Consider the following 57,671-nt stretch of genomic DNA (forward strand, 5'->3'; position numbering starts at 1 on the left):
ACGCCGCTTTGTTCAAGACTTCCGGGTTGGATGCTTCCAGTCCCTGCGGCCAACTGGGGCAGCACAGTCGTTGCATTGAGCGAGTTACCCACTTGAAACTCTGTAGCCCCCAAGGGCTTCAGAGTGTTGACGTTCGCATCCACCAGTCCCAGGTGCCCCTGTACAGGTGTTCCGTTCGTGTTGAGCACCTGATATGAAGGTTGTCCATTCGCATCCGTCACTGGCCCGCCCTGTGAATTAAACAGTGTCTTTCCGCTGTAGTTGGGATTCATGACAATTCTGCCGTTCGCTATGGGCCTGCCATTAGGACCTACAGGAAGAATGGGATGTCCCGCTGTGTCTGTCAGTTGATGCTGACTGTTTACTTGGAAGTGGCCGTCCCTGGTTAGCGCTATGCCTTTTGGCCCTTGATTTGAAGAATACGCAACTGCGTAGAAGCTGTGGTCCCCCATGTTATTGCTTGTCCCAACTCGGACGGCCCAACCACTGTAGGCAGCATTTGCGGGTGTCCCGACAATCTTTCCGGCGGCATTTGCGAACAGATAGGATGGATGACCTGCCTTGTCATAGTCTGGCTTACCGTCAGCAGCAGTCAGGGCTGTCCCTTTGTACGCAGGGTTCTTCACAGCATACATCCCTTGTACCGGTTTCCCGTTGCTGTTCAGTACCGCCAATGGCTGTCCTGCAATTTGAAGACGACCACCAGGTGCAGCTGAAATCGTGCCGTTTACAGCTTGAACCTGGTTATTGGGCCCTGTCACATCAGCAAAGGTTCCCGGTCTGGCCTTGTCCACAATGGCTGCGTCTAGAGCACGGCCCGTGCTTTGTACCGGACCTTCCGCAAAATTCGGGACGCCTTCCTGAAAATCAACGCCAGAAGAGATACTTCCAATCGGAGTGCCTGTATTGAAGTTCTCGTGAGTGTAACCCATCATCCGAATGAGTTCCTGAGGAAAAGACAATAGGGCTCCGTTGGAAGCCTTAAACCCCGGTGTCTGAGCATTTGCCAGATTATTGGTCAGAAGCTGCTGCATTCGTTCGTCCGCCAACATGCCGGACGCGGAACTTGTGAGTCCGCGAAGCATACCTTCACCTCATTCTTCCTTCAGTTTGCCCATGTGTCTGATCGCCGGGCAAAGGACCGCTTATCTGTGTCTAGATGTGGCGTATGTCGGCTGCGGCCTTCGCTGTTCCTGTATCTTCGTCTACCTGTAGCCTCGGGCAGCCTTTTGGTTTTTGGCAGCTCGCCTGCGATACGGGCTCTCCAGGTACATCCCGGTACCTTCTACGACACAGTGCATGGGATCTTCTGCAACATGGACAGGAATCTGCAGTTCCTGCATCATCAGCTTGTCCAAACCGTCTACGAGTGCTCCGCCGCCAGTGAGGATGACGCCTTTGTCAAAAATATCGGCCGCCAGTTCTGGAGGCGTCTTTTCAAGAACGGACTTCGTAGCTGCAATGATTGAACTAATTGGTTCTTCCAACGCAATGCGCATCTCGTCAGCTTCGATGGGCACGGTCTTTGGCAGACCAGTCATCATATCACGGCCGCGTACGTCCTGCTTTCCTGTTCGGCTGTCTGGGAATACAGTCGCAATTTCCATCTTCAATTCTTCTGCGGTTCGTTCTCCAATCAATAAGTTGTACTGCTTTCGGATGTAGCTGACGATAGCTTCGTCCAGCTTGTCCCCAGCAACACGAAGAGAATCGGAGGTCACAACATCGCCGAGAGACAAGACGGCGATATCAGTGGTTCCTCCGCCGATATCCACAACCATACTTCCACTTGGCTCGAAGATATCCAAGCCGGCGCCAATGGCAGCAGCTTTTGGTTCCTCAATTAAATCTACATGTCTTGCCCCGCAAGCTTCGGCCGCTTCCCGTACCGCCTTTTGCTCAACCGATGTGATACCGGCAGGCACACAAATCATGAGCTGGGGACGTGCCATTAAGGTACGTCCAATGGTCTTGCGAATAAAGTGACGAAGCATAATCTCCGTAACTTCAAAATCCGCAATGACACCTTCGCGGAGCGGCCGAATTGCAACAATATTCCCAGGCGTCCGGCCTAGCATACGACGTGCTTCTTCTCCAACGGCGACAACCTGTTTAGAAATTTGATCGATAGCGACTACTGCTGGTTCATCAAGTACAATACCCCGTCCCTTAACATGAACAAGTACGTTGGCTGTACCTAAATCAATGCCAATCTCTCTAGAAAACATTTGCGGCGAGTCCTCCCCAACTGAGCGTGCATCTGAGCGTATCCCCTGGTACGGTGTCGTCTTGAAGTAGAAATGGATACGAATAGGAAATAGTTCTACAGTCCGCTCGAAACTCCTTTCTCAAGCCCGTAGTTTTTTGTAGATTCTTCTGGATCCTTGTTGTATTTCAGCTTCGTGGCTTCTCCACCTCGCAGGTGACGAATGGACTTGTGGTAATCCAGAATAGTTTTTACTCGCTCTGCCAAGTCCGGGTTAATATCCGGCAACCGTTCCGTCAAGTCTTTGTGTACGGTACTCTTGGATACGCCAAATTCACGGGCTATTGTGCGGACAGTGTTGCGGGTTTCCACAATGTACTCACCGATTTTCAGTGTACGCTCCTTGATGTAGTCATGCACTCCCCTCGCCTCCCCAGTTGTGCTCAGATGGTCTGATACAGTATATGAGGGGGTGTACACGGTATGCCTTGTTTCAGTTCATAAGAGCTTGTCATCCTTGATTTTGTGAATATAGCGTTTGTTTTCTCTAATATACTTCCCGGGAAATAAAAAGAGACTAGGTGGCTTCTATGAGCCGACCTAGTCTTCTAAACCCGCGTGGTTACTGTAAAGTTACCTTATTAGCGCTTGGGCAATACTGAGGTAGGATCGATGGGCTGACCGCTTTTGTCTACTTGGAAGTAGAGGTGGTTGCCAGCTTTCGATTCAAACTGATTGGTACCGCTGGTGCCGATAGTTTGGCCTGCGTCAATGTGATCGCCCTGTTTCACCGTCACATTGCCAAGAGATTCATAGTACTCTATGTTCCCGTCTGCACTTTTCACTTCAACAGTCTGGCCATAGAGTTTGTTGTTGTCTACCTTCGTCACCACACCGCTGGCGGCGGCAGTTACCTGAAACGGCTTCTTGGTGGCTGACTGAATGTCTATCCCCTGGTGTGGATAGTAGGCATTGTCATAGAACACCAAGGCATTTGCCTGCTGCTGCTCTGAACCTTTGACTGGGAAGTAGCCGAGAGGTATCTTGTAACTCTGAGCCGATCCCATTACAGGCCACTTGTACGTCACAGAGACAGCCTGAGCAGAAGTCGTTTGTGCCGGATTGCTTCCCGCAGTCGGCTGTGTACCGCCTCCGCCCATCTGACTTTTTGCATACATGAGGCCGATAATTAGTGCCGCAGCCCCCAGATAGATTGCCGGGTACATCCAGCGCTTAGAAAGAACACGACGGGTTTTACCTACCGGCTTGCTCCCTGTTGTCTTTTCAGGAGCAGCCTTCTCATTTTGTTTGGTAGTTTGCGATGAATTGGAATTTTTCTTTTCATCCATTTGGCGCTCACCTCATTACGACAGTGTCGCCATCAAATCAATGTTCTATACCTTTCTCAAGCTTAATTTATACAATCTTCCAAACCACGGACACACTTGGAAATCCCCCATAGTCCCACCTAGTATCATCAAGCTTTCATTGATCTCTTTTTCAAAGGCTGCTAGGTTGAATTTTTGTGCCAGGGTAGAACTTGCTCAGGATTTCCTTCCAACTCTTTCCTGCCTTCCCCCAAGCTCTAGCCTGATACAAGCTCATTCCGTATCCGTTTCCAATGCCCTTTGTGGTAATTTCAATCTTCGATCCCGTCACCCGAAAGGTCATATCCGCCGACGGCAACTCCAGCTTTGCAGCGAAAGCCGCTCCAGTCCACGAATAACTTCCATCACTTATCAATGTGCTGTACCCCTGCTTATCTCTGCTTTTGACTTTCAGATTCTTCAACACCAGTTGGTTTGTCTTTACGTTTAGCATCTTGGCCAACTGGCTCTCACTAAAGGTAAAGTGACTTTCAAAGTTAGGGGAATGAACATCAGCTGGACACTTAACAGGAACAAGATAAGGCAAATGTGACCCCAGCTCAACCTTTCCATTTCTAGTCTCCCCTGCGCTCACCCGTGTTAGAAAAGCATCAATAGGTGCATTGTGATAAGTCACAATCAATCCATCCGTTGAGGAGACCGCTTCTCGAAGACGTGTCTCATCCACAGCATATTGGGAAGAGAAAAGGTTCTCCTGTTGCGAATCCGTCAACCACTCCAAGTCGTTCACACCGCTGGTTGTGACGTCAGCCGGATGCTTGCCCTTCCCCTTACCCCCTTGAGTCGCCTGAGTCGCCCGGGTCATCGCCTTCTCTGCATAAGTACGAATCACAACTGCAGCAGCCTGCAGACTTGCCATGGGTGCCGTCGGAGGCATCTGGGCTGCAAGCACGTTTAAGATGTACTGATTCAAGGATACAGCCATCGTTTGGCCATTACTCGCATTGTAGACGGAGATGGTTTTGGCCGCATCTGTGGTATTGTTCCATGAGTTGGCAGCCACTAAGCTAGAGGATACATTTGCAGCAGAGACTGTCCTCGCCCGGTGAATCAACGCCGCCAGTGTTGCCGGAGCAAGCACCACGAGCACAAGACTCACAGCAATGGTGAGCACAATTCTGGCGCGCACACCCATGCGCGCCTTCAACTCCGCAACAATGTGCGACCCAACCTCAAGAAGTCTGCCCGCAGGAGAGCCCAGACCCCCCGTTTGGCGCGACTGCGACCGCCGTCGCACCAGTTGCTCCCGGCTCTCCACACTGCGCCATGCATCCACGCTACGCCAGTCGTACACAGCCTGCCGCCGTTCAGCAGCTCGCCGTCCTGAGAAGATGCGTCGGCCGGCAACAGGGCGTCGTTCATTAACAGACCGCCGCCCGCGAACAGGGCGTCGCTCAGCAACAGGGCGTCGCTCAGCAACAGGGCGCCGTTCAGCAACAGGGCGTTGCTCAGCAACAGGGCGTCGGCCGTCGGGACTGCGATATCGCAGCGACCGACCGGGCGCATACTGCCCGGACCTGGTATCTGCCTGTGCAGTAGATTTATTTTTATGTCCAATTTCCAGGGTAAGATGTGTACGCCGCTTACTTGCGCGTGCTTTAAAGCGAGGAGATTTAGGTGACACGATGCTCGTCCTCCCGGGGTTGTCCATTCTTGAAAAAAGCTGCATTGAGACAACCCTGTTTAAGAACTATGCGGGAGGACCGCAAGATATGTTTTACGAAGACATGCGCTCAGATATGACTTCCGCTTCTTCCTCGTCGATTTCCAAGCGGCGAATTTTCGCCCCAAGCCGCTTAAATTTGCCAACGAGGTTGTCATAGCCTCTGTCGATGTGATTGAGACCCGTAATCTCTGTTTCTCCTTCAGCCATCAATCCGGCGATGACAAGGGCAGCTCCAGCGCGAAGGTCTGACGCCCGGACTTGAGTCCCGCTGAGCTTCTGTACGCCTTCAATCAGAGCTGTGCGGCCCTCAAGTTGTATCTGCGCACCCATGCGCTGTAGTTCTGGAACATGCATGAATCGATTTTCGAACACCGATTCAGTAATAGCACTGGTGCCTTCACATGTGGCAAGCCCGGCCATCATGACAGCCTGTAAATCAGTGGGATACGCAGGATGGTAATGCGTCTTCAAATCAAGTCCCTTCATCCGCCAGTTCAGAGCAGGATAGACACGGATGCCGGAGACTTCGTCATCGATTTGCACGCCGGCTTCTTCCAACTTCGCAATGAGAGACATAAGGTGCTGAGATACTGCATTGTCCACGTATACACCTTTGCCCATAATTGCGCCTGCAATTAAAAAGGTGCCTGCCTCAATCCTATCAGGTATCACCGTATGACTAACACCGGACAAGCTGGATACTCCGTCAATCCGAATGACATCTGTACCGGCGCCCCGCACGCGGGCTCCCATTTTGTTCAGGTAATTTGCGAGATCGACATTTTCCGGCTCTTTGGCTGCATTCTCAATAGTTGTCTGCCCATTTGCTAATGCAGCAGCCATCATGATATTCTGTGTGGCACCCACACTGGGGATGTCCAAATATATCCTGGCACCCTGCAAACCGTTTCTCGGTGCGCGGAAATATACATACCCGTTCTCAATTTTCGTCGTGGCACCCATTGCTTCGAAGCCCTTAATATGTAGGTCCACTGGTCTTTGACCAATGTTGCAACCACCAGGAAGAGCAATCTTCGCTTCACCGAATCTCGACAGTAACGGACCCGCTACTACGAACGAAGCACGCATGCGCCGCACGAGTTGTGCTGGCGGTTCAATACTGTTCACCGTATTTGCACTGATACGGACACTCCCATGCCGCTTTTCCACATAGGCTCCAAGTGCAGCAACCGTATCTGCCATGTGTGTTACATCGAGAAGATCTGGCACATCTTCAATTTGACTCAGTCCGGACTCTGCCAGAAGACTTGCTGCGAGTATGGGAAGGACAGCGTTTTTTGCTCCACTGACACGAACAGTTCCCTCAAGACGGTGTCCGCCTTCGATTATGATTTTCGCCAACGCTCTAACCTCCGTAGTAGTGGCGGCACTTCAGAACAAACTCTGACGACAGCATGCTAGTGTCGCGAACCTGGCATGCCTGGGCCATTAGTGCCTAATACGTGATGGTAATATAAGGGGCACCGACAACAATGTTTGTACGGTGATGCAGGTTATCGTAATGTAGTCCCACCTGCACATTCATGCGTTTTTTGTTGCTCGTGATGTATTGTGCGGATTCTGGACTATATCCGGAGATGCTGGTTACGTTCTTTGTGTCAATACCACCTATGCTTTTTGCGCCAACAGCCGCAAACGCATTGTGAACCACTTGGGTTTTTTGACCGCCACTTATTCTATCATTGCGAATTCCCTTGATACAAGCACTGATTTCGGGCTGTATTCCTCGTTTTGCCTCAGCATTCTTTACCAGTCGATATTCTGCAGTCAATTTCTGCGGTTTATTGGACTGACTGTCTTCACGAATTATCAGAATGGTCTCATTCTGCGCATTCGGAAAGCGAAAACTCGATAAGATAATGGCTACGTTCGAGTGTGCACCCCGCTGTCCATATATTTCGTAAAAATGCTCGTTCTTATCCGCTCTCTTTAAGGTTTTCGCCTTTTGTACAGGTATTTCCTTCTCCAGGCTCAAAGCAATATTTTCTAAACTTTTCTGAGATGTAAAACTACGGTTGAGTTGTGCCCAACTGTGGACCTCAAAAAAGTTCATTTTGGCTCCTGTCCCTGCAAAACTCCGTTCTGCCACGGCTGCCGGACTAAGACTCGGGGAACCTGCCGTCATGGTCATCGGGTTAGCATCCGGCAGGTTCCGAACTGGTGCCTGCGTGCTCTGTCCGAGCACCAAATTAGGTAACAGGTTGATGAAGGCTAGTCCCAGACCGACTGCACTGATAATCCATAGCCATTTCTTCATGACGATTCCTCCCCAGTATCACCTGCTGCGTCCACTCTGACGCTCCGCCCGCTTCTCGAAGGCACAGAGAACACCAGTTGTGGAACATTAGTAGGCGTAAGTAGTTCTGTCTTGCAGTATGGTCAAACGGAGGGGGAAATATACTAGATCTATCAATGTGTATGGGCGAGTTTGCTAGATTCGAATCGGAGAAGGGCCGGGCCTAGGAACGAACGGCCAAAAGGGGCTGGGCGGAGGGTCGGCAGAGGGGCAGAGCATTCAGAGCGTGCCGAACCTGGGGGTGCAGGAGTGCAGAGCATTCAGAGCGTGTCGAACCTGGGGGTGCAGGGCGGCTGGGCGGAGCGTCGACAGGAAATAAGCCTCCCGCAGGAGCTTATTGCCATCATGACAGCCGAGGTTGCAGAAATAGACCCCTGGGAGGAGCTTATCGCAGGTTCAGGGGCCGATCCCAGGTGTGCCGCCAGGTATAAGCTCTTCTCGAGTGCTTATATATGCGTCACACTGATGGATCAGTTGTATAAGCGCTTTTTAAGCGCTTATTTCCACACCCGTTTCTGCCATTCGGACTCTGACCTGTGAAAGGAGACGCATCGAGGGAGCGCTCGGGCGAGGAGGTGCAGGAAATAGGCGGTTCGGAGCGCCTTATGGCCGTCCGTCGGCGGGGCAACTAGCTCCGGCGGGGCAACGGGATCGAAGGTAAAGCAAGCGGATAAGTTCCATTTATCAACGCAAATGAGAGTTACATCCTAAATTCGGAAATTGCTGCGACAGAGGCAGTGATGCAGGCCTTCGGGCCGTCGGATGTGTTCGGTGTCACGGTGGTTAAGGATCCTTTTGCTCCCTAGTACGACACCTGCCAGAGGATAGTGATCGATGGGATCACTATCACCAACAGGCCCTCTACAATAGGGATCCCGTTGCACCCTAACACCCAGGCTCCCGCCCGACGCTCCCCAACTTAGTGTCCATTTATGACACTAATGCCTCGGGCCCGGTGGCATTAGGGAGCTTTGCGATCCCTATTCCATATGCCGTCCGCGGATAGGGATCTTTCCGGACACTAATCGCCTCCCGCCTCCCCGCGCACACCCCCAGCCCGCCCTGTCGGCAGCGGGATCGGCGATAGAGATAGGCAAAAACGTTCCCATTGTCCACTGCAACAGCAGTTGAGTGCGGAGTTGGCGGTCATTAAAGCGGCAAATGTAGTGATGCAGGCGGCCGGGCCGTCGCATTTGTTCGTTGTCACGGTGGTTAAGGATCCTTTTGCTCCCTAGTACGACACCTGCCAGAGGATAGTGATCGATGGGATCACTATCACCAACAGGCCCTCTACAATAGGGATCCCGTTGCACCTTAACACCCAGGCTCCCGCCCGACGCTCCCCAACTTAGTGTCCATTTATGACACTAATGCCTCGGGCCCGGGAGCATTAGGGAGCTTTGCGATCCCTATTCCCTATGCCGTCCGCGGATAGGGATCTTTCCGGACATTAATCGCCCCCAGCCCGCCCTGTCGGCAGCGGGATCGGCGATAGAGATAGGCAAAAACGTTCCCATTGTCCACTGCAACAGCAGTTGAGTGCGGAGTTGGCGGTCATTAAAGCGGCAAATGTAGTGATGCAGGCGTTCAGGCCGTCGCATTTGTTCGCTGTCACGGTGGTTAGTGATCCTTTTGCTCCCTATTACGACACCTGCCAGAGGATAGTGATCGATGGGATCACTGATATGAACGAAGGTGTCAACTACAACTTAGACTCCATGACACTACACCGTTCGAGTACCTAAGTACCGCGTGGCTTGAATTGGAGTGGCTGCCGTGATAGGCTCATTTGCCGCGGCCATTAAGTACTTTATATAGGCTGCCTTGGCTGCAGTCATCACGGCTGCAGAGGCTCCAAGTCAAGCCACTTGAGCTGAAAGACTCGACTCGAAGGCAAAAACTTCTCGACGATGAGCATTCTGATATGCGTGGGTTGGTTACCACATAGTATCTCTCCGTCCAAGGAGCTTCCGACTAACTATTGGCGTGCGTTCGGTGGAGAAAGACTCTCCACGTAGCAACAAGTGATCTGCGTGGGTTCTCCTCTACGGTTTTACACTTTTGCCTTCGAGTCCAATCTTCAAGCCTTTATATCACTTCAAACGGTTATCCCACAGGGCTATGACAACGGCAACTTACTCAGTTACTAGCTACTGAATTCATTTCTTCTTTAGAGATGGCCCACACGAACCCAGCTAACTCTCGGGCAAGTGCAACGATGGCTTTGGTACTAGGCTTACCTCGAGAGAGCAATCGAAGGTATTTACGATGTAAGCGGTCCTGGGCTTTCCAAGAGATACTTTGCACAGAAGGGGACTGCCCTTCCTGTCGCTTTCGAATGTCCCCCTCAATGCAGGTCTATAGCGATAGCTCCAAGCCGCTTCGACGAGTACTCTTCTTAGGTGGGTATTTCCTGTCTTTGTAACTTTCCCTTGACGTCGCACAGGGCCGCTCGATGATTCACTCGGTATTAATCCTGTATATCCCATGAATTGACGGGCAGTCGTAAAGCGACGGAAGTCTCCAACCTCTACAACTAAGGTCACTGCCGTAAGCTCTTTTACACCACGGAGTGTTTGTAGTGCTTGAATGACTGGCTTGTGTGGGCTTTTCATAGCCAGTTCGTGAATTTCTTTTTCCAAGCGTTCAATTCGTTGTGCAATTACAATAATTGCATGTAGATATTCTTGATGTGTCTGTTGTAGAGCTCGGTTCGAAAACTTTAACTGCTGTAGCCAAGCCATATATTTGCTCTTCCACTTTGTCATCTTGGCAGGGGATGTTAAGTCATGACGAAGAAGAAACTTACTCATGCGCTGTCTTGCTCTTAGTAAGTCCTCTTTTGCATCTTCTCTACAGCGCACTAGATCTCGCAGTGCCTCATCGTCTTCGTTCGGGACGTATACCGCTGTGAGCTCCCCTGCTCGGTGTAGATGTGCCAGCTTGATTGCATCTCGACGGTCTGTCTTCACTCGATCTCCAGGTCGTGACGGAATGAGAGACGGGGCGATAACAGAACACTTTACACCCATTTGGGTAAGCATTCTCTGGAGTCCATATCCTAAGGGACCCGCTTCATAACAGACATCCAAATCCTCAGGTTGACCCAACTTCCGAATGAGTTTTCGAATTGCTTCCGGTGTGTTAGGAATAACCCCCCATGACCTTGGTGCATCTCTGCCGGCGTCGGCAACAGCAATAGCAATCGTATCTTTGGACGTGTCTAAACCAACATATTTTGTGTTATCCTGCATAGTATCGGCTCCTTCACAATGTAGCTCTGATTGGTTTTCTGGTTCTCTTACAAATCCAGTATTGCCAATTAACCTACGAAATTGTGACATGGAGCCGACTTCGTTCATGATAACTATCACCAACAGGCCCTCTACAATAGGGATCCCGTTGCACCCTAACACCCAGGCTCCCGCCCGACGCTCCCCAACTTAGTGTCCATTTATGACACTAATGCCCCGGACCCGGGAGCATTAGGGAGCTTTGCGATCCCTATTCCATATGCCGTCCGCGGATAGGGATCTTTTCAGGCACTAATCGCCTCCCGGTTCTCCCGGTCCTCCCGGTCCTCCCGGCCTCCCGGCCTCCCGGAGCCTCGCCGAGCCCCCGGCCCCCGGCAAGGGGCCGGTTGAGTCAGTGCCAGCGCGCAGAACAGAGCGAAGAATAATGGAAACGTAAGGTAGTGCAACATGTTGGGGCAGCCACCTCTAACGAGGGAAAAAATGTAGATGTGGATAAACGGGTCACCCCGTTTATCATCCTTCTTGCGCTTTCTTGGCTTTTTTGCGCTTTCTTATGCTTTCTCATGCTCTTAATCCTTGGCAGGCTGTTGGCGCCTCGGGAGCGCAGTCTGACGGGAGCATACGTAGAGCCTAACCCCTGACTAGAACATGATTTGGACCAACTGAACGGCAAACACGTAGGCGGCGGCTGCCAAACCCAGCACGAATCCTCCCAGCAGGGCAAACAGGAAGCGGAGGAGACGAATGTTGGAGCCAATGGGATCGAACATAAATCTGTCCCATTTAAGAGAACCGAGGGCCCGGTAGGTGATATATATACCAATAAGAAAAGTGATGATGAAAATCATTCCGTCGATGGCGCCGGATACGTTGGAGACGATGAGATTGGATTGCAGCATGATACTTGACACTCCTTTTGGGACGTGCGCTTTGAAGAAGCTTACGGACATTATCATACCAAAAAAGCGCTCCACAGAGATGAGTCTGTGGAGCGCTGAGCAAAACCTGTACCTGGCATAAGCCTATACCTGACATAAACCTGTATCTGGCATAAGCCTAGGGCCACTGCGCAAAGTGCTGCAGCGGATACATGAGTAAATCTGGTGCGAGTCCGAGCACCAGTGTGCCTGCGATACAGAGCCCTAACAGGGTGGTCATAACGCCTCCGACTGGGATGCGTGCTACTGCTACGCCTTCGCTGTCACGGTGGTAAACCTTTCGCAGCCAGCCGAGGTAGTAGTAGAACGAAATGACACTGGTTCCGAACAGGACAATGCCGAGCCAGAGGTAGTGCAAGTGCAGGGTTTCCGTAAAGATGTAAAACTTACCAAGGAAGCCTGCGGTCAGAGGCATACCGGCGAGAGACAGAACGAATATGGTCAGTGCTCCGGCCAGCCAAGGTGATCGCTTGTACAAGCCCACCAAAGCCTCATCATCAACGGAGCCGCGATTGCGCGACACCACAGAAACCACTGCGAAGGCACCGACAGTCATAAAGGTGTATGCGAACAGATAAAACGCAATGCTGCTAAACAGGCCGTTCCAATCGAGCTGAGAGGCGGTGCCAATCAAAGCGAATGGAATGAAAATGTAGCCGGCTTGGGCAACACTGGAGAATGCCAACAGTCGTTTCATGTTTCGTTGCGGCAGAGCCACAATGTTTCCTACAAACATGGTTACAGCGGCAAGGATTGCTGCCCAGAAGAACATATGCGGCGCAACCTTGAAGAATCCAAATAGCAGAATGCGAAGCAGCATGACAAATGCTGCTGATTTCGCAAGTGTGGCTAAAAATGCGCTAACAGGGGATGCTGCCCCGTCATAGGCATCGGGCGTCCACATGTGAAAGGGAACGAGGGAAAGTTTGAATCCCATGCCCATTAGCATCAACACAAAGGACAGGACGACGATGGGTCCGTAGTTGCCGAATAAGGAGGGGCCCATTTGTGATGCCAACTGCACTAAGTCGGTCGTTCCGGTCAATCCGTAGATAAAGGACATGCCGTACAGGAGTGTGGCAGAACCAATCGATCCCATAATGAGATACTTGATACCGCCTTCCACTGCTCTGACGGACTGCTTTCTTACTGCAACGAGTACGTAGCTTGAAACGGACAAGAGTTCCAGTCCTACATAGAGTGCAATTAAATCGTATGCGGTTGCCATGGTCAGGGCACCTGCCACAGCAAACAGCAAGAGATAAGTGTGTTCTGCCGCAATCTTCTTGTGTCCCGTATAGTCAAGTGTAAACAGGAGGACAAGGAATGCAGTAAGCAATATCAGGATGGTAAAGACACTGGACATGCCATCCGCGATGATTGTATTCAGCAGAAAACTGCTTTTTGGATTATAAGGCACGCTAAAGTGCTGTATGGCTGGCACAAAGGCCACGACGACACCCAGCAGGGAGATGAGCGTCAGCCAGCGCCGCGAACCGTTGCGAAACAGAAACTCCAAAATCATGACGACAAACGCCGTTATGACAATTACCAACAAGGGGCCCATGGTCGACCAGTAGGGTTGATGGAGCATATTTGTCATCTGCTTAACCCCCTATCCCGAGTAGCGTTTTGACCGATAGGCCAAAGAATTGCCCAATGACATGCGGGTAAACACCAATGACCAGCACCAACGCAGTGAGGACAACCGTCGGCACCAACTCCGATACGGTCGCATCACTTAACCTACCGTAGGCTCTCCGCAACGGGCCGAATGTAGTTCTTTGAATTGCATAGAGCAGGTACACCGCAGACAAGATGATACCGCCGATGCCGACGAAGGACACCGCCGGAAACTGGGCGAAACCGCCTATAAACGCCTGAATCTCACTGATGAAGCCGCTGGTTAGAGGCAAGCCGAGCGAGCCAAGCGCTGCAAACAGGAGGAATCCGGAAATGCGGGGCATCGTTTTGGAGAGCCCGCCGAGATCGTCCATGTTTGAAGTGGTGGTACGCTCTTCGATGCTTCCAGTCAGCAAGAACAGCATGGCCGTTAACAGACCTGATGAGACAATCATGAACATTGCCCCTTGCAGACCGGCGGCATTCAGTGCAGCTATTCCGAGCAGTACAATGCCCATGTGACTAATTCCGCCGAAAGCAATCAGCCGACGCCAACCTTTTGCCGCCCAGGCTGCAAATGCGCCGTAGAGAATGTTGATAATCCCGAGAATGGCGATGAGCATGCCGAAGTGGTGAACTTGATCGTGCATCATCCCAACACCGATTCGAAGGAGAACATAGGCGCCTGTCTTTGTCAGGATTCCGCCAAGCAACATATTTGTGGGCGTATCGGCCTGTTCATGTGCGTCGGGCAACCAGGTGTGAAGGGGCACGAAAGCCTCTTCGATGAAAACACCGAGCAACAAGACGATGAACAGTGCTGAACGCCAGCCGCCTGCAAACCAGGAGGCGTGCTTGGCAGCTGCAGCCGTCAGTGCCGGAATACTGAAGGTCAGTGTGCCAGTGTGAGCTTGTGCAGACAGAGCACCCGCTGTTCCGTAGGCGAGTGCAATGAAGACAACCAGTAAAGCCACTGTGGCGAATCCGCGATAGATAAGAAACTTGAAAGCGACAGGTCGGCGATTTTCGCCGCCAAAGAGAAAGATGAGAAAGAACGTGGAAAACAGCGACAATTCAAGTCCCAGCAGAAAGGCAAACAGCCCTTGAGCTGTAAAGACTCCGAGCACACCGGCCACTGCCAACTGCATCCACAAATAATAGCTTTTCTCGTGTTGTCCAGCGTGGTTCTTTGCCATGAGAGCCAACAGTGCTACAAACACTGTCAATGTCACCAGAGGCAGCGACAGGCCGTCTACACCAAACAACAGTCCGATACTAAGCCCTTTACCCTGCCACATAAACGGGAGAGTAAACCATGTGTGCAACCCGCTGACCAGTTGCGCTCCCTTGGTAGTGAAGCTAAATTGACCCCAAGCCACAAAGGTGAGAATGAATGCAACGACCGTACCAAGCCACGCCAGTCCGCGATACATACCCGGCGCGAGTTTCGGAAGGATGAGTATCAGCGCCGCAGCCAAGAGGGGGGCTGCTACAATCCATGATACAAGACCCATTAGAAAACACCCCCTACTCGTAACATGGCCACCGCAATAATGATGAACAGGCCAAACACTGCAACCATGCTGTAGGTCTGAATCTGACCGGTCTGCGTGTACTTAAAGCCGAGACCGAGAATATATGTTGCGCGCGAGACCAGCTTAACGATGCCGTCAATGATGTATCTGTCGACGATGTCCACAGCAGCACCAATGAACTTACCAGTGGCAACTACAATGGCGTAGTAGATTTCGTCCAAGTAGAACTTTCGGAAAGAAAGTTTGTACAGCGGACCCATCCCTTTCGCCATCTTCTGCGGATTGATTGCAGGACGCCAGTACATGATGGCGGCTAAGCCGATGCCAAGCAAACCGACAACCACACTAAACACCATCAAACCAAGGCTGTCAGGCTCAGTGAATCCCATGGTGCCGCTGGCAAAATCGTGAAACAGGTATTTCTGGAGACCGTAGTTGTTGAGCGGCGAATTGAAGAAACCTGCAATGGTCGCCATCACTGCCAGCAGAACCAGCGGTAATTTCATCACCCAAGAGCCCTCATGTGCATGTTCGTAGGCTTCCTTGTTCCGCGGCTCCCCCGTAAACGTGAGGAAGAAAACACGGAAAATATAGAAGGAAGTGAAGAACGCTGCAATCAAGCCAAACCAGTAAAGCACAGGATGTCCGGTGTGAAGAGCTGCCGCAAGAATGCTGTCTTTCGACCAGAAGCCTGCAAACGGTACAATCCCGCCAAGAGCCAATGCACCGGCAAGGAAGGACCATTTTGTAACCGGAAGTTTCTTGCCTAACCCGCCCATCTCGAACAGGTCTTGAGTATCAACGGCGTGTATGACAGAGCCAGCCGCAAGGAACAACAGTGACTTGAAGAATGCGTGTGTCATTAAGTGAAACACACCGTATGCGTATGCGCCAACCCCAAGGGCCATCATCATGTAACCCAATTGAGAGACGGTTGAATAAGCAATCACGCGCTTGATGTCGTGTTGTGTCAAAGCAATAATCGATGCCATCAACGCGGTAATTCCGCCAATCCAGGCGACGGTCATGGTTGCTCCGGTGCTGGCGTGGAAGAGCGGATAAACCCGTGCCACCAGATACACACCTGCTGCCACCATCGTAGCGGCGTGAATCAAAGCGGACACTGGCGTCGGGCCTTCCATAGCGTCCGGCAGCCAGACATGCAGCGGAAACTGAGCTGATTTACCCACAGCACCGACGAAAATCAAAATGGCAGACAGTGTAACCATTTGGCCGCTGGAGATCCACATGTGTCCATTCACGGTCAAAGCCAACTGTCCGGCTGACGCTGCCTGGAAAATGTGGCTGTAATCAAAGGAACCGCTGGCAATAAACAGCAAGATGATTCCTGCGAAAAAGCCCGTATCTCCGATGCGCGTAACAATGAAAGACTTCTTTGCTGCAAGAGCAGCTTCCGGTTTGAAGTACCAAAAGCCCACTAATAAATAGGAGCAAAGCCCGACCATTTCCCAGAATATGTAGAGCTGAAGAAGGTTGGGCGAGATAACAAGTGCCAACATTGAAAAGACAAACAAGTTTAAGTACTGGTAGAACACTGGAAAACGGTCATCCTTGTGCATGTAGCCAATGGAGAACAGGAGTACCAGTGTACTGACCGCGGTTACCACCAGGAGCATCAGGGCGTTCAGATGCGTCACCTGAAATCCGACGCTCAAATGCGTTGCTCCGATGTTCAGCCATGGAAACCTATACGTCGCGTTGGGTCCCGATCCGAGCGAGACGAACACACCAATACTGATGAGGAACGATATGAACGTCAACAACACGGATGTACCGGCCACGATTCCCTCGGACGCCCGGCGGCCCAATAAGAGCAGGAATACATAGGCCACTAACGGCAGCAATGGGACGAGCCATGCGTACTGTACCATAAATCCACCCCTCTTCGGACTTACTCCTGGGTTCTCTTAACGAAATCCGGGGCCTTTTAAACCTCTAAGACAAAGGCTTAGAACTTTGCAAAGCCCTCAAACTCGGCGAGCCCCCACATTCTGTCCGTTCTGTCACTCTTGTCCTAACACTCACAGTTTCCTTTGACCTGCGCGAGTTAGTGACGTTCCACATCCAAGTCCTCGACGTGAGTCGTCCTACGCAGCCGGAAGATAGCCAGAATCAGTGCCAGACCAACAGCAACTTCGGCAGCGGCCACTGTTATTGTGAACAGCGTAAAAATTTGGCCGTCAAGATTGGGGCTGACACCTAGTCGTGAAAAAGTGACCAGATTGATGTTTGCTGCATTCAGCATCAACTCGACCGACACGAGCACCATAATGAGGTTCCGTTTGGACAGAGCGCCGTAGAGCCCTATACAGAATAGAATTGCGCCAAGTCCCAATAGCGATCCCGTTGGGATATGAATTGCACCGGCTCCCCCCATGTCACTCTTCCTCCTTTCGGCTTTGCGCCAGAACGACGGCTCCAACCAATGCGACAATCAGAAGCAGCGAGACCAGTTCGAAAGGAATCACGTAGTGCGTGAACATGGTTTGGCCAATTGCCATGGTGTTGGAAATGCCTTTCCCGCCGTTAATATTCACATTGGGATTCCCCTGCGGCCATGACTGGGACCGGATGACCAGCAACAGCGTGACACCGAGCAGAAAGCTGAACAGTGCGCTGGCCACATTCCTGGCTGTCCATTTCGTCGGCGGCTCAACCGCTTCATGATTGGTGAGCATAATAGCAAACATTATCAGGATGGTTATAGCCCCTGCGTAAATCAGAATTTGCGCAATGCCTACAAAGGAAGCACCAAGCAACAAATAGATGGCAGAGCAGCCAATGAACACACCACCGATGGAAACCGCCATATAGATGACTTTACGAACTGAAAGCAATGCTACAGCGCAAGCCAAAATTCCTAGGGAAATAATGAAAAACGCAATCATCGGTCCGTGCCAAAACATTAGGCGTCACCTGCTTTCTCCGGTTCTGGTTTTGTTTCAAACCGATCCGGGTGGTTACGCTCGTAGGAAAGTTCGTTATCATACAGCCAGTGCATGTTCAAGTACAAGTCGTCTCTGTCATAGGTTGCCAGTTCAAAAGTATCCGACATCAAGACAGATTCAGTCGGACAGACATCCGTACAGAGGCTGCAAAGAATACAGATATCGAAGTTGATATCGTAGGTATCAATGCGCATCTTTTTGTCGTCACCGCGAGTCCCTGACAGTGAGATACAGTCGGTGGGACAAATGCGAGCACACTGGTTACAAACAATACACAACTCCGGAATGAAGCGGTGTACACCGCGAAACCGTTCTGGCCACTCCGGCTTTACTTCCGGATACTGCAGGGTGACCTTCTTCTTTGGCAGTTGGCTGAGAGTAACACCGAGGCCCTTCAAAAACCCAAACATTAGATTCACCCCGTTCACTTGCTAGTCTGTACTGCGGCATTCCCGGCTGTGTCAGCCCGGCTTGGAAAGCCGTCAGAAAAAGAACTGTTTAATCACGGCTGTAAGAACCAAGTTTATGAGAGACAGAGGCAGCAAAATCTTCCAACTAAAGCTCATGAGTTGATCGGCTCGGATACGCGGCATCGTTGCTTGCACCCAGAACTGGAACAAGATGTACGCCATTGCCTTAATCGCAAACCACAGCCAACCCGGAAGCCAGGGTCCGCTCCAGCCGCCGAGGAACAGTGTAGTGGCCAATCCGGCCATTGCAAACAAATAGGTATACTCTGTAAGCATGAAGAACGCAAACCGGAATCCACTGTATTCAACATGGTAACCGGCTACCAACTCTGATTCTGCTTCAGGCAAGTCGAAAGGCGTACGGTTCAGTTCAGCAGTAGACGCAACCATGAAAATACAGAAGCCGAGGAACTGCGGAACAACATACCACCAGCCTTTTGCCTGACCCATAATGATGTCGTTCAGATTCAGCGAACCCGACATCAGAATGACGCCAACAATAGACATGCCTAACGGAATTTCGTAACTAATCATCTGTGCTGCGGAACGCATGCCACCGATGAGCGCGTATTTATTGTTGGACGCCCAGCCGCCGAGCATAACCCCATGAATGGTGATGGCGGACAGAGCGATGTAGTAGAGAACGCCGATGCTAAGGTCGGCCGTAAAGACATGGTGTCGTGAAAACGGGATAATTGCCAACACCATAAAAGCAGGTACGTACGCAAGAATTGGTGCAAGCAGGAACAGGAATCGGTCAGCTTTGTCGGGAATAATATCCTCTTTGATGAGCAATTTGAGTATGTCTGCAAACGATTGGAATAGTCCCCACGGACCGACCCGGTTGGGACCAATGCGTCCCTGAATCCAGCCAATAAACTTTCTCTGTCCGTAAATTGAATAGGCGACGACGCCAAGGGACAGAAGCAGCACAAGAACGGCGCCAATAATCATTGCGATTGCCGAACTCCACTGTAATGGATGGGTACTCCATGACCACATTAGGCATCGACCTCCCCAAGAACAATGTCAATGGCGCCGAGAATTGCAATGACGTTGGACATGCTCTGCCCCTGCAACAACTTCCGCAGAATTTGTAGATTAACAAAGGATGGCTTTCTGATTTTCAAGCGATAAGGTTTGTCTTTTCCTTCAGAGACAATGTAGAAGCCCAACTCACCTTTCGCGCCTTCGATGCCGGTGTAGTATTCACCCTTGGGAACACGAATCATCTTCGGAACTTTTCCAAGGGTTGGACCCGATTCCGGAATCTGCGCGACAGCCTGTTCCACAATCCGCAGGGACTGGTGCATCTCAAGCATGTGCAAGTAGTACCTGTCGAAGCAGTCACCATTCTTGCCAACTGGAATCTCAAAATCAAAGCGGTCGTAAATGCTGTAAGGCTTATTTCGACGCAAGTCCCATTTTAGTCCGGTACAACGCAGGTTGATACCGCTGAGACTGTAAGCAAGAGCGGTATCTGTGTCGTAAACACCGATACCCCGCGTCCGGTTTAGGAAGATTTCATTGCCAGTAATGAGATCGTCGTACATCTTCAGCTTTTCACGCATGAACGGCACGAATTCCCGAACCTCGTCAATCCATCCTGGAGGTGCGTCCTGACGGACTCCGCCGACTCGAACGTAGTTGTACGTAAGGCGCGCTCCAGAAATCTCATTGAATAACTGAACAATGCGTTCACGTTCCTGAAACACATACAGGAATGGACTCATGGCGCCCAAATCCAACAAATATGCACCGACGAACAAGAGATGGGACGCAATGCGCTGCAATTCCATGACAATAATCCGGATGTATTCAGCACGCTCCGGAATCTCCACTTCCATGGCTTCCTCAACCGTACGGCAGAGAGAATAGTTGTTTAACATTGCCGCCAGGTAGTCGAGTCTGTCCGTGTAGGGGATAATCTGCGTATACTGCAGATCCTCAGCAAGCTTTTCGGTGCCTCTGTGGAGGTAGCCGACAACGGGATCGGCGTCCACAATTTCTTCACCGTTTAACTTCACAACCAGCCGAAATACACCGTGCGTACTCGGGTGCTGTGGACCGACGTTAAGCAGCATCTCTTCTTCGCGAAGGGTGTTTCCTTCATCAATTAGAGCCATGTTCGTTCCTCCTCTCTCTGCTTTTAGCCCCACTCGTCGTAGTCTTTGCGCAGAGGATGTCCTTCAAACTCATCCCACATCATGATGCGACGCAAGTCTGGGTGCCCAGTAAACTTCACACCAACCAGGTCATAGATTTCCCGTTCCTCCCAATTCACACCGGGATGAGCTGAGACGAGAGAGGGAACTTCGGCTGTTTCCTTATCCGTGCGCGTCTTCAGGCAGATAAAGTGACCCATCTCCGTAGATTGAACGAAAATGACGGTCTCGAGGAAATCCGGATAGTCTGTTCCCGCCATACATTCCACGTAATTTAACAGCCAGTTGTCAGCCGTGCGCAGATAGTCTACAGCCTTCAGCCAATAGGTTTTATTAATCACCAACATTGGCTTGAATTTTGCCGCACCCGTTTCTTCCACAACGTCTTCCCCAAACTGCGAGACCAAATCCTTTTTGATTTGCTCAGCAGTTTCTTTCGCCGCGACTTCTCTTGGGTCTGGCGGTTTTGGCTCCGCTTTCTTCTTGGCAGCAGCTGCCTTTCCCGCAGGCTTTGCTGCTGCAGCAGGTTTCTTCGGAGTCGCAGGCTTCTTTTCACCGTCGGCATCTGCGCCGACAGATTCTTGTTTTTGAACTTTGGCATCAGCCGTTTCTGTCTGTTTTGGTTGTGCAGGTTCTGATTTCGCCGTGTCTGTGTCCTTGTCCGTTTTGGCTGCAGACGCTTTCGTCACGGACTCATCGCTTGAGCCCTGTTCGTTTGCAGACTGCTCGCTTGCAGATTGCTCGTTTGCGGACTGCTCCCTCTTCTCCTCGTCGCTCATGTACGGCTCACCCGCTTCCCGCGTGCCTCCATGCGAATCTTGTCTTGAAGCATGTTGAGGCCGTACATCAGGGCCGGTGGCGATGGCGGACAGCCCGGAATATACACATCAACCGGCACAATCTGGTCAACGCCTTTGACCACTGAGTAGCTTTTCACATAGGGACCGCCTGCTGTAGCGCAGACGCCCATGGAAACAACCCACTTTGGCTCAGCCATCTGGTCATACAACCGCTTGAGCAAAGGCCCCATCTTCTTGGTAACGGTACCTGCGACAATCATGACGTCCGAGTGACGCGGTGAAGCTCGAAAGATGATTCCGAAGCGGTCCAAGTCGTAGTGAGACGCACCAGTACCCATCATTTCGATGGCACAACAGGCTAAGCCGAAGGTCAGCGGCCACAGGCTGTTGCTTCTTGCCCAACCTTTAATTTGTTCCAGCGAGTTGACAATAACGCCTGACTGCCTAAGTTGTGCATTTTCCTCTGGGGTAAAACCCTCGTACTCGAAACCAGGAAGCTGGTTGGCTCTTGTCAGGTCCATTCGAGCACCTTCTTTCTCCACGCGTAGATGAGACCAATGACAAGCATCAAGATGAAAATCAGCATCTCAGTCAACGCAAATAGACCGAGCTTATGGAAGCTGACGGCCCAAGGGTAAAGAAACAAAATTTCCACATCGAAAACCACGAACATAAGAGCAAACAAATAGTAGCGCGCATTATAGCGCACATGGGCATCGCCAACCGGCTCAAGACCGCTTTCGTACGTACTGTACTTTTCCGGACTGGGTTTCTTCGGCCGCAAGAGCGGACCCAAAACCCACAGAGCAGCGACCGGCAACAAAATACCCAGCAGGATGAACAAGACCACGAACAGATACCCGTTCCAATAGTGGAACATCGCGTTCCCTCCAGGCTGGCCAAGGATGTCGGACCGGCGAAGCGCGTGGATTAACACCAGACCAGCACGTGTGGAACCCTTTGCGCTTTGCCGATTCATATAGAATTATAGCCTTGATAATTATAGCAAATGGCTATTCACTATAAAACCCCTGCGGCCTTTAAGCCACAGGGGTTTGTGCTCTTTATGTCACATTATTGACAGAAACTGAGGATCCGGAATGTGTTGTCCAATCCGGGCATATTTAACTGTCAACGGACACTTCAACCTTCTCTTCCCGCCCCAGTAAATAACCGTTACTGGCAGACAATTCTGCTGCTTCAAGACGTTTTAGTGCCCGAAGCAAAGCAGCCTCATTCCGCGCACGGTCAAAGTTTTCGGGAGGCTGCAAAGCTCTCGCTTCAGCGCGCTCCTGTGCTCTGCGTGCGCGATCGACGTCAATCTGCCCGCCAATTTCGGCAGCGTCCGCGAGAATTGTGATTTGATGAGGAAGGACTTCAAGAAATCCGCCGGAAACGAACAGAAATTCTTCGCCTTGGGAAAGCTTCACCTTCACAATTCCCGGTTTCACTGTGGTGGCTAACGGTGCGTGTCGCGGGAGGATCCCCAAATCGCCGGCGCCGCCGCGCAGAGTCACCATGTTCACTTCTTGCGACAAAACCTGCTTATTGGGCGTAACCACTTCCAACAGCACTGTACTCATGTTGCCACCTCCTCCTATCAGTGTCCTGACTGGCCGTCAACGCGTTGTCAACTAACTTTGACGCCGTCCTTTGCGGCTGCTTCCAGCACGTCTTCGATTGCACCCTGATAGCGGAAGTACACTTCAGGAATATCGTCGTGTTTACCTTCAAGAATCTCCTTGAAGCTGCGCACGGTATCTTTCACTGTCACATATTTGCCCTTCAGGCCTGTGAACTGCTCTGCCACGAAGTTCGGTTGTGACAGGAAGTTTTGGATCTTACGGGCGCGGCCGACGGTGGTTTTGTCTTCCTCGCTCAATTCATCCATACCCAAAATGGCAATGATGTCCTGAAGCTCACGGTAGCGCTGCAGCACCTGCTGGACAGAGCGGGCCACATCGTAGTGCTCCTGACCCACGATGTCCGGCGACAGGGCTCTCGAAGTTGAGGCCAACGGATCGACCGCGGGGAACAAACCCATTTGAGAAATTTTACGATCCAGGTTCGTCGTCGCATCCAAGTGCGTAAAGGTGTTTGCCGGAGCCGGGTCCGTGTAGTCATCAGCAGGCACGTAGATGGCCTGAACAGATGTAATCGATCCGTTCATGGTAGACGTAATACGCTCCTGCAATTGCCCCATTTCGGTTGCCAGCGTCGGCTGATAGCCCACGGCGGACGGCATTCTGCCGAGTAGTGCGGACACCTCTGAACCAGCCTGTGTAAACCGGAAAATATTGTCGATGAACAGCAGCACATCGCGCTTTTCGACGTCCCGGAAGTACTCAGCAATGGTCAGACCCGTGAGTGCCACCCGGAGACGTGCACCAGGCGGTTCGTTCATCTGTCCAAACACCATGCTGGCCTTGTCGATAACGCCGGAATCTGTCATTTCGTAGTAGAGGTCATTTCCTTCACGCGTACGCTCACCGACACCAGCGAACACGGAGTACCCGCCGTGCTCTTTAGCGATGTTGTGAATCAGCTCCTGAATCAGAACTGTCTTCCCGACACCAGCACCGCCAAACAGTCCAATTTTACCGCCCTTAATGTACGGGGCCAGCAGGTCAACGACCTTAATTCCAGTCTCGAACACTTCCGATCCTGGGCTTAACTCGGAGAACTCCGGCGCGTTGCGATGGATAGGCCACCGTTCCTCCGCTCCGGATTCACCGCGATTGTCAATGGTCTCGCCCAATACGTTGAAGATACGGCCCAAGGTCTTGGGCCCCACTGGGACAGTGATGGGTTGACCCGTGTCCTCTACTTCAGTGCCACGGACTAAGCCGTCCGTAGACGACATGGCAACAGCGCGAACGACGTTGTCTCCAAGATGCAGCGCGACTTCCATCGTCAGGTGGATGGAGACTTCACCTTCATTATCAATGCGCAAAGCATTGTTGATGGCAGGCAGCTGTCCCTCAGGGAAGCGAACGTCCACAACTGGGCCCATGACTGTCACAACATGTCCCTTGTTCAAGTGCTACGCCTCCTAAACAGTTCCCCCTCTGCCCGTCGGAGCGCAAGCACCCTTGGTACAGAGTCGGGGACACACAAGATTCTAGATTCTCCTGCCCGGACTAAACGGCAGGTCATTTCTTCACGTTTTTTTATGGCTGCAGATTCACACCGGCCGCAGACTTTACACCGACTGCTGATTTCGTAGCGCTGCGACAGACGACTGCTTAGCTCAGCGCTTCGGCACCGCCGACGACTTCCGCAATCTGCGTAGTGATGGCTGCTTGACGGGCTCTGTTCAGATCCAGTGTCAAGTTCTTGACCATATCTTCAGCAGCATCGGTGGCATTACCCATAGCTGTCATGCGGGCGCCGTGTTCACTGGCTTTCGCATCAAGAATTGCCTGATAAACCAGCGTTTCTGCGTATTTTGGCAGCAGTGCTTTCAAAACCGCTTCCGCGTCCGGTTCATACAGGTAGTGGGGTGTCTGCCCTGACTCCGGTTCGCCGAGATCCGACAGCGGCAAGACCTTTTTCACAACAGGGTATTGCTGCATAGGATTGATGAACTCGTTGTAAATCAGGTACAGCTCGTCGAACTCCTCTGCCCCATATGCATTAACCACTCGTTCAGCCAAATCGACTACACTCTGGTAGGTAGGAGCATCAGGCAATCCAATAATTTCTCCACCGAGCGGATAGTCATGGCGACGAAAGTAGTCACGGCCCCGGCGTCCGGCAGCATACACCACATAGCTGGACTTGTCCTTTTCCTCGAACTCCACCAGCGACTGCTTGATGATGTTGGAATTATAAGGACCGGCAAGACCTCTGTCGGCTGTCACAACCAAATAACCGGTTTTTCGAACCGGACGCACAGCGAGCAGCGGATGTTTCACATACCGTGCATCCTTGGAAATCCCAGCAAGCATGCTCTGCATCTTTGCGAGATAGGGTCGGGCCTGTTGCACAGCTTCCTGGACCCGGCGCAGTTTCGCCGCAGCGACCATTTCCATTGCTTTGGTAATCTGCGAGGTATTGTCTACACTTTTGATTCTCCGCTTAATATCTCTTGAACTTTGTGGCACTTACTTCACCACCTTTTCCACCGAACGGCTCACACCAGCCCTGCACAGATTCTGCAGATGCGGGTGTCCGTCTTGGCAGTAGTTTTGGTTATGCGACAAAGCCGGCCTTGAACTTCTTCACGGCTTCTTCCAGCAATGCGACTGTGTCGTCACCAAGTTTGCTGGTGTTCTGTATATTTTCATAGATGGTCGGGTAATCAGACTGAACAAAAGCCAACCATTCCTTCTCAAATTTACCAACTGCAGAAAGTGCCACGTCATCCAAATGACCGTTAACAGCTACCCAGATGGAAACCACTTGACGCTCCACTGACAGCGGCTCATGCTCGGGCTGCTTAAGAATTTCCACCATGCGCTGACCTCGAGCCAGGCGCGCCTGGGTTGCCTTATCCAAATCGGATCCGAATTGAGAGAAAGCCTCGAGTTCGCGGAACTGTGCCAAGTCGAGCTTCAGTGTTCCCGCGACCGACTTCATGGCTTTCACTTGTGCAGCAGAACCAACACGAGAAACGGATGTACCCACGTTGACTGCCGGACGCACACCGGAGTGGAACAGGTCTGATTCAAGGAAAATCTGTCCGTCCGTGATGGAGATCACGTTGGTTGGGATGTAGGCCGCAATGTCTCCGGCCTGAGTCTCAATAAATGGCAGAGCCGTAAGTGACCCAGCGCCCATTTCATCGGACAGCTTCGCCGCGCGCTCCAACAAGCGGGAGTGCAAGTAGAAAACGTCTCCAGGGAAGGCTTCACGGCCGGGAGGACGACGAAGCAGCAAGGACATTTCGCGGTATGCTGCTGCTTGTTTCGACAAGTCGTCGTAGATGATAAGGGCATGCTCGCCCTCGTACATGAAGTACTCACCCATGGAACAACCGGCATAAGGTGCCAGGAACAAAAGCGGTGCTGGATCGGAGGCACTGGCCGTAACAACAATGGTGTACTCCATCGCTCCGTGCTTCTTCAAGGTCTCTACAACCTGCCGAGCTGTGGACTGCTTTTGACCGATGGCAACATAGATGCACTTCACACCGTTGCCTTTCTGGTTGATGATGGTATCCAAGGCGATGGCGGTCTTACCTGTCTGCCTGTCGCCGATAATCAATTCACGCTGTCCGCGTCCAATTGGAATCATAGAATCAATGGCTTTAATTCCAGTTTGCAAAGGTTCGTGAACTGACTTTCTCTGAATAACACCAGGTGCTTTGGACTCGATGGGGCGATGCCCCGCTGCCTCGATGGGGCCCTGGTTGTCTACGGGCTGTCCAAGGGGATTAACGACGCGGCCCAACAGGTTGTGTCCAACCGGAACCTGCACGATTCGGCCTGTACGGCGCACTTCGTCCCCTTCCTGAATTCCTTGTACGGAACCCAGCACAACAACACCTACATTGTCTTCTTCAAGGTTGAGCGCCATACCGAACACACCATTCTGGAACTCAACCAACTCGCCAGCCATGACGTTATCCAAGCCGTGCAGGCGAGCAATTCCGTCACCGACGGATAGAACGATACCTGTATCGTATACTTTCACCTGTGATTCGAATTGATTAATCTGCTCTCGAATCAGAGAACTGATTTCGTCAGGTCGAATGCTCAAAAGGTTCCCTCCTCACTTTGCGAATCTTGCGGTACTATGCGTCTCATCTCTTCACCGCACCGGCCAGCAACTGCTCAGTAAACTGCGTCAATGCGCCTTGCACCGTTGCATCAAGCACACGATTGCCGACGCGAATGCGATAGCCGCCCAACAATTCGGAATTGACTTCAACCTCTGCATGAATTTCTTTGCCCCAGGCTTTACTCAATTCCGCATCCAGTTTCGCTGCTTCTCCGTCAGCAAGAGGCTTGGCCGTTTCTACGACAACCGTCCGTTTACCTTGTGCTTCATCCGTGAGTTGATGAAAGCGTTCAGCAACTGCGGTGACATAGGCACTTCTGCCCCTGCCAAACAGGACATGCAGAAAACGTTTCACAAGCCCGTCAAGATTATCTCCGAACACCTTGTCAATGGACTTTAGTTTGTCCTCTGTGGAAATCACAGGGTGCTCTATGATGGATTTAAACTCTGGATATTCTGCAAAGGTTCCGGCAAGCAACTGCAGACCCTCGTCGACCGCATTGGTCACACCGTGCTCTTCACTGACGAGGAACAACCCCTGCGCGTACCTGTTCGTCACCACTCCGCTAATCATACTAATTCACCTAACCGCTTCTCAGCTTCTTGTAACATTTCCTGATGTACCTCGTCGGAAACGTTGTTGCGAAGAAGTTTCGTGGTCAATTCCACCGTAAGCTCGGAAACCTTGTCCAACACGCTGTCCAAGGCCTCTCGGCGCTCACGCTCAATCTGGCTGCGATTTTCCTCGAGCAAACGAGCTGCCTCTGCCTGCGCTTCGGCAACAATTTCACGACCCTGCTCATCTGCACGGCCCCTGGCGCTTTCCACCAGGTACTTCGCTTCCTGCCGAGCTTCTTCCAACAGTTGCGCCTGTTCGTTCCGCAAGCGCTCAGCCTGGGCTCTGTTCTCTTCAGACTCGTTAATCTGCGCTTCAACATGAGCCCGCCGCTGTTCCAGCATGTTCTGAATGGGCTTGAAACCGAATTTTGAAACAATCCAGAACATGATAAGGAACGAAATAATTGAAAATATAAACGTACCTAGCTCGAACAACCTTCGCCACTCCCTTCTGTCAAAGCTTGGTCTTGCCCGTTTCGCACCGGAACAACACAATACTGAATTCTCATCTCAGTACATGCCCTCCGCTTCATGGCTGCAACTTAGAGCTGACCAGAGCCAAACAGGATGATGATACCGAAGGCCATTGCGATAACAGGGAATGCTTCAACGAAAGCAATACCCAGGATGGAACCTGCAAAGATTTGACCGCGGGCTTCCGGTTGGCGGGAAATTCCCTCGACATACTTGCTCATAACTAAACCGTCACCGACACCTGAGCCAAGCGCTCCCATACCAAGCAGCAAAGCAGCTGCAATATCGAACATAGCTTTGATATACATCTGAGACATTAAGATTTTCCTCCTTAACCCTGTTCTCAAGAATGCCTTGCATTCAGTTTTGTACATGTGTACCTAGGTATTAAACATAGGATGGTAATAACGCATTGTTGTAATGCGGAGTTCGGAATTGAAGTCCCTTACAGGACTATAGTTTGGAAAGAACGGCAGCAGCACGCCTTGGACAGCCAAACCAGCGACCATCCGACTGTGACACTTCAACAAACTGTGCAACAGCTAAACAACTTAGAAATGATCTTGTTTACACAGAGCTTGTTGCAATAAGTTGCTTTTGCACCAAGATGCTTTTGCAATAAAATTCTTTGCAGCAAAACCTTTGAATTCTCTGCAGTAAATTCCCTGCAATAATGAGATTTGCCGCAACGAACCACTTAACAACAGTCAACTGTACCCAAAACCTAGAACAGCCGTTAGAGAATCGAGTCGGCGCTGTACTTGATTATGCGTGACTGCCATGGCCGTCAAAGGACTTGTTGCCGATATACAGCGTCAGCAGCACCATAAATACGTACGCTTGAACTGTAGCAACGAACCCCGCATAGATCAGCCATAGTAGAATCAGCGGGAATGTCCACGGAATCCACCCCAGCGCAAAGGGTGCATTGAGCATCACCTGCAGCAAGGCTTCTCCGGCGAAGATATTGCCGAAAAGACGCATTCCGTGCGTGAGCGGGTTCGTGATTTCCTCTAGGAGCCCCAGCGGGTTCGGAGAGAAAAGGTGACGAAACCAGAGTCCCGGGTGGCGAAGTCCGCGCGCGTTGGCAATAATCCAGACCATAACCGCCAAACCTAGAGCCGTACTCATGTTGGCTGTCGGCGAATCGAACAGCATCATAGTTCCCTTCGGATTGACGTTTGCCAACTTTGTGGCAGTCAGTCCAAGTGCAGGAATCGGATGATGGAGCTTCACCGCTACAGTGATGATGAGGCCCAGCCAGTTGGCGATAAACAGAAAGAACACAGTAAAGAACGCCAACGGCAGAACGAAACGCACAGCTGTTTCCGAAGGCATGGTATCCCGAGCCGTATTGGCCGTGAAATCAACTGCCCACTCAATGAAGTTTTGAACTCCCCGCGGCCGTCGCATATCCATCTTACTCACAGCCATTCGCATGACAATGAGGACAATGAGTCCCGTGAAAAAGATGGTTCCAATCACGACGATATCCGTCTTGAATATGGAGTTCGGAAACAGCAAGGGAAAATTCGGCATTTTCTCACCCTCTTTGCTTACGAGTCAGTGTTCTGGCCCTTTGCAAAACCATAGAGACCCACAAATATGAAGACAAACCCAAGTAAATAACCGATGAGTGCTGCATAGGGGTTGAAGAAGGTCCGCCAGTGTTCAGCAATGACCATCACCGCTATCAAGGCAATGACACGCGTGAACATGCCAATAACTCCGGACGCAAACAACGCTGTTCCTGCAGTGTTGTCATTCCGGTGCCCTTGGTGAATCAAGCTCAGCACAACGTATGCGCCGCCAAGTTCCCCTAAGAAGAGACCACTCAACGCTTCCCGCCAATGCCCCAAAACGAGCCAGGCTATGACTGTCAGGCCGATGAAAGCTAGTCCCCATAATTTGATTGCACGAATCCGAGCATTTAATCGGTCTTGATTCATCGCTTGTCTCCCAGAATCTGTTTGGCGAGAAACGCGAGCCCTGTGGAACCTACGACGACACCAAACACAACCCCCACAATAGTTGGCCACATATGATGAACATGGTTCGACATGAGGTGCCCCAGATAGCCAAAAACGACCATACAGGCCGCAAATTGAAACATGGCACCTGAATACACAGCAAACGTCTTCCACATACTTGAACCATCCTGATGTTGAGGATGTTTTCGGTCTGCTATTTTGTACACCACCTAACGCGAATAGCGAGAGGGACAAAAAGAGAGACTGTACATCGCGGTATTCAGGGTGTGAACGCGATTTCACCAGGTTATTCTCATCTGCCCATTAGAGCCTCTATAACCCTGAAACAGCGGTATTTTCTGAAGCAAACTTGCTAGCCAGTTTATGCTTCGTAGGTGAAAGACCGTGTCTCATTGTGAAAAGCCTAGAACCCTCGCTAATAGTAACTAAGAAGCCGCTCAATGTCAACGGATTATAGGCTGTATCTTTAAGCCATGATGCGTCGCAAACTGTCTATTCACAGAACGGCTCTAGTTTTCCCTCTTTTCATTAAAATCATGCACAATATTACGAACAAATTCGCAAACAAATTCTTGCATGCACAATCCATGAAACAGACGGTCTCACTCTCAAGAAAACGGTCCCAAAACAAACTGCCAATTCGATGCAGCGCGGATTTCCGCAAAGCCTAAGCTCGACTCCATGCAGAGCCCGGCGGAACCCAGAGCCGGGCTCGGGTCAAGGCGATGGACGGAACTGCCAGATTCGCTTGAATCCTAACGCAGCACATCAATCCATCAATTCATGCGTTCGACAACCATTGCCACTCCTTGGCCGCCGCCGATGCAAAGCGTTGCGAGTGCATAGCGTCCGCCCCGCTTTTGTAGTTCGTGCAGCAAAGTGACAAGAATTCTTGTCCCACTTGCCCCAATGGGATGTCCCAGAGCGATAGCGCCTCCGTTTACATTGACTTTCTCATCTGGAAATCCCAACTCACGGGCGACAGCAATAGACTGTGAGGCAAAGGCTTCGTTGGCCTCAATCAAGTCCATGTCTGCTACCGTAAGTCCAGCCTTAGCCAGGGCCTTTCGCGTGGCTTCGATGGGACCTATGCCCATAATAGCGGGATCGACCCCAGCGCTCGCGTAGCCGAGAATGCGAGCCATCGGTTTCAATCCCAGCTCCGCAGCTTTGTCCTCACTTACAACAGTGACAGCTGCCGCACCGTCGTTAATACCCGACGCATTCCCGGCTGTGACGCACCCATCTTTTTTAAAGGCGGGGCGGAGCTTGGCAAGGACTTCAGCAGTTGTGCCGGCCCGCGGGTATTCATCTGTGTCAAATGTAACCGGACTGCCTTTGCGTTGCGGAATTTCCACAGGCACAATTTCATCCTTAAAACGGCCTGCTTCAATAGCCGCAGCGGCGCGTTGCTGACTGCGTGCGGCGAACGCATCCTGCTCTTCCCGGCTTACAGAAAACTGGTCACTTACGTTCTCTGCAGTGACACCCATGTGCACATCCGTAAACGCACACCACAGCCCATCCCGAATCATGCTGTCGACAACTTTCTTGTCACCCATGCGAAAGCCGCTGCGTGCACCTTCCAACAAATACGGAGCATTTGTCATACTCTCCATGCCGCCTGCCACGAGCACATCCGCATCGCCGGCACGAATGGCCTGTGCAGCCAGCATCACACTTTTCAACCCTGAACCGCAGACCTTATTAATGGTCATGGACGGAACAGTGTCCGCAATACCTGCTTGAATTGCACTCTGCCGGGCAGGGTTTTGACCAATTCCGGCCTGTAACACATTTCCCATAATGATTTCTTCAACAGCACTGCTATCAATGTTCGCCCTTTGCAAGGCCTCCTTAATGACAATGGCACCCATAGCTGGTGCGGACAAAGGTGACAGCGCACCGTTAAAACTGCCAACCGGTGTTCGCACTGCACTCACAATAACCGCTTCCTTGCCCATGTGGCTTCTCCCCTTTTAAATGTCTTGAATTCGCTGTGAAAAGGATGCTGCTGAAAGTATAAAAGGTACGTTTTGAAAAAGCGATTGTTGAAAAATGATTGCCCCAGTAACAGTCTCTGCGACGCATTTGACCAGAGCACAATGAGATCCATCATCTGTCACCTGCATCGTCAAGCACCTCCATCGTGAAGCACTGCCGCGGTTTGATGGGGGCCCTGACCTGCGCAGAGAGGTGTAAGCACTTTCATATTATCAGGGAAAAGCGGATAAACCAACACTTTCCACACTTCTCCCAACGGCGAAAAAGCAACGATTTGATGGCAAACTATTTTACATCCGCAGATGATGTAGATAAGCGTTTCTGAAACGCTTATCCTCCACTGTGTCACCGCACTCGCCCGCTGGACTGGGGCCGCATCCGGAGCCTGCCGGGTGTGGGGTGGGGGGCGGGACGGGACGCCAGATAAGCTCCTCTCGGATCGCTATTCCACCGCCCAGGCCCGAATTCGCCAAAATAAGCTCCTCCCGGATCCTTATCCGCTACCTACACCCCTGTTCAGAGCAGCTTTCCCACCGATAAGCTCTTCTCGGATCGCTATTCGCCGCGCGAACCCGCAGATGATGTAGATAAGCGTTTCTCAAACGCTTATCCTCCACTGTGTCACTGCGCTCGCCCGCTGGGCTGGGGCCGCATCCGAAGGCCTGCCGGGTGCGGGGTGGGGGGCGGGACGCCAGATAAGCTCTTCTCGGATCGCTATTGCACCGCCCGGGCCCGAATTCGCCGAAATAAGCTCCTCCCGGATCCTTATCCGCTACCGACACCCCTGTTCAGAGTGGCTTTTCCACCGATAAGCTCTTCTCGGATCGCTATTTGCCCCGCGAAACCGCAGATGATGTAAATAAGCGTTTCTCAAACGCTTATCCTCCACTCCATCACTGCACTCGACCGCTGGGCTGGGGCCGCATCCGGAGCCTGCCGGGTGTGGGCTGGGGGGCGGGACGGGACGCCAGATAAGCTCCTCTCGGATCGCTATTCCACTGCCCGGGCCCGAATTCGCCAAAATAAGCTCCTCCCGGATCCTTATCCGCTACCGACACCCCTGTTCAGAGCGGCTTTTCCACCGATAAGCTCTTCTCGGATCGCTATTTGCCCCGCGAAACCGCAGATGATGTAAATAAGCGTTTCTCAAACGCTTATCCTCCACTCCATCACTGCACTCGACCGCTGGGCTGGGGCCGCATCCGGAGCCTGCCGGGTGTGGCCCGCCAGATAAGCTCTTCTCGGATCGCTATTGCACCGCCCGGGCCCGAATTCGCCGAAATAAGCTCCTCCCGGATCCTTATCCGCTACCGACACCCCTGTTCAGAGCGGCTTTTCCACCGATAAGCTCTTCTCGGATCGCTATTTGCCCCTCGAAACCGCAGATGATGTAAATAAGCGTTTCTCAAACGCTTATCCTCCACTCCATCACTGCACTCGACCGCTGGGCTGGGGCCGCATCCGGAGCCTGCCGGGTGTGGCCCGCCAGATAAGCTCTTCTCGGATCGCTATTCGCCGCGCGAACCCGCAGATGATGTAGATAAGCGTTTCTCAAACGCTTATCCTCCACTGTGTCACTTCACTCGACTCCGCCACTCCAGTCGACCCCCGGGCCGCGAGCCTGTCCCCAGCCGCGTCTCAGCCATGCCGATGCGGGTAGCATGCATCGACCAGATGTGCGTGCCGGACTCTACTTGTATACAAAGGGTTGCGGGCGCGGACCCCGCCCGAAGTGGTAAAGTATTGCCTCCACAATCCGTTTCGAGGCCTCGCCGTCGCCGTAGGGATTCTGCCTGTGGGCCATGTCCTGATAGGCACTTGAATCAGTCAACAACTTTGTGGCCTCACTCACAACCGCGTCCTCATTGGTACCGACCAGCTTTAAAGTACCAGCTGTGACGCCCTCAGGACGTTCTGTTGTATCGCGCAGAACAAGCACGGGCACGCCCATACTCGGTGCTTCCTCCTGAATGCCGCCGGAGTCGCTCAAAATGAGGGTAGCCTTCGACATGAAGTTGTGGTTGTCGATGACGCCTAACGGATCAATCAAGTGAATTCGGTGGTGATTCCCAAGCAGACGATAAGCTGTTTCGCGCACATTAGGATTCAGATGGACTGGATAAATGAGATGTACGTCCTCAAACCGTTCCACAATGCGAAACGCTGCGCGGCACAAATTCTCCAACTTTTCGCCGAAATTTTCGCGACGGTGAGCTGTCATATAAATAATTCGAGACTCAGATGGGATTTGATTCAACACGGTGTGCTCGTAATCCGGTTGAACTGTCGTCTTCATTGCGTCAACCACTGTGTTTCCGGTAACAAACACGCGCTCAGCGGGCTTCCCTTCACTCCAAAGATTCTTTGCAGACCACTGAGTGGGAGCAAAATACATGTCGCAGAGTACATCTGCCAACTGACGATTCATTTCTTCAGGGAAGGGACTGTACTTGTCATATGTACGGAGTCCGGCTTCCACGTGGCCAATCGATACAGATTGGTAAAAAGCTGCCAGAGCGGCCGCAAATGTCGTGGTCGTATCGCCGTGAACCAGTACGATGTCCGGTTTTCGATCGCGAATGACCGGCTCAACTCCTTTAAGCGCCTTCGCGGTAATGGTCCCTAAAGACTGATTAGGTTCCATAATGTCCAAGTCATCGTCTGGTTTAATTTCAAAAACCTGCAACACTTGATCGAGCATTTCACGGTGCTGAGCAGTTACACAGACAAGTGATTCCACATCGGGTTCGGCCTCCAGCGCTTTAACCAAGGGTGCCATTTTCACTGCTTCCGGACGAGTTCCAAAGACTGTCATGACGCGCAACGGAGACGCATTCACACACTTTCCTCCTTCGATTTGACTCAACTCTTCAACTCAACTCTTCAACTCAACTCTTCAACTCAACTCTTCAACTCAACTCTTCAACTCAACTCTTCAACTCAGTTTCTACTTTGTTCAGTCCAAGCGATTAGCGTGTGCCAAACAGTCGATCGCCTGCATCGCCCAAGCCCGGAACAATATACCCGTGACTGTTGAGCTCCTTATCAACTGCAGCCACATAGATATCGACATCCGGGTGACTGGCCTTCACCTTCTCAATTCCCTCGGGGGCTGCCACAAGGCACATGAGCTTGACGGAAACTGCTCCCCTTTTCTTAATGGCTGAAATGGCTGCGCTGGCCGATCCGCCTGTTGCAAGCATCGGATCGACAACGATAGCATCCCGTTCCTCCATGTGTTGTGGAAGCTTGCAGTAGTATTCTACGGGATCTAACGTCTCAGGATCGCGATATAATCCCACATGCCCCACCTTCGCATTCGGAATCAGGTTCAGAATTCCATCCAACATTCCCAATCCTGCTCTCAAAACGGGGATTAGCGCAAGTGTCTTCCCGGCAATCACCTGGGTCTTGGCATCACTGACAGGCGTAGTCACACTTACATCCGCCAGCGGCAGTTCCCTGGTAATTTCGTAGGCCATGAGCATGGCGACTTCTTGCACCAAGGCTCGAAACTCTTTAGTTCCGGTATCCTTGTCCCGTATATATGTCAGTTTGTGTTGAATCAGGGGGTGTTTCAGAACATGGACTTGTCCCACGCACCCACACTCCTTCGCAGTATATTTTCATGAAATAAATAAACTCCCTGTCATTATAACAAAAGTCCCAAAATACAATGCGCTTAAGTCCGTTTTTTCGAGATAATGAAAGTGCTCATGTGATATAATGTGGTCTGCCAAATTCAACAGTATGACGAAAAGACGAAATGACGAATTCGTAAATTGAATCCGACATTAGTAGTCGTACATGTCTGGAAATCCCGAGGATCGGACGACCTCTCCCTCAATCCCATTTTGAAAAGAGGTGCCGGTGCGTGGCTCAGTTGTCCAAGCTGCTCATTTTATCCGCCGCTTACGGCGAAGGTCATCAACAGGCTGCGTACGCCGTTCGCGATGCGCTGTCGTTGCAGAGTCCGGAAACCGAAGTCGTGATTGTCGACTTCGTTCGAATGGTTCATCCGCTTTTGGATTCCGTTGCAAGATACTGTTATCTCAAAAGTGTCCAGTTCGCACCCTTGCTGTGGGACTGGTTTTATAAAGGTACAAGTAATCTATCTCCGTCTTCCATGATTCAAAAGAAGTTGAACTCCGTTGGCATACACGCTTTGGAACGTCTGCTGACCGAGTCCAACCCGGATGTTGTGCTGTCTACGTTCCCCATTCCAGCTGGAGTCGTTTCGTTTTTGAAGCAACTTCGACGGACACAGGTCCCGCTGGCGACTATCATCACAGACCATGCCATTCACAGTCAGTGGATCCATCCGTTGACGACACGATATTTTGTTGGGTCCGATCACGTTCGCCAAGGCCTCATCCGCCGCGGCACAAGCCGCAGCAACATTTCCGTCACCGGCATTCCCATTCGCCCTGCTTTTGACGCTGCTTATGACCGAAAGAGTCTTCAGGAAAAATACGGTTTGGACAAGAATCTGCCTACAGTCCTTGTCATGGGCGGTGCCTACGGCATCATGGGCGATATCAATCTGATTTGCGAAGAGCTGTTTAACTATCCAAAACCTGTGCAAGTGATTGTAGTCACAGGGCGCAACGACAGGATGAAAGCACAAATTGACGGCCTCGTTGCAAACGCGAAACAAACCGTAAAAGTCTATGGCTTCACGCAGGACGTTCACGAGTTGATGGGGGTCTCCGATATCGTACTGACCAAAGCCGGTGGATTAACCATTTCAGAAGCCCTGGCCATGGAATTGCCAATGCTGTTATACCGCCCCATCCCAGGACAAGAAGTGCAAAACGCCGACTACTTGGTATCTGCAGGTGTTGCTGTACTAGCTGAGACTCGCCCCCAGGTCACAGACGCACTCCGTGATTTGTTGGTGGAAAACCCGCAGAAGCGCGAAAAAATGCGCCACATGACACGGCTCATCCGCCGCCGTAACGCAGCAGGTAAAATTGCAGCGGAGCTCATGAACATGGCGGATGCAGTGGAGGTTCAAGCGCAGTACTCGTTCCCGGGGTAGGTCCCAAGGTAGGAACCGAGGTAATGCCCAGGGTATGTCCCGGGGTAGGAGTGCAGCGGCTTTTGGACACATCAGGAGCACTGCACAATACAATGACAGTAGAAAAACTGGTGGTCGTTGCTGGAGGGTTGTCTGGTGCCTCATCTTACTCTCATTACACTTTTGATACTGGCGCTTCTTGCTGGCCTCTTTCTGTGTTATGCATTGCTTCCTGAAGCCCTGTTTCACTGGCTTCACATCGGCACATTTTATAAAGGATTAGATGCCGTACATGGTACCGTACGCGCTGTGTCACTCACCTTCGACGACGGTCCCGATGAACGCTATACACCTGCCGTCTTGGATTGCCTCAGAAACTACAACGTGAGAGCTACGTTTTTTCTGGTAGCAGAAAACGCCCTGCAACAGCCTGCACTGGTCCAGCGAATGATTAGAGAGGGCCACGAAATCGCATCTCACTCCTGCACACATCGCCATGCATGGTTACAAAATCCGTTCACTGTTTTTCAAGACGTTCGGGAGTCGAAAAGGATACTTGAAAATCTAACCGGACAACCCGTACGGTTTTACCGTCCACCATGGGGTGCCTTCTCGTTGGTCTCAAGACTCGCCATAAGAGCAGCAGGGCTTAAGCCTGTCTTGTGGTCCGGAAGGGCCATGGATTGGATGGAAAAGCAAACCGGCACCGCGGTAAGAAATAACATGATTAACAGCGCCTGTTCAGGAGCAATCATCCTTTGTCATGATGCCGGCGGCGCCGAAGCCGCACCCGTCCGTACAATTGAAGCCTTGCCGGAAGCCATAGAGACGATTCAGGCCCTGCAGTACAGTTTTCAAACGGTGGGTGATCTGCACAATCAGAAACTTCATGAAACAAGACCGGCCTCGAAAGCTTCTCTGTACAAAACGTACCCTCTGCCAAGGCGATCATTGATTTTTGTGTGGAGGCTGGTGGAATGGGGCTTTACCCGGTTGTACAAGATTGAAAGCCTGGATGAAATATTCCGCTTCAACCGAACCGTATGGTCATTCGGACCGAGGCAATACACCTCTGCCCCTTCCCCTACCTCTGCCCCTTCCCATGCTTCTCCCCCTACCTCTACCCCCGCTGCAGCAAATCACGCTGCTCACTTGCTGCCTAAGCAAGCCCTGTTGCACGATGGTATGCCGGCTTTGGACCTCCACTTTCAAAACACAACTCTGGCGATGCTTTCCCAAGCAGATAACCCAAAGTCGCTGATAGGAGGTCTGAGACAAACTCGACGCGGGTTGCAACGTCTCGCAGCTTTGTTGCAGTATCACCCTGCATACCACGATATTCAAGCAATTACCGGAGTTACCTTGATCCACCGGGGAATCGAAACACTTGGATTTCATGTGGAAGACCTACCTTCCCACCGGGAAAGGCGGCGTTTGGAACGCTATATGCGCTTCCTAATGGCCCTGTACCACCCAGACGGAGTGCGCAGATTGAGACAGGGGCGACAAAGCCTTCACGTCAAGCACGTATGGATGAGTCGGCAGGAACTCATCGATAGATACGGAAAAGCTGCTGCCACTTAGCACCATATAGAACAGATTCACCGGAGTGAAAACCCTTACTCCGCGCTCCGTGTCAGGTATTCTAACAAATTCTCTTGTTCCTCCACATGCCCCTTGGCATACTAAAACCACATCAAGTGAATTTTTGCAATGTTCAAGAGTGGAGGAATCCAAATGCCAAACCCGTCCATTGTCACCGGATTGAATACGACTTGGGTTGTACTGACGGCTTCCATGATCTTTTTCATGGAAGGTGGGTTTGCGCTGCTAGAAGCGGGATTTATCCGCTCCAAGAACCACGTTTCAATCATTATGAAAGTATTCGCAGACCTGATTTTTGGGGTGTTCGCATATTTCTTAATTGGATTTGGTTTAATGTTCGGAAAAAGTGCCTTCGGGCTCATCGGCACAAGCGGCTTCGCAATGCAGGGTGTTCTTTCCCATCTGCCGACAACCATTCCGCATCAGGCATTTTGGCTGTTCCAAGCCGCCTTTACAGTGGCTGCTGTCAGTATTGTCAGCGGCGCTGTAGCAGAACGGATGAACTTCAAGGCTTACGTACTGTACGTGTTGCTGATGACAGCCATTATTTATCCTATCTCTGGACACTGGGTTTGGGGCAACCACGGGTGGTTGGCGCAGATGGGGATGAAGGATTTTGCGGGATCGACCGTAATTCACGCTATGGCAGGCTTTTCAGCCATGGTTGCAGCATCCATGATTGGTGCCCGAATCGGAAAATTTGGCACAGGTGAGAAGCCTCAGGCCTTCGCTCCCAGCAACCTGCCGTTGGCTGCTGTCGGAACCTTCGTCTTATGGTTTGGCTGGTTTGGATTTAATGCCGGCAGTACGCTCAACGCGCAGGCCGCTGACATTTCGCAGATTGCGATGAATACACTGCTTGCTTCCATCGCAGGCGGCGGAGCGGCAATGCTCTATACACTGTTCCGCGAAGATAAGGCGGATATCGGTGCTACGATTAACGGCATCTTGGCGGGGCTGGTTGCCATCACAGCAGGTTGTGCCTTTGTTGGATTCTGGAGTGCGCTTGTGATTGGCGCAGCTGCCGGTGTGCTGATGATTTGGGCTACGGGCTGGGTAGAGAAAATAGGCGTGGACGATCCCGTCGGCGCAGTCGCGGTCCACGGCGTCAACGGTGTCTTCGGCACCGTCATGGTGGGCCTGTTCGCACAAACAGGCGGCCTCTTAACAACCGGCCATTGGCATCTGCTCGGTGTTCAACTGCTCGGAACTGTTGTCGTGAGCCTGTGGGGGGTCGGTGCCACATTCGGATCGCTGAAACTTATCAATCTGTTTGTACCCCTGCGAGTGAGCCGCGAAGAAGAAGAAATCGGATTGGATTTGAGTTCACACGGAACGGTGGCCACACACGTGGACTTGGGTGTTGTTTTCAGCCACGAGTGGCAAAAACACGCGACACCAGCAGCTCGACAAATGGCCAAAGCCTCTGCCATGACTTCAGAAGCCAGCGAGTAGCGCTTGCTGGCTCCCCGGGTAAACTGCCTTCGTCATGACGCCGCCAGTCTAGACACCGGCTCTAACGGACTGTACAAACTACAACCCAACTACACCAACTACACCAACTACACCAACTACACCAACTACACCAACTACACCAACTACAACCGACTGCGACGAACTGTTACGACCGGAGCGGCGTCTTTTGCCCTGTACTGAAATCAGTGCAGGGCATGCTCGTGTCCGCAGATGAAAAGCCCCCGATATGGTTCAATAAGACGCCCTCTGCTGACGTTTCACCTTCGTCTGAGGCGGAACAAGCGGTACAAGCAAGGCTCCGAGCTACTCACAAACTTACTCAGCAATTCGATGAGGCCCCCGCTGTCTTGGTACGGCGCAAAAATGCGTTTCAATCCCCAGCGTTGTTAAAGTTCATCGAGATGGTCCGGCCACTTACCCTCGAGAAATGGGCCAGTTTGGCGGTGCTGAGCATTTTTCGCCAGTACTTATCGACGGCAACATATACCTTGATGAGCCATTTTAGGTTGCCGGCCATTCCATACTACGCATAGTGCCCTCGAAGTATCTGGTTGATTTGGCGGGATTGCTCCTCAAGTGACTGGTGTCGAATTCTCCGCATCGTTTCGTGCACTTTCGAAGGACTACGCTTGATTCGTTGTTTCTCCATTTTCCTGCCCACCATAAAATTGCCCTTTCAATTCCGCGTGCAATAGTGGGTGAAGCCAAGGAAGTAAAGCGTTTCTGGCTTCTTCTTTCCCTTGTATGATCCCTGTTTACTGGAGAATCTCCCAAATTCAATGAGCCGAGTCTTGCTGGCTTCGAGCTCAAGTTTAAACTTGTTTAATCGCAGATGCAGTGCCTTTTGGACTCTCAAAGCGTCACTTCGATATTGGAAGCACACAATGAAACCATCAATGTATCGAATGAGATAGGCTTCACCCCTCAGGCGCAGTTTTATCGTCTTTCCAAACCAAAGGTAGTGAGCCCAAAGTGGGAGTGCACATATATAGCGAAAATAGCCGTTGTTAAATAGTAGGTAGTAGTTAGGAAGTCCTCTGTTTATTCACCAAAGGCGGTCGCCGTCGCTACAGCGTCCTCATTTCATAACATATGGACATAGCTTCAAATAATCCCCATTTTGGAGGCAGACACAAATGACGCATAACGAAAAACTCATTCAGGCACTTTCTCAGACGCACAGGGCACTGCTTAACTGCTCGGAATGCCTTGATAATGTCAATGACCCGGTACAATACAATTGTCTTTCTACCATGTGTGAATCTCTCGCCAAACAAGCGAAAATTCTGAATCAAACCCTATTGAAAAAACAGAAGTCACGAAGAGAGGGATTAGAATGATGGAATATACCGCGGAACAAGAAGTGGCTTGGTGTAAGAAAGTAATTAAGAACATTGGATTTACGCTATTGAGAAAGAGACAGCGGCTGTCACGTCACGAATTGTCCCTTGATACCCTTCAGAAGGCTGGAGTCCTGCCTGTCATAACGCAGTCATCTCCATATGACAGTGAACTCCCGTTTCATTCAATCGAGTGGCTTATGCTCTTTGAGAAGTTATTAAGCACAGATGAAAGATGTATTGTTCTCAATCTCTTCTGGTCTGGATTTTCACAACGCGAAACGGCCAAATTATGTAATTTAAGCCAATCGTCTGTGACTAGAAGTCTACACGTCGCGTTAACTAAGATAAGAAGGGCAGTGTTCCTGTGAAGTGTACACCCGAACACGTACACACTCTCCTGGCTCAAGTCCGCCAAGGTTACTCGCCGGCAATTAGGGAACTATGGAAATGCTTCGCACCAGAAATTACAAACGTAGCGAAAATGGTTGATCAAAATGAACTCTACACCATATCAGATGAAATAAAACACCGATTCATTCTGAAAATTATCGGTCGAAAACCCAATTCTGAATCAGATCCGAATGAATGAGCGTTTTAAGATACAGAGAGGTCAAACCGCGCGGCTTATCCCTCTCACATATCAACATAGGAGGTGTCTATTTATTACTAAATAGCGAAAGAGTTAGCGTTCGGCCGATGAGAAAAGAAAATGAACAAGATGACCTATAAGTGAAGCCCACCCCGTTCACCAACACTCTATAGCCTGGATTTTGAGACAAAGACAGTGCGTTCACTAAGGATGCAGTTCATGATATTGCATGACCTATACGTTTCCCTAATCATTCTCCTCTGTGTTTTATAAGCAACGATTATTCTCAACGGTTGGCCAACCCGGTTTTATAAATAAAGGAGGCAATTCGATATGACCTTATCAGCGTCGGAAGTCCAAGTCTATGTAGCAGACCCCACCGACATGGAAATTGCACTTGGTGCAGCTGCGATTGCGGGAATTTCTCCTAGTAATATAATAGGAAATTTTGAGAGCACTTGGAACACCATCAGTAATAACGCTGCTTTAGTTATTGCGGCTGGCGGACCATCAAATACAGCTCTCTACCACAATCCGTGTGGCTGGACCAACCCAATTGGTGAAGCTGCAGGACACACTCCGTTCGCATATGCCAGCGAACCTCAAGATACTCTCCCAGGCGCAGATTATTATGAGAATGCGGCGGGAAATGGTGGATATGCAACAGCTAAACTCGTTGCCATGTTAGCTTATTATGCCGTCCACGGGAGTTACCCATCAGGATATGGTTCTTTGCCAGCTCCGTCAGCAGCAGGTACTACTTGTGAGCAAAGAATGAGCAGTAACGTGTCTTGTAATTGCTACTAAACTGAAATGGAGGGATATGAATTGGCTATTTCAACAAGCAACATTTATCTATATGCGGCCACTGCCGGGGATTTTAGAATGGCACAAGCCGCCGCGAGATTAGCTGGCGTATCGAGCGGAAATGTTATTGGTAGTTTCGCTGTTGCGTACAGCTTAGTTCAGGTCTCCTCGCAAAACTTTGTCCTCGCTGTAGGTGGAGCGGCGCTTTATGCACTATATTACAACCCCTGTGGTTGGGGCGGTTTCAGTGCAGGCAGTACGCCATTCAGCTATTACACATCAGCGCAGTGTAGCGCATTACCTACTAATATGTTTATCAACGCGGCAGGAACAACAGCAGCAGACACTTTCTATCGTGTGATGGCATTGACGTACTATGCTATCAATTGTGCCTATCCGAATGAATTTCCGAGTTCAAGTATGCCTGCCGGACTAACACCGCAAAACAGTTGTAAAGGAAATAGCGACCAAAGTTGCCCGTGTCCTAGCGGAGGTACCGGAGGAGGTTGCAGCTTTCCTTCTTCACCTCCGACTGCCTGCTCATCGAATCAAACAACGTTTATTAATAACTATTTGAGTTATGCAAAAACGGCATCGAATAAGACGGGTTTACCGGTAAGTTTTATTCTTGGACATTGGGGCCTCGAAACAGCATGGGGAACATCAGCTGGATTACCGAGTTGTAACAATCCAGGCAATCTCGTCGTTTCAGGACAGCCAACGTGCTCTGCGTGCGGAGGTTGCGGAGTCTCATCGTTCTCAACCTTGACTAATGGCGTCAATGCCTATATTTCAGCCATGAACAATAAATACCCATTTGTAAAGTGGGCATATGATAATTACGGGTTGAAAGAGGCATGTAAAGCCATTGGAGCTGGTTGTGAACCGGGGTCCGGATATACGGCTAACATCTATGCTACAGGGCGATATAACGGAGTTTATTGCGTTGTTAACGGATCTGACGAGGCCGTCTCCAACAACTGTTACATGACTTCAACCACAGCGGGTAACGGACAAACATACTATAGTTGTAGCCAAAATAGTGCCGGCTATGATGAAGGTGTGACACAATCGTCCTGCGTTAGCAGTTGTAATGGATGCGGATGGGTTGGTTGTAGTTTATATTCTACCGTTACGTCGAGTTGCTTATCTCCATACGACTGTGTCTCGTAAATTCCATCGGGTGTATAGATACTCCGGGCTGTTCCAAATACTAAGGCTGTCCCTTAAATGGAACAGCCCTTCTTATGAACCGGAATTAGTGTTTAGTCGGGGACACCCACTTTGGCCATTGATTATTCATTGGCCACCAGTACGCGCCACTACTTGTCGGAGTCTTGTAGTGTTTGAGTTTGTACCCCGGAAGCTCCTTCAGTAATGGAATACCTTTTGAGCTACGGATGCTAGTTATCAGTTGTTTATCTAGTTGGCGCTCTTGTTTAGGTGCATAATTCAGCATCTTCAAGGAGACTTTGGATTTCCATTTCCCCGTCTCTTTCACTAGGTTCTGCGGTGGTTCGATGGGGCCAACAGACTGTGCACGTAAAATTGCATACATCGCTTTGAGAATCGGCTGATTGAACACATACACGGGACGCGTATTGCCACTAGAGGAACTGTTGCTAATTTCGTTGGCTGAGCCAGTGCTGCCAGTGCTGTTACTGGAAGATTGTGCTTCGTTCGAAGTTTGTGAATTCGATGGGCTATTTGTTGCTTGACCATTACTAGACGCGGTACTTGTTGCATTACTGGTATCGAGACTCTTATTTGCGGATGCATTTGAGTTAGTGGCACCCTTCGAGCCGCAGCCAGTGAGAACCAAGACCGACGTTCCCAATAACCCCAAAGCCAGCGCTGTTTTCGATATGTTCATGCAAGAACCCTCTCTCATTTATTAAGTATATTTGAGCCATCCCTGAATTGGTACGCTATTCTCAATGTACGACGAAACAGCTAGATAAATTGTTACAACAATTTTCTCACCAGCGATACAAATAGGATGACAATTATTTTGTAACAAAGTGCGGACTTCATACGCCTTAATTATAGAAGAAGGTGAGGAATGCAGATGTGGATTTAAATCTAAGTGCCGCCGAAGCAACGCAACAATTATACGAATTGTATAAGGACGACTTGTACCGCTACATCCGCTTCTCTCTTGGTGATCCACATGAAGCCCTAGACCTTGTTCAGGATGTCTTCATTCGAGTACTTCATTCTTGGGATTCCTATCGTGGAGAAGCGAAAGTGAAGTCATGGATTTGGTCTATCGCTCGAAATCGAATCATTGACTACACCCGAAAGCGTAAAAATCGAACAAGTGACAGCTTAGACGAACGATTTGACGTAGCCAGTTCAGACAGCAGTTATGGTGTTGTGGAATTGGAAACGGTGATTCGAAATTTACCTAACAAATATCGTGAAGTTGTGATTTTGCGCTTGCTACAGGACTGGTCTACAGCAGATGCAGCCCAAATTCTGGGGTGGTCACAAGCTAAGGTTCGTACAATGTTGCATCGTGCCATGAAAGAATTGAGAAGTGAACTGAAAGGCGTGAGAACAGAACAATGGAACCGCGGGCATTAGAAGACGAAATGAAACAAGTACTTGCACCTTTAAATCACATTACGCTGCCGCGAGAATCAGAGCAGAAGGTCCGTACCAATCTTCAAGATGCTATTCAAGATTACGAATCCGGATTAAAACGTTTTGCTGGTTACAAAAGCCGGCGTAGAAATAGACTTTTCCCAGCGATGTCAGCAGCCGCCTTTGCGATAGCAGCAGCAGGAGTGACATATTACGGATTATCAAATCTTGTAAACGGATCGAAACAACCAAGTACTGCGGCACATGATACCGGTTTGAGCAATATCAAATATACAAAACAGACGCTCCAAACCATACAGGGAACCGCAACGCAATCTGGTGTCTTAATGTATTTACCTCACAAGGTTTTGCCAGACGGTAAAGTTACTGTTGTAAAAAACGGCGGGAAGGGGTCTGCAATTCTAGATTTTAACCGAATCTGGATCATCGAAAGCAGCCAGCCGATATCACCGCCACAGAGTCAATACATCTCCTCAAAAGAATTTGTAACGCTGCCAGAAAACAATCAAAGTACATTTTATAAGCTAAAAAGGAATAATGACGCATTGTACTTTAAGCAAGGAAAGACATACATTGCAATACAACATCTGCGGGGTCAATTGCCAACCAAGCAGCAGCTTATTGCTATCGCGAGTTCGTTCAAAGGTGTACCGAATTCTACCCCTAAGATCGTCTTCGGAGCCGCTCAGTACACGCACCAGCAACTTTCCCAAGTGAAATCGCAGACGAAACAGATTGGAACCGCACTTTATGTGCCTCACCTCTCTGCCAAAGGAGATGCATTAATTTCAATTCAACGGGGAACCGGTACGTTTACAAGTGGTAAAACAGTAGAGTTGAAATTCCGTAAATTCTCACTCTTTGAGAGTGCTACACACATGTCGGTTCCAGGTGGAATCAGCAGCGAAAAAAACGTGCAGATAGCGAATGATAAGAGCGGGCGTTTTGCCATCGCAGAGTTGAAACGAACAAACGGAAATATTCAATCTGCGTCGCTCATCACCTTTAAGCAAGGGAACACATTCATACAGATTCGGAGCAGAAACGGAACCGTGCTACCGCAAAAGGCATTAGTGCGCATTGCGAACTCGTTATATAAAGTCAAATAGTAACAGAACTCAACAACAGAACTCTTAACACTCAGTCTTCGGACGTATGTCAAGACCATTCTCCAATACAACGAGCACCTGTCCCAACTTAAAAACAGATAGATGCCCTTGCTCAAGATATCGAAAGTATAAGATTATCCAGTCTATCCCCGGTATTGGTCAGAAAACCGTGGCAACGATTATCTCTGAAACCGGAGAAATAGACCGGTTGAATCATCCTAAGAAACTAGTGGAGTTTGCCGGTGTAGACCCGAGTGTCCTCTCGTCTGGCAAGTTCGCAGTAACCTTCAGCCGCATTAACAAACGCGGTTCAAGCAGACTGAGGCATGTGCTCTATGAAGCCGCTTCATGTGGGTTGCGAAAAACAGGCCGTAACAAGCTCAGGGTTGTCCAGCAACACGGGCTTGTTAAATTGTGTTTTCTGACGAATTTCTTAACACCAGATACTGTATCCATGGTGTCCACACCAACAAAGGTTATGATGCCTTGGTACTGCTTGCTTAACTTCTGCAGTTCTGGGGCTTCTTTGTTACAGGGAGCACACCATGATGCAAACGCATTTAAAATCACTGGATGCCCCCTTGCCAACAGAGAGTTCAACGAGACCTTTTTATTTGTGTTTAGCTCCGTCATGGAAAAGCTCGGAGTCTCTCTTTTCTTGGAGACCTGTTTGCTTGCGATTTTTTGATCACGTTTACTTTACTAGCCACGTTGACCCGCAACGGTGAACTACACACGCTTACAGTCAGCGCTAGGAGAGCTGTGCTCGAAATCAAGAACCTTTTCAACAGGTCACACCTCCGTGGCTATATTTATTATTTGAGATAGGACTTTACCCTGTCTAACGAGCGTGTTATGAATAACATCCATATTATAAATATTTTAGCAAATATCGGGTCTCCGTCATATAGTCTGCCCGAAAACGCTTGGATTTCATCTACACATTCAAGGTGTTGCACCGCCTAAATAACTCTGATCTGGAAGATGAAGAGCACTGGCAAGAGAGCTCCAAAAGATATTTGCTTTAGGATTGTTTGTCGCACCCGTCAAATGTTGCCCCGTGGATAGTCTGATTTCTTCGCAGCCGTTTGGATCAACGTGTGCCGTCACAAGGTTCTTGTTTCCTGATTCGAATGTCAAAGTATATTCGATACCGAAATCAGCAGGACAACTTACTGAACCTCTAGGAAATGCCTTGAACACTTTTAATCCCGCATACATCTTTTGTACTATGTCAACATCCTTAACCGTTACATTCAACGGCTTGAATTTTCCGTGCCGTTGACGGGTAATATACACCGAAGTAGGATGTGAAAATGTAAATAAGCTACGTTGATATACATTCCAGCCAAGTACAGTGAGTCCGATTAACACGAATGGCAGACCAAACAAAATGTTAATTCGCCACTGCTTATCCTTCCAAATCTTCATAGTGCTTCACCCCTCATTGTTCGTCTTTTCTTGTTTTGACGGAATTTTCTCTAATTTTTGAACAACGTCGTATTGTAAAAGTGCATATTCATGCGGCCTTCAGTGGGCTCTAATAGTTGCGTGAGAGTTGCCCTTAACCAGCGTTGCTGTTTCACACCTCCTTAGCACGGGGCATCCGGTACCCCTTCTTCATCTGAAACAATAAGCCCGTTTCTTAGTAACAGTGCAACGGTTACTCCGACACCCTGTTTTTTGTTTCCTGAAAATGAACCATCGTATATGACATTGCTGCCACATGAAGGACTGTTCTTTTTGAGAATTGCCGTGGTTGCTTTGATAGTTTGTGCCACATTGAGCGTTCGGTACGCTCCATCAATAAAACTCTGTGTAACATCATTGCCATGACTGTCGATGACTCTGGCTGTACCGTCAAGCACGTCAAACCCATCTCCCCCAACAATTTCAGCTGGAAACCTCGGCGTCGGAAGTCCCCCGAGTTGTTCAGGACATACTGGAACAGCCTCTCTGTTTTGAACCAATTTCTCAACTTCTGGATGCAGTGCGGACTTATTATCATATCGACACTTGCATCCAATCAGACAAGAGCTAACAATTTTTATCGTAGTCGCCTCCCCGAGAGTGGCCCATTCATAATGATGGCACCAAAAGCATTGGCCGTACAGGGATACCCACAACATTTACGGACAAAACGTCAAACAGAGTTGTTCTAAAATGCTTTCGGGCGACAAGCCCCGTACATTTCTTTGAAACAGATACGTATCACTGCGTAATACGGTAAGCAACAAGTCTGATCGAAAGACGCTGTCAGGGGATGGTTGCCCAGCCGTATTCATTTCGTCAAACAGCGCGGTGAATACTTCATGCAGTTGATCATATATGGGGTTGCGTCTACCTGCCGCAGTCCGACTCCTGTCAGCGCCTTCTTCGACACCCGTCAGAAGCTGCAGCTTCGTCTCCCGAAAACGGATGAATATGCTGAGAACGCCTTTCAACCGCTGTCTGGGCATGTCACCTTTGTGTTGTTCCAAGTACGCCTCAATGTCTTCAAACAGAATCACAACGTTGTCTTTAATTAACTCCAAACACAACTCGCTCTTATTTCTATAATGGCGGTACAGGGTACCTGGCCCGATTTGAGCTTCAGTGGCAAGCTGATTCATACTCACTTTTTCTACGCCGTGCTTTTCAAAGAGCATACTAGCCACGTCTAATATGCGCTGACGATTCTCTGCAGCATCCCTACGCCTTGTTCGTGTCTCTCCTGGATGATTCATAACATCAAGTCCCCACATTGGAATAGCACTGCCGTTGACAAACGGAGATATCTCCGTTTATTATAACAGGAGTGGTCTCCGCTTTATCATAGCGAATCGATGGACTGCATACAAGACGTTGGAGTCACTGTAAGGAGTGAAGCGAAGAATGCACAACGAGAACCCATTCTCATGGAGGTTCGTTGCACCGATGTATATGGGTTCAACGTTGAACCCAATTAACAGCTCAATGCTAGCCACAGCATTAGTGCCCATTTCGGCATTTATGCATGTTTCGGTTGCACAAACCACAGTACTCGTTACCGCCCTCTATCTGGCGAGTTCGATTGCTCAACCGACTGCCGGAAAGCTTTCTGTGGAATTCGGCCCCCGCAGGGTTTTCTTAACAGGCATTCTCCTGGTGCTTTTGGGCGGTCTGCTGGGTGGATTTGGACTTGACTTAACCATGCTCATTCTCTCTCGGATTCTTATCGGCATTGGAACTTCTACCGCCTACCCGTCTGCCATGCTTTTGATTCGCAGACGTGCAGAGTCGGCAGGGATGGCAAAACCGCCCGGAAACGTACTGGGTGCACTCCAAATTGCCGGAGTGGCTACAGCAGCTGTGGGACTCCCCATTGGCGGAGTGCTCGTAGATGCGTGGGGGTGGCGGACAGTATTTCTGGTGAATATCCCCTTTGCGCTGGTTGCATTTGTCATGGCTGCTCTTTGGATTCCAAAGGACGGACCTATCGTCGGCGGCAGAACCATTGGACAAGTCCTATCTCGTATTGATATCACCGGTATTGTCGGATTCGCTGCAACCATCACTGCCCTGATGGTCTTCCTCTTCTCGCTGCCTCGTGCCGAGTGGATTGTTTTAGCTCTCTCTGTCGTATTTGGTGTTTTGCTCATATGGTGGGAGCTTCAGTCAAACCATCCTTTTATCGATGTGCGTATGCTCGCTACCAACTTAGCCTTAGCCCGAACCTACGTACGGTTTTCCTTAATCACGCTGTGTATCTACACAGTCCTCTACGGTGTTACTGAATGGATTGGTGCGGCACGGGGAACGTCAGCACTCGAAGCCGGTCTACTCATACTCCCTATGAGCGTTGTTTCGGCGATCATTGTTGGCCCTGTTTCGAAAAGAAACTTGGTGCGGGGCCCGTTGCTTGTTTGTGCGGGATCGTCCATTGTTGCCTCGATTGGCGTGCTCTTTCTCACCGGGAGTACTTCAATTGTCTGGATTGTGCTCATTACGGTAGTGTTCGGCGTCACGATGGGTACGATGGCTAGTGCCAACCAGACAGCTTTGTACCTGCAGGTGACTTCCGAGCAAATTGGAACCGCTTCAGGACTGCTCCGGACCTTCGGATACATCGGTTCAATTGCTTCCTCAGCACTCATCGGTATTGTTTTTCACGCAAGGGTGTCCGACGGCGGTCTTCATCATATTGCACTCATCATGATAACGATAAGCGCGATTGCCCTGATTTTGACCACTGCCGACCGCCGATTGAAAGTCCTTAACAAACAAACAGCAGGAGTTGCACCCTAATAAACAGAGAACATGCGCAAAACACGGAAATACGAAGACATGACATACGCCGTGGCTGAGTGTTACATCGCCCAGTTTAACAGTCCCACGGGAGTTGAAATCATTCTTGCAGTTGCATCTCACCAATTAGTTTGGTACTAATTAAATATGTACAAAGTATTTTGCGGAGGGGTACAGGAGGAGGGGTCCAGATAGATCCTACAGACGTTTTTGTAAACAATTTGGGACATTGGGTCCGCCGTGTCTACCATGAAATCACAATCCACACGAATGAGGTTCTGCGCCCCTACGGCTTAGCTAGGAGCCAATGGGAAGTTTTATACCGCATAGCCGGTTCCGACAGTCCTGATGGCATTACTCAGAAGGAACTACAAACGACTATGAAGGTTGAATCGGGAACATTGACCGGAATTGTGGATTCTCTAGTGAAAAAAGGTTGGCTCGTCCGAGAAGAACACCCGTCTGACAGACGAATAAAACGACTCAAGATGACACATGAGGGCCATCAAAGCTGGGTAGATATACCCAATCCCATTGAGGTCCTTCGCCCACAAATGATGAACGGTATTACCTCCGAAGAGGAAGCTTTCGTTGTCAAACTCCTGCAGAAGGCAGTGTTGAATTTGAACTTGTTAGATAATGAGGGGGAAAGCAAGTGAAGGTGTTGGTTACAGGAGCCACGGGATACATTGGCAATCGTTTATTACACTCATTGCAAGCTTCTGGGCATGATGTAAAAGTATTAGTCAGAAGCCGCGTTGACCCCATTGATTCACTTGAGAACATCGAGCAGGTGGTTGGAAACCTAGCTGTTCCCGACTCACTCGAGAACGTGACCCAGGATGTCGAGACGGTATTTCATTTAGGTGGCGGTATGCGACCTTCTGATGGAAATCTAACGGCCGTAAATGTAGATGGAACAAGGCGTTTAATGAAAGATGCAATCAAACACCGCGTTCGACGCTTCATTTATTTGAGCGCTGCTGTCGTCTATGGAGACATTGTCACACCGCCGGCGTCTGAGGGGACCGTGTGTAATCCCTTACGTGATCATGCGTATGCAATTTCAAAGATGCAAGCTGAGGAGCAGCTCCTGTCCCTCGGCAATGATAAGACAGACGTTGTGATTATCCGAATTCCACAGGTGTACAGTGCGGGAAGTCCGTCGATAACTCGATTTCCTCAGTTAGCGGCGATGGTCGAAGGGAACAACACCACCCATTTTGTTCATCGAGAGGACGTGGTTCGAGCCATTTTAATGCTGGCAAGTTCCGATTATGCTCCGGGAATTTATAACGTCGCCGATGACCAGCCGCTGACAGTCCACGATGCCGCCTCCATTATTCGCAAATCTTTGGGTACTGCAGACCGAAAGCCCCAAGGGCAAGCAACCATTCCCCCGATGCTGCGTCGAGTCATGGAGGCAACATTAGTGTTAGACACGAGCAAAATAAGACATTTGGGTTTCTCACTCAAGTATCCAAGCCTTGAGGAAGGCATTTTTCATGAAAAATGAATGAGTTCTGCGGCCATCCTCGCCTGCATCCGGAGAAGGTGGTCGCTCAGTCTCGCTCGACAGTTCGACCTTTTCATTCAAACGCTGCGATATATCACATTACGTGTGCACATTACGGGATGACATTACGGAGCTACATTGCACTGGTGAGTTACATCTGCTGCAAAATCCAGTGTGCATATCTTGTCCCCTTTGGCGTTTAAAGCACGTTTGGAAGATTCGATGCATTTCTTCGTGAGAAATCTCCTGCTGGCACCTCATACAGAAACACTTAACTGTCACCTTTATCGCCTCGTTTTCTTACCTTACGCCCATGTTTGGTGACAATCCAACTCGCAACCCGGGCATACCAGACACATCAAGTGGTAAACGGGCATGCTTACAAGTGGCAGTGATACAGTCTTCCTATGAAACAAAGTATACAGATTAAATGTTACGACCAGTTTACGATCGCATTTCCATTCGCTTACTTTTAGACGAGATTAGCCACATTAGCGACCGCAACATTTGACATACAGTGAGTGGGACGGCAGCATTTGAGAACTAACGAGATCGATCTTACTCGATCTTACAATCGCATCGGATTACAGTATCAGGCTGACCCACACGACGAAACACCCGGCAAGCAGTGAACTCCCTAAGTAAATGAACGCTTTTCTCTTGCTCTTCCTTGCCAAATGCAGACTTTCTGCGGACATCGTGGAAAATGTTGTAAATCCCCCGCAAAATCCGGTACCAAGTAGCAGCCACCAGTTCACATCCGCAGAAACAGTACCCAGGTTCCGAAATATCAGCCCCAGCAGAAGGGCCCCAAACACATTCACAACCCAGGTGCCCCAAGGAAAATCAGATTGGGAAATGCGTACGGTCAGGCTGCCAATGCCGTATCTCAATACCGATCCCGCTGTTGCACCCACCCCAACCACCACCTCGGCCGATAAGCTCATTCCCTCATCCCCTTTAGATCGCGATGAGCCGAGGGTGTCTCGGCGACATCTTCCGAACTCAGGGTGATTTGGGGACTGATTCGGGGACTGATTCGGGGGCGCACCCAAGATTCTGCAAGAGACTCTCCAGCCAAGACCAGAAATACACCTCCAACCAGACTTAGTCCGGTGTACACCAGCGCTGCAGCAGGATTGTTCGTTGCGACTTGTAAGATATTGAGTGTAAACGTGGAAAAGGTGGTAAAGGCCCCGAGAAAACCCACGCTGACGCCGAGTTGAAGCCATTCACGCACCCGCCTGCGTGATGCCGCAATATAGAAGAAGCCAATGAAGAACGACCCAACCAGGTTGCTTACCAGAGTAGCAAATGGCATCTGAAACGCCGGAACCATTCCCACGACGGGACCAAGCAGGTGTTCCAACAAGACGCGTGAAGCGCCTCCCAACGCAGCAAAAACAGCAATTGCAAAGATGTTCATAATGCCCCTCCTTCGATGTTTGACGCAAAAAGGCTCCTGCGAACCTAAATGCGTTTCGCAGGAGCCATCAACCACGAAGGTAGTTTTCTCGGTGAGCTCCATCACCTTTGCAATACTTACAATGTACTTGTGACGACTCACGCCGTCCTGTGGCTTCATTGTAACCAGTAGACAGAGTCTCCGTCAACTGCGGTACATCTCCGTCCCCGGACACGATGTAAGGCCGTCGGCTGAGTGAATGGGATGGCTGCCGGGATGGGCCCGGGCTCCGTCGGCGAGCCGGTTAGTGCCTGAAGGGCAGGCCCGGGCTCCGTCGGCGAGCCGATTAGTGCCTGAGGGGCAGGCCCGGGCTCCGTCAGCGAGCCGGTTAGTGCCTGAGGGGCAGGCCCGGGCTCCGTCGGCGAGCCGATTAGTGCCTGAGGGGCAGGCCCGGGCTCCGTCAGCGAGCCGATTAGTGCCTGAGGGGCAGGCCCGGGCTCCGTCGGCGAGCCGATTAGTGCCTCGAATGATCCCTATTTGGCAAAGGGCGATGCAATTGTGATCCCAATGATCCCTATTGCCACCCGGCCCGAGACATTAGGGAGCGAAATGATCACTACCGCGGAGTGGGGCAAGGTGGAGCGTAGGTAATAAGGCGCAACGGGATCCCTATTGTAGAAGCCGGCTCGTGATAGTGATCGCATCGATCACTATTGGTTGGCGCGCGTCATAATAGGGAGCAAAAGGATCCTTAACGAACGGATGTTTGCGAACGAAGTGGCTTGGACCGGGAGCCTGCATGAGTGGTACCGTCTTGTTTTAAACCAAATTCATCATATTATGGTCTACAATGGGAATCCGGTGATATAAGTCGAATAAAAGGAACTTTTCCGCTCACCTTCTTCGTCGATCGCGCTGTCTGATGCTGACGGAATGGCTGGCGGGATGGGCCCGGGCTCCGTCGGCGAGCCGGTTAGTGCCTCGAATGATCCCTATTTGGCAAAGGGCGATGCAATTGTGATCCCAATGATCCCTATTGCCACCCGGCCCGAGACATTAGGGAGCGAAATGATCACTACCGCGGAGAGGGGCAAGGTGGAGCGTAGGTAATAGGGCGCAACGGGATCCCTATTGTAGACGGCGGCTGGTGATAGTGATCGCATCGATCACTATTGGCTGGCCCGCGTCGTAATAGGGAGCAAAAGGATCACTAACGAACGGATGTTTCCGAACGAAGTGGCTTGGACCGGGAGCCTGCATGAGTGGTACCATCTTGTCATCCTCCTCATAGAACTGGTTGTGTTGACAGGTCCAATTTTACCCAGATTCTACTCAGAGGAGAGACAAGACAAGATGGCATTGTTCCACTATCTTGGTGACCGCCAACCGTACACCGGCATAGGGATTCGGCGGCAGTTACTAGTTACTGTGCGTAGCTCAACCCTTCATACATGGGATAGCGCACTGTCAACGCATCGACTAAGCCCCGTGCCTCGGCCAGGGCTGCATCGCCAAACTCGCTCTGCAGGGCTACCTTGAAGATGTCTGCAATTTCGCTCATAGCCTGTGTATCAAAGCCGCGAGTCGTGACGGCAGGTGTACCAATGCGGATGCCGCTGGTGACGAAGGGTTTGGCGGGATCGAATGGAATCGTGTTTTTGTTGACCGTAACACCGACTTCGTCCAGCCTGTGTTCTGCTTCCTTACCTGTTAAATCGAAGTTTCTTACGTCAATCAGCAGAAGGTGGTTGTCAGTGCCGCCTGAAACCAGTTTAAATCCGCGGGCACCCAAGGCTTGTGCCAAAGCCGCTGCATTCTCAACAATCCGCTTGGAGTAATCCTTGAATTCGGGCTTTAGCGCCTCTCCAAAGGCGACAGCTTTGGCTGCAATGACGTGCATCAACGGGCCGCCCTGAATACCGGGGAAAATGGCTTTGTCAATGGCTTTCGCAAACTCCTCGGTTGTCAGAATCATGCCGCCGCGAGGACCCCGCAGGGTTTTATGCGTGGTTGTCGTTGTAAAATGGGCATAGGGAATCGGAGAAGGATGGTGGCCTGTTGCAACCAAGCCTGCTATGTGGGCCATGTCGACCATGAGATAGGCTCCGACTTCGTCAGCAATGTCACGCATCTTTTTAAAGTCAATAATCCGCGGATAAGCACTGGCGCCGGCGACTATCATCTTGGGGCGGTGTTCCTTGGCCGCAGCCAAGACTTTATCGTAGTCGATGCGTTGCGTCTGTTCATCTACGCCGTAGGCGACAAAGTTGTATAGTTTTCCGGAAAAGTTTACAGGACTCCCGTGGGTCAAGTGACCGCCGTGAGAAAGGTTCATTCCAAGTACAGTGTCACCGGGATCTAACATGGCATGATAGACAGCCATGTTGGCCTGAGCACCAGAGTGAGGCTGTACATTTGCATGTTCGGCACCGAAGAGTGCCTTTGCCCGATCCCGCGCCAGGTTTTCCACGACATCCACGTACTCACAGCCGCCGTAATAACGTTTACCTGGATAGCCCTCAGCGTACTTGTTTGTCAAAACACTGCCCATTGCCTGCATAACAGCTTCACTTACAAAATTTTCTGACGCAATCAACTCAATCTTATTTCGCTGTCTCTGCAACTCTTGCTCCATTGCTTCTGCAACTTCATTGTCCCAGTCTTTCAAATTAGCCAACCAAATCCCTCTCTTTCTCCCTCTCTCAGTCTGATTTTATCTTACACGATTTGTACCAACCCGTCTGCCGCGAATTCCATTCAACAGGTCTAACCCATTCAACTCATTCAACCCATTCAACTCATTCAACACACCTAATCGCAGGTGCTCCCTGGTTCAGTTGCGCCTGATTTCGGCTCGTTCGGCGCCGGGCTGTCAGTGCCCACTGAGCCGCTTGTGTGCTTGTCCAAGTCGGGAAATACCCGTCTGCGTGCCTCTTCTACATCATAGACGGCTCTTGCTCCGCCAATCAGAGGCCCTCTTGTTCGTGCCATCGTTATATGGGCTTGCCCCACTTCTGTGCGTCTGCCCCGCACTGGTACGGCGACATGTCGAAGATGCATGCCAATCAGTGTGTCGCCGACATCAATGCCGGCATCGGCCTCAATTGCATCAACCAAACAGGCACCTGGCAACGCAAAGAAGGCGTGAGCCGCAACTGCTCCTCCTGCACCAGGAACAGGAATCGCATTTACTTCACGCCAGCCTTTTTGACGAGCCACGGACCTCTCCACCACAACCGCCCGGTTCAGATGCTCACAGCACTGAAAAGCGACGGAACAGCCCGTGTTCTCTGCAAAGTCGAGACACGCTTGGACAACTTGTTGTCCAACTTCGAGTGAAGTAGCCTTGCCAATGTGTTTCCCCAACAGTTCACTGGTGGAAGCACCAACAATCAACACATCCCCTGCTTGCAGAGAAGCCGCATCACGCAGGTCTTCCAAGCATTCCGTCAATTCCATTGTAATGTCGCTCACAACCTCATTCTCCTCTCGTCAGAAGCTGTGATTTACATGGCAAGTCAACATGTAGCATCCAGGTTCTGCCGCTCAATCTCAGTCATTTTATCAACCCGGCGCTGGTGTCTTCCCCCTTCGAACTCAGTGGTCAAGAAGACTTTCACGATTTCTGCAGCCAATCCCGGACCAATGACGCGTTCACCCATGGTCATCACAGTGGCGTTATTGTGCCTGCGAGCCATTTCAGCCGAGAATGTGTCATGGACTGTTACTGCACGAATTCCGGATACCTTGTTGGCACTGATTGCCATACCAAGGCCTGTACCACAA

57 protein-coding genes, 1 pseudogene and 1 riboswitch (2 of these 59 only partly in view) are annotated in these 57,671 nt (G+C 50.6%); of the genes and pseudogenes, 14 read left to right on the forward strand and 44 right to left on the reverse strand.

Annotated elements, in window-relative coordinates; genetic code table 11:
* From GI364_RS23160 to GI364_RS23190, 7 genes are all read right to left on the reverse strand, one after another.
* A protein-coding gene (locus GI364_RS23160) for a flagellar basal body rod C-terminal domain-containing protein (RefSeq protein WP_198851521.1) crosses the window boundary here: on the reverse strand, window positions 1–1,085 show its 5' portion. Its footprint begins 130 nt before the window's first position; 1,085 of the gene's 1,215 nt are visible here — the first part of the coding sequence; it begins with the start codon at window positions 1,083–1,085; the stop codon falls past the left edge of the window.
* A gap of 120 nt (window positions 1,086–1,205) precedes the next feature.
* Window positions 1,206–2,228: a rod shape-determining protein gene (locus tag GI364_RS23165; protein WP_198851522.1), complete on the reverse strand. Its 1,023-nt coding sequence runs from the start codon at window positions 2,226–2,228 to the stop codon at window positions 1,206–1,208.
* 95 nt (window positions 2,229–2,323) lie between these two features.
* The gene (gene spoIIID / locus GI364_RS23170) at window positions 2,324–2,626 is read right to left on the reverse strand and encodes a sporulation transcriptional regulator SpoIIID (protein ID WP_198851523.1); all 303 of its coding nucleotides are present in this window, start codon (window positions 2,624–2,626) and stop codon (window positions 2,324–2,326) included.
* A 221-nt stretch (window positions 2,627–2,847) separates the two neighbouring features.
* Entirely contained in the window at window positions 2,848–3,555 is a 708-nt protein-coding gene (locus GI364_RS23175; RefSeq protein ID WP_198851524.1) for a M23 family metallopeptidase, read from the reverse strand.
* Between the two features lie 151 nt (window positions 3,556–3,706).
* A complete protein-coding gene (locus tag GI364_RS23180) occupies window positions 3,707–5,218 on the reverse strand; it encodes a SpoIID/LytB domain-containing protein (RefSeq protein WP_198851525.1) in 1,512 nt (503 codons plus the stop codon).
* 93 nt (window positions 5,219–5,311) lie between these two features.
* Window positions 5,312–6,622, reverse strand: coding sequence for a UDP-N-acetylglucosamine 1-carboxyvinyltransferase (murA, locus tag GI364_RS23185; RefSeq protein ID WP_198851526.1), 1,311 nt, complete (start codon window positions 6,620–6,622; stop codon window positions 5,312–5,314).
* Window positions 6,623–6,716: 94 nt separating this feature from the next.
* Window positions 6,717–7,538 (reverse strand): YwmB family TATA-box binding protein, encoded by an 822-nt coding sequence (locus tag GI364_RS23190; RefSeq protein ID WP_198851527.1) that lies wholly within the window; start codon window positions 7,536–7,538, stop codon window positions 6,717–6,719.
* Window positions 7,539–7,826: 288 nt separating this feature from the next.
* On the opposite strand from GI364_RS23190, the gene GI364_RS23195 reads away from it, so the two are divergent.
* Window positions 7,827–8,117, forward strand: coding sequence for a hypothetical protein (locus GI364_RS23195; protein WP_198851528.1), 291 nt, complete (start codon window positions 7,827–7,829; stop codon window positions 8,115–8,117).
* A gap of 1,655 nt (window positions 8,118–9,772) precedes the next feature.
* Here GI364_RS23195 and GI364_RS23200 read toward each other — a convergent pair.
* From GI364_RS23200 to upp, 26 genes are all read right to left on the reverse strand, one after another.
* Window positions 9,773–10,831, reverse strand: coding sequence for an IS110 family RNA-guided transposase (locus tag GI364_RS23200; protein ID WP_233095928.1), 1,059 nt, complete (start codon window positions 10,829–10,831; stop codon window positions 9,773–9,775).
* Window positions 10,832–11,472: 641 nt separating this feature from the next.
* Window positions 11,473–11,730, reverse strand: coding sequence for a DUF1146 family protein (locus GI364_RS23205; protein WP_198851529.1), 258 nt, complete (start codon window positions 11,728–11,730; stop codon window positions 11,473–11,475).
* Window positions 11,731–11,887: 157 nt separating this feature from the next.
* Window positions 11,888–13,372 (reverse strand): NADH-quinone oxidoreductase subunit N, encoded by a 1,485-nt coding sequence (locus GI364_RS23210; protein ID WP_198851530.1) that lies wholly within the window; start codon window positions 13,370–13,372, stop codon window positions 11,888–11,890.
* 4 nt (window positions 13,373–13,376) lie between these two features.
* Entirely contained in the window at window positions 13,377–14,906 is a 1,530-nt protein-coding gene (locus GI364_RS23215) for a complex I subunit 4 family protein (protein ID WP_198851531.1), read from the reverse strand.
* Window positions 14,906–16,819 (reverse strand): NADH-quinone oxidoreductase subunit L, encoded by a 1,914-nt coding sequence (gene nuoL / locus GI364_RS23220; protein ID WP_198851532.1) that lies wholly within the window; start codon window positions 16,817–16,819, stop codon window positions 14,906–14,908. Before nuoL ends, GI364_RS23215 begins: the two co-directional genes overlap by 1 nt.
* A gap of 176 nt (window positions 16,820–16,995) precedes the next feature.
* Entirely contained in the window at window positions 16,996–17,325 is a 330-nt protein-coding gene (nuoK, locus tag GI364_RS23225) for an NADH-quinone oxidoreductase subunit NuoK (RefSeq protein WP_198851533.1), read from the reverse strand.
* Window position 17,326: 1 nt separating this feature from the next.
* Window positions 17,327–17,854, reverse strand: a complete 528-nt coding sequence (locus GI364_RS23230; RefSeq protein ID WP_198851534.1) for an NADH-quinone oxidoreductase subunit J — start codon at window positions 17,852–17,854, stop codon at window positions 17,327–17,329.
* Entirely contained in the window at window positions 17,854–18,306 is a 453-nt protein-coding gene (locus GI364_RS23235) for a NuoI/complex I 23 kDa subunit family protein (protein ID WP_198851535.1), read from the reverse strand. The genes GI364_RS23230 and GI364_RS23235 overlap by 1 nt, the downstream gene beginning before the upstream one ends.
* A gap of 72 nt (window positions 18,307–18,378) precedes the next feature.
* Window positions 18,379–19,368, reverse strand: coding sequence for an NADH-quinone oxidoreductase subunit NuoH (gene nuoH, locus GI364_RS23240; RefSeq protein ID WP_198851536.1), 990 nt, complete (start codon window positions 19,366–19,368; stop codon window positions 18,379–18,381).
* Complete coding sequence (locus GI364_RS23245; RefSeq protein WP_198851537.1) at window positions 19,368–20,492, reverse strand: NADH-quinone oxidoreductase subunit D; 1,125 nt, start codon at window positions 20,490–20,492, stop codon at window positions 19,368–19,370. The genes nuoH and GI364_RS23245 overlap by 1 nt, the downstream gene beginning before the upstream one ends.
* Window positions 20,493–20,515: 23 nt before the next feature.
* Window positions 20,516–21,310 (reverse strand): NADH-quinone oxidoreductase subunit C, encoded by a 795-nt coding sequence (locus GI364_RS23250; RefSeq protein ID WP_198851538.1) that lies wholly within the window; start codon window positions 21,308–21,310, stop codon window positions 20,516–20,518.
* Window positions 21,307–21,852 (reverse strand): NuoB/complex I 20 kDa subunit family protein, encoded by a 546-nt coding sequence (locus GI364_RS23255; protein ID WP_198851539.1) that lies wholly within the window; start codon window positions 21,850–21,852, stop codon window positions 21,307–21,309. The genes GI364_RS23250 and GI364_RS23255 overlap by 4 nt, the downstream gene beginning before the upstream one ends.
* Window positions 21,843–22,211 carry an NADH-quinone oxidoreductase subunit A gene (locus GI364_RS23260; RefSeq protein WP_198851540.1) on the reverse strand — a complete coding sequence of 123 codons (369 nt, stop codon included), beginning with the start codon at window positions 22,209–22,211 and terminating at the stop codon, window positions 21,843–21,845. Before GI364_RS23260 ends, GI364_RS23255 begins: the two co-directional genes overlap by 10 nt.
* A 244-nt stretch (window positions 22,212–22,455) precedes the next feature.
* The gene (locus tag GI364_RS23265) at window positions 22,456–22,914 is read right to left on the reverse strand and encodes a F0F1 ATP synthase subunit epsilon (RefSeq protein ID WP_198851541.1); all 459 of its coding nucleotides are present in this window, start codon (window positions 22,912–22,914) and stop codon (window positions 22,456–22,458) included.
* Window positions 22,915–22,961: 47 nt separating this feature from the next.
* On the reverse strand, window positions 22,962–24,371 hold the full coding sequence (atpD, locus tag GI364_RS23270) for a F0F1 ATP synthase subunit beta (RefSeq protein ID WP_198851542.1): 1,410 nt from the start codon (window positions 24,369–24,371) through the stop codon (window positions 22,962–22,964).
* A 205-nt stretch (window positions 24,372–24,576) separates the two neighbouring features.
* Window positions 24,577–25,437 carry an ATP synthase F1 subunit gamma gene (gene atpG, locus GI364_RS23275; RefSeq protein ID WP_198851543.1) on the reverse strand — a complete coding sequence of 287 codons (861 nt, stop codon included), beginning with the start codon at window positions 25,435–25,437 and terminating at the stop codon, window positions 24,577–24,579.
* Between the two features lie 88 nt (window positions 25,438–25,525).
* Window positions 25,526–27,034, reverse strand: coding sequence for a F0F1 ATP synthase subunit alpha (atpA, locus tag GI364_RS23280; RefSeq protein WP_198851544.1), 1,509 nt, complete (start codon window positions 27,032–27,034; stop codon window positions 25,526–25,528).
* A 43-nt stretch (window positions 27,035–27,077) separates the two neighbouring features.
* Complete coding sequence (atpH, locus tag GI364_RS23285) at window positions 27,078–27,629, reverse strand: ATP synthase F1 subunit delta (protein WP_198851545.1); 552 nt, start codon at window positions 27,627–27,629, stop codon at window positions 27,078–27,080.
* Window positions 27,626–28,108: a F0F1 ATP synthase subunit B gene (gene atpF, locus GI364_RS23290; RefSeq protein ID WP_233095929.1), complete on the reverse strand. Its 483-nt coding sequence runs from the start codon at window positions 28,106–28,108 to the stop codon at window positions 27,626–27,628. The genes atpH and atpF overlap by 4 nt, the downstream gene beginning before the upstream one ends.
* Before the next feature lie 107 nt (window positions 28,109–28,215).
* Window positions 28,216–28,464 carry an ATP synthase F0 subunit C gene (gene atpE, locus GI364_RS23295; RefSeq protein WP_233095930.1) on the reverse strand — a complete coding sequence of 83 codons (249 nt, stop codon included), beginning with the start codon at window positions 28,462–28,464 and terminating at the stop codon, window positions 28,216–28,218.
* Between the two features lie 448 nt (window positions 28,465–28,912).
* A complete protein-coding gene (gene atpB, locus GI364_RS23300; RefSeq protein ID WP_198851546.1) occupies window positions 28,913–29,686 on the reverse strand; it encodes a F0F1 ATP synthase subunit A in 774 nt (257 codons plus the stop codon).
* Between the two features lie 17 nt (window positions 29,687–29,703).
* The gene (locus GI364_RS23305) at window positions 29,704–30,096 is read right to left on the reverse strand and encodes a hypothetical protein (protein WP_233095931.1); all 393 of its coding nucleotides are present in this window, start codon (window positions 30,094–30,096) and stop codon (window positions 29,704–29,706) included.
* Window positions 30,093–30,293 carry an AtpZ/AtpI family protein gene (locus tag GI364_RS23310; protein ID WP_233095932.1) on the reverse strand — a complete coding sequence of 67 codons (201 nt, stop codon included), beginning with the start codon at window positions 30,291–30,293 and terminating at the stop codon, window positions 30,093–30,095. Before GI364_RS23310 ends, GI364_RS23305 begins: the two co-directional genes overlap by 4 nt.
* Before the next feature lie 621 nt (window positions 30,294–30,914).
* Window positions 30,915–32,102 carry an acetyl-CoA C-acetyltransferase gene (locus GI364_RS23315; RefSeq protein ID WP_198851548.1) on the reverse strand — a complete coding sequence of 396 codons (1,188 nt, stop codon included), beginning with the start codon at window positions 32,100–32,102 and terminating at the stop codon, window positions 30,915–30,917.
* 1,730 nt (window positions 32,103–33,832) lie between these two features.
* Window positions 33,833–34,957 carry a non-hydrolyzing UDP-N-acetylglucosamine 2-epimerase gene (wecB, locus tag GI364_RS23320; protein ID WP_198854181.1) on the reverse strand — a complete coding sequence of 375 codons (1,125 nt, stop codon included), beginning with the start codon at window positions 34,955–34,957 and terminating at the stop codon, window positions 33,833–33,835.
* 154 nt (window positions 34,958–35,111) lie between these two features.
* A complete protein-coding gene (gene upp, locus GI364_RS23325; RefSeq protein ID WP_198851549.1) occupies window positions 35,112–35,741 on the reverse strand; it encodes a uracil phosphoribosyltransferase in 630 nt (209 codons plus the stop codon).
* A 275-nt stretch (window positions 35,742–36,016) separates the two neighbouring features.
* On the opposite strand from upp, the gene GI364_RS23330 reads away from it, so the two are divergent.
* From GI364_RS23330 to GI364_RS23345, 4 genes are all read left to right on the forward strand, one after another.
* Window positions 36,017–37,183, forward strand: coding sequence for an MGDG synthase family glycosyltransferase (locus GI364_RS23330; RefSeq protein WP_198851550.1), 1,167 nt, complete (start codon window positions 36,017–36,019; stop codon window positions 37,181–37,183).
* A 135-nt stretch (window positions 37,184–37,318) separates the two neighbouring features.
* The gene (locus GI364_RS23335) at window positions 37,319–38,746 is read left to right on the forward strand and encodes a polysaccharide deacetylase family protein (RefSeq protein ID WP_198851551.1); all 1,428 of its coding nucleotides are present in this window, start codon (window positions 37,319–37,321) and stop codon (window positions 38,744–38,746) included.
* 153 nt (window positions 38,747–38,899) lie between these two features.
* Window positions 38,900–40,222 (forward strand): ammonium transporter, encoded by a 1,323-nt coding sequence (locus GI364_RS23340; protein ID WP_198851552.1) that lies wholly within the window; start codon window positions 38,900–38,902, stop codon window positions 40,220–40,222.
* Between the two features lie 221 nt (window positions 40,223–40,443).
* Window positions 40,444–40,776: a hypothetical protein gene (locus tag GI364_RS23345; protein ID WP_198851553.1), complete on the forward strand. Its 333-nt coding sequence runs from the start codon at window positions 40,444–40,446 to the stop codon at window positions 40,774–40,776.
* Here GI364_RS23345 and GI364_RS25210 read toward each other — a convergent pair.
* Window positions 40,767–40,892: a hypothetical protein gene (locus GI364_RS25210; protein WP_255524527.1), complete on the reverse strand. Its 126-nt coding sequence runs from the start codon at window positions 40,890–40,892 to the stop codon at window positions 40,767–40,769. The two genes, GI364_RS23345 and GI364_RS25210, sit on opposite strands and share 10 nt — an antisense overlap.
* Window positions 40,893–41,579: 687 nt before the next feature.
* On the opposite strand from GI364_RS25210, the gene GI364_RS23350 reads away from it, so the two are divergent.
* From GI364_RS23350 to GI364_RS23360, 3 genes are all read left to right on the forward strand, one after another.
* The gene (locus tag GI364_RS23350; RefSeq protein WP_198851554.1) at window positions 41,580–41,954 is read left to right on the forward strand and encodes a sigma-70 RNA polymerase sigma factor region 4 domain-containing protein; all 375 of its coding nucleotides are present in this window, start codon (window positions 41,580–41,582) and stop codon (window positions 41,952–41,954) included.
* Window positions 41,955–42,508: 554 nt separating this feature from the next.
* Window positions 42,509–42,982: a hypothetical protein gene (locus tag GI364_RS23355; protein WP_198851555.1), complete on the forward strand. Its 474-nt coding sequence runs from the start codon at window positions 42,509–42,511 to the stop codon at window positions 42,980–42,982.
* Between the two features lie 21 nt (window positions 42,983–43,003).
* Window positions 43,004–44,155: a glucosaminidase domain-containing protein gene (locus tag GI364_RS23360; protein ID WP_198851556.1), complete on the forward strand. Its 1,152-nt coding sequence runs from the start codon at window positions 43,004–43,006 to the stop codon at window positions 44,153–44,155.
* An 85-nt stretch (window positions 44,156–44,240) separates the two neighbouring features.
* Here GI364_RS23360 and GI364_RS23365 read toward each other — a convergent pair whose 3' ends face one another.
* Window positions 44,241–44,855, reverse strand: coding sequence for a hypothetical protein (locus GI364_RS23365; RefSeq protein WP_198851557.1), 615 nt, complete (start codon window positions 44,853–44,855; stop codon window positions 44,241–44,243).
* A gap of 197 nt (window positions 44,856–45,052) precedes the next feature.
* On the opposite strand from GI364_RS23365, the gene GI364_RS23370 reads away from it, so the two are divergent.
* From GI364_RS23370 to GI364_RS25000, 3 genes and pseudogenes are all read left to right on the forward strand, one after another.
* Complete coding sequence (locus GI364_RS23370) at window positions 45,053–45,568, forward strand: RNA polymerase sigma factor (protein ID WP_198851558.1); 516 nt, start codon at window positions 45,053–45,055, stop codon at window positions 45,566–45,568.
* Window positions 45,550–46,698 carry a hypothetical protein gene (locus GI364_RS23375; RefSeq protein WP_198851559.1) on the forward strand — a complete coding sequence of 383 codons (1,149 nt, stop codon included), beginning with the start codon at window positions 45,550–45,552 and terminating at the stop codon, window positions 46,696–46,698. Before GI364_RS23370 ends, GI364_RS23375 begins: the two co-directional genes overlap by 19 nt.
* 30 nt (window positions 46,699–46,728) lie before the next feature.
* Window positions 46,729–47,077, forward strand: a pseudogene (locus GI364_RS25000) (transposase); the annotation flags it as partial.
* On the opposite strand, the gene GI364_RS25550 reads toward GI364_RS25000, so the two are convergent.
* The 4 genes from GI364_RS25550 to GI364_RS23395 form a co-directional block, all read right to left on the reverse strand.
* On the reverse strand, window positions 47,032–47,331 hold the full coding sequence (locus GI364_RS25550; protein WP_370541811.1) for a TlpA family protein disulfide reductase: 300 nt from the start codon (window positions 47,329–47,331) through the stop codon (window positions 47,032–47,034). The pseudogene GI364_RS25000 and the gene GI364_RS25550 sit on opposite strands and share 46 nt — an antisense overlap.
* A gap of 312 nt (window positions 47,332–47,643) precedes the next feature.
* On the reverse strand, window positions 47,644–48,129 hold the full coding sequence (locus GI364_RS23385) for a hypothetical protein (protein WP_198851561.1): 486 nt from the start codon (window positions 48,127–48,129) through the stop codon (window positions 47,644–47,646).
* Window positions 48,130–48,290: 161 nt separating this feature from the next.
* Window positions 48,291–48,749 carry a 2-thiouracil desulfurase family protein gene (locus tag GI364_RS23390; RefSeq protein ID WP_198854182.1) on the reverse strand — a complete coding sequence of 153 codons (459 nt, stop codon included), beginning with the start codon at window positions 48,747–48,749 and terminating at the stop codon, window positions 48,291–48,293.
* A 78-nt stretch (window positions 48,750–48,827) separates the two neighbouring features.
* Window positions 48,828–49,424 carry a TetR/AcrR family transcriptional regulator gene (locus tag GI364_RS23395; RefSeq protein ID WP_198851562.1) on the reverse strand — a complete coding sequence of 199 codons (597 nt, stop codon included), beginning with the start codon at window positions 49,422–49,424 and terminating at the stop codon, window positions 48,828–48,830.
* Window positions 49,425–49,572: 148 nt separating this feature from the next.
* On the opposite strand from GI364_RS23395, the gene GI364_RS23400 reads away from it, so the two are divergent.
* The 3 genes from GI364_RS23400 to GI364_RS23410 all read left to right on the forward strand — a co-directional run bounded on the left by GI364_RS23400 (window position 49,573) and on the right by GI364_RS23410 (window position 52,480).
* The gene (locus GI364_RS23400) at window positions 49,573–50,964 is read left to right on the forward strand and encodes an MFS transporter (RefSeq protein ID WP_198851563.1); all 1,392 of its coding nucleotides are present in this window, start codon (window positions 49,573–49,575) and stop codon (window positions 50,962–50,964) included.
* Between the two features lie 221 nt (window positions 50,965–51,185).
* On the forward strand, window positions 51,186–51,623 hold the full coding sequence (locus GI364_RS23405; RefSeq protein WP_198851564.1) for a MarR family winged helix-turn-helix transcriptional regulator: 438 nt from the start codon (window positions 51,186–51,188) through the stop codon (window positions 51,621–51,623).
* A complete protein-coding gene (locus GI364_RS23410; RefSeq protein WP_198851565.1) occupies window positions 51,620–52,480 on the forward strand; it encodes an NAD-dependent epimerase/dehydratase family protein in 861 nt (286 codons plus the stop codon). Before GI364_RS23405 ends, GI364_RS23410 begins: the two co-directional genes overlap by 4 nt.
* Window positions 52,481–53,064: 584 nt before the next feature.
* On the opposite strand, the gene GI364_RS23415 is transcribed toward GI364_RS23410, so the two are convergent.
* The 5 genes from GI364_RS23415 to rpiB form a co-directional block, all read right to left on the reverse strand.
* A complete protein-coding gene (locus GI364_RS23415) occupies window positions 53,065–53,427 on the reverse strand; it encodes a fluoride efflux transporter FluC (protein ID WP_198851566.1) in 363 nt (120 codons plus the stop codon).
* Window positions 53,424–53,906 carry a fluoride efflux transporter FluC gene (locus GI364_RS23420; RefSeq protein ID WP_198851567.1) on the reverse strand — a complete coding sequence of 161 codons (483 nt, stop codon included), beginning with the start codon at window positions 53,904–53,906 and terminating at the stop codon, window positions 53,424–53,426. Before GI364_RS23420 ends, GI364_RS23415 begins: the two co-directional genes overlap by 4 nt.
* Before the next feature lie 51 nt (window positions 53,907–53,957).
* Window positions 53,958–54,021, reverse strand: a riboswitch (Fluoride riboswitch).
* Between the two features lie 1,287 nt (window positions 54,022–55,308).
* The gene (gene glyA, locus GI364_RS23425) at window positions 55,309–56,562 is read right to left on the reverse strand and encodes a serine hydroxymethyltransferase (protein ID WP_198851568.1); all 1,254 of its coding nucleotides are present in this window, start codon (window positions 56,560–56,562) and stop codon (window positions 55,309–55,311) included.
* Window positions 56,563–56,696: 134 nt separating this feature from the next.
* A complete protein-coding gene (locus tag GI364_RS23430; protein ID WP_370541812.1) occupies window positions 56,697–57,359 on the reverse strand; it encodes a TIGR01440 family protein in 663 nt (220 codons plus the stop codon).
* Window positions 57,360–57,403: 44 nt separating this feature from the next.
* Window positions 57,404–57,671: the 3' portion of a ribose 5-phosphate isomerase B gene (gene rpiB / locus GI364_RS23435; RefSeq protein ID WP_198851569.1), read on the reverse strand. Its footprint extends 191 nt past the window's final position; 268 of the gene's 459 nt are visible here — the last part of the coding sequence; its start codon lies beyond the right edge, outside the window; the stop codon is at window positions 57,404–57,406.

This window comes from Alicyclobacillus sp. SO9 (assembly GCF_016406125.1).
Lineage (GTDB): Bacteria > Bacillota > Bacilli > Alicyclobacillales > Alicyclobacillaceae > SO9.

Excerpts from the sequence above, each read along its gene's own strand:
- GI364_RS23200 (WP_233095928.1), bottom strand. The coding sequence starts at position 10,831 with ATGCAGGATAACACAAAATATGTTGGTTTAGACACGTCCAAAGATACG.
- GI364_RS23165 (WP_198851522.1), bottom strand. The coding sequence starts at position 2,228 with ATGTTTTCTAGAGAGATTGGCATTGATTTAGGTACAGCCAACGTACTT.
- GI364_RS23395 (WP_198851562.1), bottom strand. The coding sequence starts at position 49,424 with ATGAATCATCCAGGAGAGACACGAACAAGGCGTAGGGATGCTGCAGAG.
- nuoH (WP_198851536.1), bottom strand. The coding sequence starts at position 19,368 with ATGTGGTCATGGAGTACCCATCCATTACAGTGGAGTTCGGCAATCGCA.
- GI364_RS23260 (WP_198851540.1), bottom strand. The coding sequence starts at position 22,211 with ATGTTCCACTATTGGAACGGGTATCTGTTCGTGGTCTTGTTCATCCTG.
- GI364_RS23420 (WP_198851567.1), bottom strand. The coding sequence starts at position 53,906 with ATGAACATCTTTGCAATTGCTGTTTTTGCTGCGTTGGGAGGCGCTTCA.
- nuoK (WP_198851533.1), bottom strand. The coding sequence starts at position 17,325 with ATGGGGGGAGCCGGTGCAATTCATATCCCAACGGGATCGCTATTGGGA.
- GI364_RS23235 (WP_198851535.1), bottom strand. The coding sequence starts at position 18,306 with ATGTTTGGGTTTTTGAAGGGCCTCGGTGTTACTCTCAGCCAACTGCCA.
- GI364_RS23250 (WP_198851538.1), bottom strand. The coding sequence starts at position 21,310 with ATGAGCGACGAGGAGAAGAGGGAGCAGTCCGCAAACGAGCAATCTGCA.
- atpE (WP_233095930.1), bottom strand. The coding sequence starts at position 28,464 with ATGTCTCAGATGTATATCAAAGCTATGTTCGATATTGCAGCTGCTTTG.
- GI364_RS23265 (WP_198851541.1), bottom strand. The coding sequence starts at position 22,914 with ATGAGTACAGTGCTGTTGGAAGTGGTTACGCCCAATAAGCAGGTTTTG.
- GI364_RS23305 (WP_233095931.1), bottom strand. The coding sequence starts at position 30,096 with ATGAATCAAGACCGATTAAATGCTCGGATTCGTGCAATCAAATTATGG.
- GI364_RS23375 (WP_198851559.1), top strand. The coding sequence starts at position 45,550 with ATGGAACCGCGGGCATTAGAAGACGAAATGAAACAAGTACTTGCACCT.
- GI364_RS23340 (WP_198851552.1), top strand. The coding sequence starts at position 38,900 with ATGCCAAACCCGTCCATTGTCACCGGATTGAATACGACTTGGGTTGTA.
- wecB (WP_198854181.1), bottom strand. The coding sequence starts at position 34,957 with ATGACAGTCTTTGGAACTCGTCCGGAAGCAGTGAAAATGGCACCCTTG.
- GI364_RS23350 (WP_198851554.1), top strand. The coding sequence starts at position 41,580 with ATGATGGAATATACCGCGGAACAAGAAGTGGCTTGGTGTAAGAAAGTA.
- GI364_RS23365 (WP_198851557.1), bottom strand. The coding sequence starts at position 44,855 with ATGAACATATCGAAAACAGCGCTGGCTTTGGGGTTATTGGGAACGTCG.
- GI364_RS23190 (WP_198851527.1), bottom strand. The coding sequence starts at position 7,538 with ATGAAGAAATGGCTATGGATTATCAGTGCAGTCGGTCTGGGACTAGCC.
- GI364_RS23400 (WP_198851563.1), top strand. The coding sequence starts at position 49,573 with ATGCACAACGAGAACCCATTCTCATGGAGGTTCGTTGCACCGATGTAT.
- GI364_RS23385 (WP_198851561.1), bottom strand. The coding sequence starts at position 48,129 with ATGAAGATTTGGAAGGATAAGCAGTGGCGAATTAACATTTTGTTTGGT.
- GI364_RS23245 (WP_198851537.1), bottom strand. The coding sequence starts at position 20,492 with ATGGCTCTAATTGATGAAGGAAACACCCTTCGCGAAGAAGAGATGCTG.
- GI364_RS23175 (WP_198851524.1), bottom strand. The coding sequence starts at position 3,555 with ATGGATGAAAAGAAAAATTCCAATTCATCGCAAACTACCAAACAAAAT.
- GI364_RS23205 (WP_198851529.1), bottom strand. The coding sequence starts at position 11,730 with ATGCTGCAATCCAATCTCATCGTCTCCAACGTATCCGGCGCCATCGAC.
- GI364_RS23210 (WP_198851530.1), bottom strand. The coding sequence starts at position 13,372 with ATGACAAATATGCTCCATCAACCCTACTGGTCGACCATGGGCCCCTTG.
- GI364_RS23355 (WP_198851555.1), top strand. The coding sequence starts at position 42,509 with ATGACCTTATCAGCGTCGGAAGTCCAAGTCTATGTAGCAGACCCCACC.
- GI364_RS23310 (WP_233095932.1), bottom strand. The coding sequence starts at position 30,293 with ATGTGGAAGACGTTTGCTGTGTATTCAGGTGCCATGTTTCAATTTGCG.
- GI364_RS23230 (WP_198851534.1), bottom strand. The coding sequence starts at position 17,854 with ATGTTTTGGCACGGACCGATGATTGCGTTTTTCATTATTTCCCTAGGA.
- GI364_RS23315 (WP_198851548.1), bottom strand. The coding sequence starts at position 32,102 with ATGGGCAAGGAAGCGGTTATTGTGAGTGCAGTGCGAACACCGGTTGGC.
- nuoL (WP_198851532.1), bottom strand. The coding sequence starts at position 16,819 with ATGGTACAGTACGCATGGCTCGTCCCATTGCTGCCGTTAGTGGCCTAT.
- GI364_RS23255 (WP_198851539.1), bottom strand. The coding sequence starts at position 21,852 with ATGGACCTGACAAGAGCCAACCAGCTTCCTGGTTTCGAGTACGAGGGT.
- GI364_RS25550 (WP_370541811.1), bottom strand. The coding sequence starts at position 47,331 with ATGACGGAGCTAAACACAAATAAAAAGGTCTCGTTGAACTCTCTGTTG.
- GI364_RS23215 (WP_198851531.1), bottom strand. The coding sequence starts at position 14,906 with ATGGGTCTTGTATCATGGATTGTAGCAGCCCCCCTCTTGGCTGCGGCG.
- GI364_RS25210 (WP_255524527.1), bottom strand. The coding sequence starts at position 40,892 with ATGGAGAAACAACGAATCAAGCGTAGTCCTTCGAAAGTGCACGAAACG.
- atpB (WP_198851546.1), bottom strand. The coding sequence starts at position 29,686 with ATGCCGAATTTTCCCTTGCTGTTTCCGAACTCCATATTCAAGACGGAT.
- GI364_RS23415 (WP_198851566.1), bottom strand. The coding sequence starts at position 53,427 with ATGAGCTTATCGGCCGAGGTGGTGGTTGGGGTGGGTGCAACAGCGGGA.
- atpH (WP_198851545.1), bottom strand. The coding sequence starts at position 27,629 with ATGATTAGCGGAGTGGTGACGAACAGGTACGCGCAGGGGTTGTTCCTC.